This is a genomic window from Modicisalibacter sp. (assembly GCF_055145905.1).
Window position 1 is genome coordinate 55,591 of sequence record NZ_JBSREH010000014.1, and the last position, 57,434, is coordinate 113,024.

Genomic DNA, 57,434 nt, shown 5'->3' on the forward strand with positions numbered 1-57,434 from the left:
CCTCAGCCTGGTCGCCGCGGGGCTGGGTATCGCCGTCGTCCCCGCCTCCAGCAGCGCGCACCCGATGCCCGGCATTCGCTTTCTGCGCCTGCCCGAGCTCGACGACTGCGACATGCCGCTGTGGTTCGCCTGGCGAACCGGCAACGACTCGCCGGCGCTGGCCAACCTGATCGCCCTGGTGGAAGAGACGATGTGACGGCATGCCAGGGCATCGCCGGCGCGGCATTGAATTGACCCGAACTAGACGACCGGTCTATATTCCAGACATGACTCGAACCGCATCTCCGCCCCGCCGCGGGCGGCCGCCCAGAACGCCCCGCGATGATCCCGATACCCGGGCCGCGCTGATCCGCAGCGGCACCGAGGTGCTCACCGAACAGGGCTTCGCGGTCTCCGGCATCGACGGCATCTTGAAGCGCGTCGGCGTGCCCAAGGGCTCCTTCTACTACTACTTTTCCAGCAAGGAGGCCTTCGGCCGGGCGGTCATGGAACACTACGGCCAGTACTTCGCCCGCAAGCTCGACCGCCACCTGACCAATCCCGAGCTGACGCCGCTGCGCCGCATCGAGGCCTTCGTCGCCGACGCCCGGGCCGGCATGGCGCGCCACGACTTCCGCCGCGGCTGCCTGGTGGGCAATCTCGGTCAGGAGGTCGGCGGGCTGTCGGACGACTACCGCCAGTGGCTGCGCGATACCCTCGCGGACTGGCAGCAGCGGCTGGCCCGCTGCCTGCGGGAGGCGCAGGACGCCGGCGAGCTGTCGCCCCGGGCGGACTGCACGCGGCTCGCCGAGGCCTTCTGGATCGGCTGGGAAGGCGCCGTCATGCGTGCCCGGCTCGAAGCCGATGCCTGGCCGCTGGACGCCTTCGTCACCCACTTCCTGGCGGGCCTGCCCCGCTAGGCGCTTTTTCAGGCCACCGACTAGACGACCGGTCTAAAAGGAGACAACCCCATGTTCAAGGCCATCCTGATCGACAAGACCGACGACGGCCAGCAGGCCACGCTCGAGACGCTGGACGAGGCCCGCCTGCCCGACGGCGACGTGACCGTGCGGGTCGAATGCAGCACCCTCAACTACAAGGACGCCCTGGCGATCACCGGCAAGGGGCCGGTGGTGCGCGAGTTCCCGATGGTGCCGGGCATCGACCTGGCGGGCACCGTCGAGACGTCGAGCCACCCCGACTACCGCCCCGGCGACGAGGTGGTCCTCAACGGCTGGGGCGTCGGCGAGAAGCACTGGGGCGGGCTGGCCGAGAAGGCCCGGCTGAACGGCGACTGGCTGATCCCGCGCCCCGCCGCCTTCAACGCCCGCCAGTGCATGGCCATCGGCACCGCCGGCTACACGGCGATGCTCTCGGTCATGGCGCTCGAGCGCCAGGGCGTGACGCCGGAAAGCGGCGAGATCCTGGTGACCGGCGCCAGCGGCGGCGTGGGCAGCTACGCCATCACGCTGCTGAACCGGCTGGGCTATACCGTGGTGGCCTCCACCGGTCGCCCCGAGGAGGCCGAGTACCTGAAGTCGCTGGGCGCCAGTGAGCTGATCGACCGGCGCACGCTGTCCGACCCCGGCCGTCCGCTGGCCCGCGAGCGCTGGGCGGGCGCCATCGACGCGGTGGGCAGCCATACCCTGGCCAACGTGCTGGCCGCCACCCGCTACGGCGGCGCGGTGGCGGCCTGTGGCCTCGCCCAGGGCATGGACCTGCCCGCCACGGTGGCGCCCTTCATCCTGCGCGGGGTGACCCTGACCGGCATCGACAGCGTGATGCAGCCGCGCGAGGTGCGCATCGAGGCGTGGCGCCGGCTCGGCGAGCTGCTGCCGGCCGAGTCGCTGGACGCCATCACCCGCACCATCGGCCTGGACGAGGCCATTGCCCAGGCCGACGAACTGCTGGCCGGGCGCGTGCGCGGCCGCCTGGTGGTGACGCTGGACTGACCCGGCGCGCCACGGCCGGGGTCAGGTGTGCTGGACGTCGTCGCCGCGCCACAGCAGCTTGCCGCACTCGCTCAGGTCGTACCCGCCCAGCGACTGGGCCAGGGTCAGCCCGGCGGGGTCATGCAGATAGTCGAACATCTGCTGCAGCAGGGAGCGGAAATACACGTTGCGCGGCGTCACCAGGTCGAACGCCTCCTCGGTGATGGGGATGAAGCCCAGGCCGAACTCGTTGGCCGCCGACAGCGTCCCCGGGCCGATGTCGGCCTCGTGGCGGGCGATCAGCGACGCGGCCTCGCGCTCGCTGTAGGCGATGGCCTGGGTGTTGAGCTGCTCGGGGCGCAGCTGATGGCCGGCCAGCCACTCCTTCAGGAAACGCTGCCCGCCGGCGCCCTCCTGGCGCACCACCCAGCGCCGGCCGGCGCCGAACAGCCCCGAGGGGTCGCGCGGCTGATGCCGGTCCTCGGCACGGATGATCAACCCCTGGCTGCGCCGGAACAGACGCACCAGCACCCAGTTGCGGTAGCCGCTGTGGCTGCGCACCAGCGCCGGATGCCGCAGCTCGCTCTCCTCGGCGCGCCCCCAGTGGATGCCGCAGGCATCGGCACGCCCCTGGGAGAGCAGCGACAGCCCCAGCTGGGTACCGGTCACGCTGTAGCCGTAGAAGGCCTGGGCCTGCTGGCGCTGGTTGAGGCGCATGATCAGCGCCGCCAGCAGCGGGTCGTCGCTGCCGGTGATCATCAGACGATCCGCCAGCACGCCGTGGTGGCAGGACTCCAGGATCCACTGCTCCACCAGCCGCCGGGGAAACAGCCACTTGCCGGTGACCTTGGTGGAGGGAATGGCGCCCTCGCTGGCCAGCTGGTAGATCTTCTTCTCGTTGAGGTGCAGCAGTTCGGCGACCTGATGCACGGTCAGAAACGGCGAGGCGGCGGTCTCACTCATCGGAGCCCCTTGCACGACGTGGCGAACGATCCCCCGGGCGCGGCGCCGGCATGGCGTCGAGGTGCAGCCGCGCCAGGTCGTCGACGACCTGGAAGTGGCGCCCCTTGGCCCGTGCCACCAGCAGCACGCCGAAGCGCCGCGCCAGCTCGACGCCCTTCTGGGTCATCCCCGAGCGCGACACCAGCACGCTGATGCCCATCTGCGCCACCTTGAGCACCATCTCGGAGGTCAGCCGCCCGGTGGTGTAGAAGATGTCCGCCTCGCCCAGCTCGGCGTCCTCGGCCGGGCCCTCGCCCAGCGCCGCCAGCCACTGCCGGCCGGCGAGGGTGTCCACCGCGTTGTGCCGCCCCACGTCCTCGACGAAGCCCAGCACGCGATCCTGACGGCACAGCGCGCAGCCGTGCACGGCCCCTGCATTGCGGTAGGTCTCGTTGAACGCCTTGAGGTTCTCGAGCAGGCGATACAGCACCGACTGTGACAGCGGCGTGCGCGGCAACGGGTTCAGGTCGGTGGCGTCCAGCAGGCGCCCGAACACCGTGCCCTGCCCGCAGCCGGTGGTCACCGTGCGCTGTGCCAGCCGGTCATCGAGATCCTCGGGCAGCGCCCGGGTGACCACCGCCGCGGCCTCCACGTCCCAGTCCACCTGCAGCACCTCGACGTCCTCGGCGCGGGTCAGCAGCCCCTGATTGCGCAGGTAGCCCAGCACCAGCGCTTCCGGCTCGGCCCCCAGCGTCATCAGGGTGACGATCTCGCGGCGATTCAGGTACACGGTCAGCGCCCGCTCGGCGGCGATCGCCTGGCGACGCGGCTCGCCGTACTCATCGGTCACGGTGATCTCGACCGTGGTCGGCCTGCGCGCCCGGCTCAACACGATAGTGGCCATGCGTTGCTCCTTTCGGTTTGCCGACAGGATACTCAAAGCGCCACCGACCTGCGCAAGCAAAATCCCCGGGCAGGCAGAGCCCTCGCGGTTAGTGCCGCCAAGGGCTGATCCGCCGACAGGTCTACGAGGGGGCGCTGTGGACCCCTCCATGGGCGCTACCTACGCCATCCATGGCGTAGGACCCCCTCTTCGACCTGTCCCCGGCGCCCTTGCCGGGGACAACGACGATTACCCTGACCGGACAGGCCCGCTCCGACGGGTTTCCCGCACCGTCAGGCACGGCGCTTGCAAGCAATTGCGGCACGTTGGCGCACGGCAACCCGCCAGCCCCGACAGCACAGGATCCCCGCAACCAGGAGGCCAGCACCCCCATGGCGACCGACGACAACCTGCGACACGTCAGCCTCGAGCTGACCTGCCGGACCCGCGAGATCAAGGGCTTCACGTCCCGGTCCTGGCACATCACCGCCCTGGGCTGTCACGACCGCGGCCCGCATGTGCTGCCGCTGACGCTGTTCCTCACCGAGCGCACGGCCTATCGCTTCAACCTCGAGTCCCGTCAGCCGCGGCTGTTCGTGCGCTGCGAGGCCGGCGACGACACCCTGACACCGCGCGAGGTCACCGCCAGCCAGGAGGTCGCCGCCAACTGGATGGACGGCGAGACGCAGGTCCTCGACGCCCCCATGCCGCCGGCGATTCATGCCTGGATCGAGGCCTACCTGGCACGCCACGGCGAACGCATCGATGCCGGACGCAAGAAGAAGCGCGCGGGTGCCGGCCGCGCGCGTCAGGAGTGACGCCATGAGCTTCATGAACCGCTGGTCGCAGCGCAAGCGCAGCCAGGGCGAGGAACACCCCGCCCCGACCGATGAAACAACGCCGGACGTGACAACCGAGGAAACCGACGCCGCCCCGACCGGTGCCGCCGCGCTGATTCCCGGCTACGACCCGCAGCGTCCACTGGACGAGCAGCTGCCCGACCCCGACACGCTCGGCGCCGGCGACGACTTCCGCGCCTTCCTGCTGCCCGGCGTCGGCGACCTGCTCAAGCGACGCGCGCTGCGGCGCCTGTTCAAGGTCGGCAACTACAACGTGCGCGACGGCCTCAACGACTACGACGACGACTACACGACCCTGAAGAGCCTGGCGCCGGAAGCCGGAGAACGCATCCGCCAGTGGCTGCGCCGCGATGCCGAGCAGGCCGAGCCACAGGCGGTCCCCGCCACCCCCGAAACGGCCGCGGAGACACCCGACGCCGACACGACCCCGGCCGGGTCCCCCGACGACACCGATGCCCGCGCTCCCGCGGACGGGGAAACTGCCGCGCCTGCCGACGGTGACGAAAAGACACCAAATGACCCAGTCCGGCATCCGAGTGAGTCAACTTGACCCACACGCACGACCGGCGGGCCCGAAACACTCCCATATCTTGCCCGGTCCCCCCTTCGTTTGCAGCGGGAATGGGAACCCCGCCTGCAATGGAAAACGCCAGATAACCGGACCCGACGCAGATCGGGCCGCCGCCACCCGTGTGGCAGGCACAAGACCGTGGCAAGACCGACACGCTGATGAGGTGACATGCCCCAGTTCATCGATACGCGGGCGCTGAACGACGACGCCCGCAATGCCGCCGCCCGCGAGGCCGCCCTGCAACAGGTGTCCTGGCCGCGCAACCTGGCCCCCGCCACCGTGAGCTACACCAGCCACGGTCACGTGGCCCTCGTCGGCCCGGCCGAGGCGATCGGCCCGGCCGCCCGGGCGCTCGCCGACAGCGAACTCGCCAGCCTCACCCTGGTCGCGACCCGCCACGCGGCACAGAACACGGTCGCCGACATTCCCGGCGCCCATGCCGTCGCCTGCGCCGCACCGCAGCTGGAGGGCCACCTGGGCGCCTTCCACCTGACCGCCCGCGACGGCGGGGAGTCGCTGGCCCGGGCGACCATCGGCCGCGATCATTTCGACGCCGTGCTCGACCTGGGCACCCCGCCGCTGCTGGGACACGACCTGCCGCCACCCGGCTACTATCGTGTCGGGACGCGCGCCGGCACGGACATGCCCCTGGCGGATGCCCTGGCGGCGCTGCGCGAGTGCGTCGGCGACTTCGAGAAGCCGCGCTACTTCCAGATCGACAGCGACCTCTGCGCCCATGCCGGCCGCGGCCAGACCGGCTGCACCCGCTGTCTCGAGGTGTGCCCGGCCGATGCGATCTCGAGCCTCAAGCAGGAGATCGTCATCGACCCGTTCCGCTGTCACGGCGCGGGCAGCTGCACCAGCGTGTGCCCCACCGGCGCCATCCGTTACGCCCTGCCCGCCCCCGAGAGCCTGGACGCCTACATCGCCCGCCTGCTGGCGACCTATCACGCCGAGGGCGGCGAGACGGCGGTGGTGCGTTTCCTCGACCAGGAAACCCATGGCGCCGAAACCGATACGGCCGCGGGCCATGTGCTCGACATCCCCCTCGAGGAGATCGGCGCCGCCGGGCTCGACCACTGGCTGGGTGCTATCGCCCGCGGCGCCGGGGAGGTGCGGGTGGTGCTGCGCGACGGCCTGCCGCCGTCGCTGGCGCGACTGGTCCGCGACCAGTATGCCCAGGCCCGCATCATGCTCGAGGCGCTGGGCCACGACACGCGCCGCCTGACCCTGATCGCCGACGGCGACACCGACGCCCGCGATGCCCTGCCGATCCTGACGCCGCTGGCCGGCCGCCTGGAGGGCGAGCGCCCCACCGCCAAGCGCGAGGCGCTCAACGCCGTCCTCGACTTCCTCGCCGACCACGGCACGCCCGCCGTGGCACGAGTGCCCATGCCCGAGGGCGCGCCCTTCGGCACCCTGGCCATCGACGCCGACCACTGCACGCTGTGCATGGCCTGCGTGGCGGTCTGCCCGACTCGCGCACTCTCCACCACCGGGGACACACCGAGCCTGCACTTCCAGGAAAGCGCCTGCGTGCAGTGCGGCCTGTGCGAGAGCGCCTGTCCGGAACAGGTCATCCAGCTCGAGCCGGGGTTCCTGGCCACGCCCGAGGCGCGCCACCGCGTCGAGACGGTCAAGGAAGAAGCCCCCTTCGAGTGCATCAGTTGCGGCAAGGCCTTCGCCACCGCCAGCACCATCGCCTCGATCAAGGAAAAGCTGGCCGCGCACCCGTACTTCGCCGGCGACGCCATCAAGCGCCTGGAGATGTGCGAGGACTGCCGCGTCAAGGACATCTGGCACGACCTGGCGCGTGACCCCAATGCTCAGTTGAAGGTGTGACCATGACAACGCCCGAGTCCCTCGCCATGGCCGACGCCACCGACACGAGCACCGACGTCGCGGAGCGCAATGCCCTGCGCGCCGACATCTACCGGCTGCTGGCACGCCTGGTCCGCGAGGCCCCCAACGCCGAACTGCTGGACTTCCTCGCCGGTCTCGAGCCGGATGACGAGAACTCGCCGCTCAAGCGCCACTGGGCCTCGCTGTCGCTGGCCGCTCGCCATGCCCGGGTCGAGACCCTGCACGACGTCCACTTCGGCCTGCTCGTCGGCGTCATCCAGGGCGAGCTGGTGCCCTACGCCTCCTGGTACCTGACCGGCTCGCTGATGGAGATGCCGCTGGTCGCGCTGCGCCAGGACCTCGCCCGGCTGGGCTTCGAGCGCGCCGAGCACGTCAAGGAGCCCGAGGACCACTTCTCGGCGATGTGCGAGGTGATGGCCATGCTCATCGACGCCGGCGACGCCGCCCAGGCGGCCTTCTTCCAGCGTCACCTCGCCCCCTGGGCGCTGCGCTTCATGCAGGACCTGGCCCGCGTCGAGTCGCCGTTCTACGCCGGCGTCGGCGCGCTGGGCGAGGCCTTCCTCGCCCGCGAGAACGCTCAGCTGCCTCTCGACCCCGATACCCGGGTCGTGATGGTTTCGCCATCCGCCGCTTCGTCCGACGACGAGGCCGGCGATTCATGAACCCCGTACACCGCCGCTCGAACGGCGATACCCGGTACGCAATGAACCAAGGAGTTGCCCCATGAAAGAGCCGAACAGCCCCGCCCGGCGTCGCTTCCTGCGCAACATCGGCATTGGCACGGCTACCGCCGGCGCGGCGGTGGCCGTGGGTCACGTCACCCTGGCCCAGGCCCAGTCGGACGAGTCGGACACGCCCGACGGCCATGAAACGAAATACCGTGAAACCGACCACATCAAGGCGTTCTACGCCACCCTGCGCGACTGAACGGTCGTCGGAACCGGAATCGAGGACCCCACCATGCGATTGACTCGAAAATCCTCCCAGCCCACCGGCCAGGACGGGCTGGGCATCAGCCGCCGCCAGTTCCTGCAGCGCAGCGGCGTGGCCACCGGCGGCCTCGCGGCGGCCGGCTTCATGGGCCAGGGCATGATGAAAGCCGCCTCTGCCCAGGAAAAGACCGCCTACTCCGAGGCGCCGGTCGAAACCAAGCGCACCATCTGCTCCCACTGCTCGGTGGGCTGCGGCGTCTATGCCCAGGTGCAGAACGGCGTCTGGACCGGCCAGGAACCCGCCTTCGACCACCCCATCAACCGCGGTGCACACTGTGCCAAGGGCGCGTCGCTGCGCGAGCACGGGCACTCCACCCGGCGCCTCAAGTACCCGATGAAGCTCGTCGGCGGCAAGTGGCAGCGTCTCGAGTGGGACCAGGCGATCAACGAGATCGGCGACAAGGTGCTGGAGCTGCGCGACCAGTACGGCCCGGACAGCGTCTACTGGCTGGGCTCGGCCAAGTTCAACAATGAACAGGCCTACCTGATGCGCAAGCTGGCGGCGCTGTGGGGCACCAACAACACCGACCACCAGGCACGCATCTGTCACTCCACCACCGTGGCGGGCGTGGCCAATACCTGGGGCTACGGTGCCATGACCAACTCGCTGAACGACATCCACTTCAGCAAGGCGATCCTGTTCATCGGCTCCAACCCCAGCGAAGCGCACCCGGTGGCCATGCAGCACATCCTGCACGCCAAGGAGCGCAACCAGGCCCAGGTCATCGTCGTCGACCCGCGCTTCACCCGTACCGCCGCCAAGGCCGACAAGTACGTGCGGCTGCGCCCGGGTTCCGACGTCGCCTACATCTGGGGCCTGCTCTGGCACATCTTCGAGAACGGCTGGGAAGACACCCAGTACATCGAGCAGCGCGTGTTCGGCATGGACGACGTGCGCCAGGAAGTGGCCCAGTACACCCCCGACGTGGTCGAGCGCATCACCGGCGTGGGCGAGGCCGACATGCGCGACGTCGCCCGGCGCATCAGCGAGAACCGCCCCGGCTGCGTGGTGTGGTGCATGGGCGGCACCCAGCACACCACCGGCAACAACAACACCCGCGCGTACTGCATCCTCGAGCTGGCGCTGGGCAACATCGGCGTCTCCGGCGGCGGTGCCAACATCTTCCGCGGTCACGACAACGTCCAGGGTGCCACCGACCTGGGGCTGATGTCGCACTCGCTGCCCGGCTACTACGGCTTGAGCGAAGGCGCCTGGCGCCACTGGGCCAAGGTCTGGAACGTCGACTACGAGTGGATCAAGAACCGCTTCGACCAGACCGAGTACAACGGCGACCTGCCGATGCACTCCAACGGCATCACCGTCTCGCGCTGGATCGACGGCGTGCTGGAGGACGACGCGAACATCGCCCAGCGCAGCAGCCTCAAGGCCATGTTCTACTGGGGCCACGCGGTCAACTCGCAGACCCGCGGCCCGGAAATGAAGAAGGCCATGAGCCAGCTCGAGCTGATGGTGGTGGTCGACCCGTATCCCACGGTCGCCGCCGTCATGAACGACCGCACCGACGGCGTCTACCTGCTGCCGGCGGCCACCCAGTTCGAGAACACCGGCAGCGTGACGGCCACCAACCGTTCCATCCAGTGGCGGGATCAGGTCATCGAACCGATGTTCGACTCCAAGCCCGACCACGAGATCATGTACCTGCTGTCCAGGAAGCTGGGCTTCGCCGACGAGTTCACCCGCAACATCGCCGTCGAGAACAACCGTCCGGCCATCGACGACGTGCTGCGCGAGATCAACGCCGGCATGTGGACCGTGGGCTACACCGGCCAGAGCCCGGAGCGCCTGCGCCAGCACCAGCAGAACTGGCACACCTTCAACTTCGACACCCTCAAGGGCGAGGGCGGCCCCGCCGACGGCGAGTTCTACGGCCTGCCGTGGCCCTGCTGGGGCACCGCCGAGTTCAAGCACCCTGGCACGCCGCTGCTCTATGACATGAGCAAGCCCGTCAAGGAAGGCGGCCTCACCTTCCGCGCCCGCTTCGGCGTCGAGTACGACGGCCAGAACCTGCTGGCCGACGGCGTCGCCAGCAAGGGCTCCGAGCTCAACGACGGCTATCCCGAGTTCACCGCCGACATGCTCAAGCAGCTGGGCTGGTGGGACGACCTCACCGCCGAGGAGAAGGCCGCCGCGGACGGCAAGAACTGGAAGACCGACCTCTCCGGCGGCATCCAGCGAGTGGCCATCGAGCACGGCTGCGCGCCGTTCGGCAACGCCAAGGCCCGCTGCCGCGTCTGGACCTTCCCGGACGAGATTCCCAAGCACCGCGAGCCGCTCTACACCAACCGCCGCGACCTGGTGAAGGACTACCCGACCTGGGACGACGTGGCCTCGTTCTATCGCCTGCCGACGCTCTACCGCTCGATCCAGGAGAAGGACGTCAGCCAGGAGTTCCCGATCATCCTCACCTCCGGGCGTCTGGTCGAGTACGAGGGCGGCGGCGAGGAGACCCGCTCCATGTCGTGGCTCGCCGAGCTGCAGCAGGAGATGTTCGTCGAGATCAACCCCGCCCAGGCCAACGACCTGGGCATCAAGAACGACGACACGGTCTGGGTCCACGGGCCGGAAGGCGGCAAGGTCAAGGTCAAGGCCCTGGTGACGCCGCGGGTGGCACGCGACGTGGCCTTCATGCCCTTCCACTTCGGCGGCGTCTTCGAGGGCGAGAGCCTGGCCGACAAGTACCCGGAAGGCGCGCGGCCCTACGTGCTCGGCGAGGCGGCCAACACGGCCACCACCTACGGCTATGACCGGGTGACGCAGATGCAGGAAACCAAGGCCACCCTGTGCCGGATCGAGAAAGCCTCCGCCTGAACCGACGACGCTTGAAAGACCGGCGAGGCCACGCGCCTCGCCGGTGAGAGGAGAACACCATGGCTCAAATGAAATTCCTGTGCGACGCCGAACGCTGCATCGAATGCAACGGCTGCGTCACCGCCTGCAAGAACGCCAACGAGACCGAGTGGGGCATCCAGCGCCGCCGGGTGGTCACGCTCGACGACGGCCAGCCCTCGGAAGTGTCGATCTCCGTGGCCTGCATGCACTGCGACGACGCCCCCTGCATGGCGGTCTGCCCCACCGACTGCTTCTACAAGACCGATGACGGCATCGTCCTGCACGACAAGGACATCTGCATCGGCTGCGGCTACTGCCTGTACGCCTGCCCGTTCGGCGCGCCGCAGTTCCCCAAGCAGAACGCCTTCGGCGAGCGCGGCAAGATGGACAAGTGCACCTTCTGCGCCGGCGGCCCCGCCGAGACCAAGGAAGAGGAGTACGAGAAGTACGGCGCCAACCGCATCGCCGAGGGCAAGCTGCCGCTGTGCGCCGAGATGTGCTCCACCAAGGCGCTGCTCGCCGGGGATGCCCAGACCATCTCCGACATCTTCCGTCAGCGCGTGGTCTATCGCGGTCACAAGGACGGCGGCTGGTCCTCCGTCGACAAGGCACAGGCCTCGGCCCCGGACGTCTCGGCCAATCTCGACAACATGGCCTACGACGCCACCCGCGCTGAAAAGTGAGGAGCGTTCCCATGCACACACTCATGCAATGCCTGCAACGGCTGCGCGTGCTCGGTGTGATACTGATGCTGGCGGTGCTCACCGCCGGCCTGGTATCGACCGCGCAGGCCGCCGATCCCGACCAGGAGCTCAACCAGGCGGTCGGCACCATCAACGCCGACACCTGGCGCGAGGTCAAGAACGGCGAGAACTTCATCGACACTCGTCATGACTCCACCTACAGCCTGATCAACACCAGCGGCGAGACCTGGCGGCAGATCCGCAACGACTGGATCTCCCCGGGCGGGCTCATCGCCCTGGGCAGCATGCTGGCGATCCTGGTGATCTTCTACCTGATCGTCGGCCGCAACGACCTCGACGCGGAACGCACCGGCCGCAAGCTGCTGCGCTGGACCGCGCTGGAGCGGGCCATGCACTGGACCGTGGCGACGCTGTTCATCGTCCTGGCGCTGACCGGCCTCAACCTGCTGTACGGCAAGTTCCTCTTCCGCCATGCCTTCGGGGACGCCTTCTGGGCCAACCTGGTCTCACTGACCAAGCTGACCCACAACTACGTGGGCCCGGTCTTCGGCATCCTGCTGTTGCTGATGCTGGCCAAGTGGCTCACCGTCAACCTGCCCAAAAAGCACGACTGGCAGTGGTTCAAGCAGGGCGGCGGCATGGTCGGCAAGAAGCACCCAGACGCCGGCTTCGCCAATGGCGGGGAAAAGGCCTGGTACTGGATCCTCGCCAGCGTGGGCCTGCTGGTGATCGTCAGTGGCTTCGTGCTCGACTTCCCGCTGTTCGGCCAGACTCGCGACAACATGCAGTGGGCGAACATGTTCCACGCCGTGACCTCGCTGATCCTGATGGCCGTGGCCCTGGGCCACATCTACATCGGCACCCTGGGCACCGAGGGCGCGCTGGAAGGCATGACCACCGGCTATGTCGACGAGACCTGGGCCAAGCAGCACCACAACCTGTGGTACGAGGAGGTCAAGGACAGCGCCGGCCAGCCCGAGCAACAAAACCCGCCGGTGGACGACGACACGGCGACCGCCAATCGCCCCAACTGAGCGTTGAATCACTTTTTGCATCGACACCGCCTCCGGGCGGTGTCGTGCTTTGATATGCTGGCATTCATCCCAACCAGGAGACCGAGTCCATGCAGCATCTCGATGCCACCACCCGTACCGAGCTCGAAGCCGCCGCGTTTCGTCGGCTGCTGGAGCACCTCGACACCAACAAGGACGTGCAGAACATCGACCTGATGATTCTCGCCGACTTCTGCCGCAACTGCCTGTCCAAGTGGCTGGTGGCCGCCGCCGGGGAGCGCGGCGTCGAGCTCGACTACGAGACGGCCCGCGAGTACGTCTACGGCATGCCCTACAGCGAGTGGAAGTCGCTCTACCAGACACCGGCCAGCCCCGAGCAGCTCGCCGCCCTGGAAGCGCGCCAGCAGGCCAGGAAGGACACCAAGGCATGAGCGACGCCGATTTCGTTCCGCTGAAGATCGCCGTGCTCACCGTCTCCGACACGCGCACGGAAGAGACCGACCGCTCCGGGCAGGCGCTGGTGGAACGCCTGGAGCGCGACGGCCATGAACTCGTCACCAAGCGCATCGTCCCCGACGACGTCTACCGCATTCGCGCGGTGGTGGCGCAGTGGATCGCCGACGACGACGTGCAGGTGATCGTCGCCACCGGCGGTACCGGCTTCACCGGGCGCGACTCCACCCCGGAGGCAGTCTCGGTGCTGCTCGACAAGCACATCGAGGGGTTCGGCGAGCTGTTCCGCCACCTGTCGTGGCAGGAGATCGGCAGCTCCACCGTGCAGAGCCGCTGCCTGGGCGGGCTGGCCAACCGCACCGTGGTGTTCTGCCTGCCCGGCTCCACCGGCGCCTGCCGCACCGCCTGGGACGGCATCCTCCACGAGCAGCTCGACAGTCGCCACAAGCCGTGCAACTTCGCCAACCTGGTGATCCCCGGGCGGGGGCAGCATGGCTGAGCTGCAGAGCGTCGAACGGGCCCTCGAGGCGCTGCTGGACGGCGTCACGCCGCTCGAGGCCGAATCCGTCGCCGCCGAGCAGGCGGCCGGGCGCGTGCTTGCCGAGACGGTCACCGCCCGCCTCGACGTGCCGCCCGCCGACAACAGCGCCATGGACGGCTACGCCCTGCGTCACGCCGATGCCGGCGGCTGGCTGCCGGTCAGCCAGCGCGTCGCCGCCGGGCACGCGCCCGCGCCGCTGGCGCCGGGCAGCTGCGCGCGCATCTTCACCGGCGGCGAGATTCCGCCGGGCGCCGATACCGTGGTCATGCAGGAGCGCGTGGAGATCCGCGAGGACAGCGCGCTCATCCCCGCCGACATTCCAGCCGGCGACAACGTGCGCCGACGCGGGCGCGACGTCAGTACCGGCGAGCCGCTGCTGGAGGCCGGCACGCTGCTGGAGGCCGCCGCCCTGGGGCACCTGGCCGGCCAGGGCATCACCCGCGTGAGCGTGCGCCGGCGCCCGCGCGTGGCCCTGCTGTCCACCGGCGACGAAATCGTCGACCCCGGCCAACCGCTCGGCCCCGGGCAGATCCACAACTCCAACCGGCCCATGCTCTCGCGGCTGCTGGAGCGTTTCGGCGCCGAGCTGGTGATGCGCGAGACCGTGCCCGATGACTTCGCCACGACCCGGCGGGTATTGAGCGAAGCCGCCGAGCGCGCCGACGTCATCATCACCACCGGCGGGGTCAGCGTCGGCGAGGAGGATCATGTCCGTCACGCCCTGGAATCGCTGGGCCAACTCGACCTCTGGCAGCTGGCCATGCGCCCCGGCAAGCCGCTGGCGCTGGGGCGCATCGGCCGGACCCGCTTCGTCGGCCTGCCGGGCAATCCGGTGTCGTGCTTCGTCGGCGCCTGGGTCTACCTGCGCCCGCTGATGAGCGCGCTGCTGGGCAGCCCGCGCATGGCCGAACTGCCGCGCCTGTGGGCCCGCGCGGCCTTCGCCACGCGCACCCAGGCCCGCCGCCACTACATGCGCGTCGCCCTCGACTTCACGCCGGAAGGCGTGCTCGCCCGGGCCTTCGCCGACCAGAACTCGGCGGTGCTGTCGTCGTGTCTGGACGCCGATGCCCTGGCGGTGATTCCGGCGAACAGCACGCTGGAGGAAGGCGACACCGTCGAGTGTCTATGGCTGACCCACTGACCCACTACCGGGCGTACCAGCCACAACGGTGAACGGCCTCCATAGCGAGGCCGTTCATCGCCTCAGGTCAGATCACCGAACGGCTGGATGGTCACCGGCTCGCCCGCCTCGACGGCGGCGCGGTCGTCGCCGATCTCGATCAGGCAGTTGGCCGCCACCATCGAGCTGAGGATGCCGGAGCCCTGGCGGCCGGTGGTGCGCACCCACAGCCGCCCTGTCTCGTCGCCGGTATAGACGCCACGGTGGAAATCGACACGTCCCTCCCGGCTCTTGAGGGGCTCCGCGGCCAGCGCGGTCAGGCGCAGCGGCTGCCAGTCGCGCTCGCCCTGCATGCGGCGCAGCATCGGCTGCACGAACTGCAAAAACGTCACCATCACCGCCACGGGATTGCCGGGCAGCCCGAAGAACGGCACCTCGCGCGTGCCCTCCCGGCGGATACGCCCGAACGCCATCGGCCGCCCCGGACGCATGGCGATCCGCCACAGCCCCAGCTCGCCGATGGCCTCCAGCGCCGGCTTGACCCAGTCGGCCTGCCCCACCGAGACCCCGCCGCTGGTCAGCACCATGTCCGCGTCGCGCGCCGCCGCCGCCAGCGCCTCGCGCATGCCATCGAGCTCGTCGCGCAGGATGCCCAGGTCGACCACCTCGCAGCCCAGCCGCGTGAGCAGCCCGCGCAGCGAGAAGCGATTGGTGTCGTAGATGCCCGCGGCGGGCAGCGGCTCGCCCTGGGCGGTCACCTCGTCGCCGGTGGAGAACACCGCCACGCGCAGCGGCCGGAACAGCTCGACCTCGGCCAGCCCCAGCGAGGCCAGCAGCCCCAGGTGCTGCGGACGCAGCCGGGTGCCCGCGGCGAGCGCCGTTGCTCCCCGGGCGAGATCCTCGCCGGCCTGACGCACGTTCTGGCCGTGGCGCACGCGCTCGGGTCGCTCGATCACCACCCGCTCGGCGGAAGCGGCCGCGGCGAGCTGCTCGCTCATGATCACGGTGTCCGCCCCCGGCGGCAGCGGCGCGCCGGTGGTGATGCGCACCGCCTCCCCGGGCGAGAGCGTCATCGCCGGGCGCGAACCGGCCAGCACCTCGCCGACGACCGCCACCTCAGTGGCCGGGCGGTGCTCGTCCCAGCTCAGGGCGATGCCGTCCATGGCGGCGTTGGTGTTCTGCGGCACATCGACCGGCGACACCACGTCCGCCGCCAGGACGCCGTCGACGGCCTCGCTCAGGGGCACGCGCCGGGCGGCGACCGGCGGCGGCGTCATCGCGGCCAGGGCGTCCAGGGTCTCGTCGACGCCGAGCATGCGCTGGCCCAGCTCAAAGCAGGATAGTGTCATGTCATCTCCCTCGGGCCGCGGCGCATCTCGGGCCAGCGCTGCGGCCATTGGCCCAGCCAGGCGACCAGCGCGTCGTGATCGTCCATCGCCAGGCGCTCGACCCCCGGCGGCAGGGCGATGTCATCCGGCGTGGCCACCGCCCGCACCCAGGGGTCGCGGTCGGCCATCAGCGGCTTGTCCAGCACCCGGCGATGCAGCTCCAGCTTGGGCAGTGGCCAGGCCTTGAAGCCCTCCACCAGGATCAGGTCCGGCGCCAGGGGCAGCACATGGGGAATCAGCGCCGCCAGGTCCGCCTCCTCGCGCTCGGGGGTCTCCATCATCAGGGCAAAGCGCTGGCCCGAGGCCACCAGCATCGGCGCGGCCCCCGCCTGGCGCAGTCGATGGCTGTCCTTGCCCGGCCGGTCGACCTCGAAGGCATGGTGGGCGTGCTTGATGACGGCCACCTGCAGCCCGGCCTCGGCCAGACGGGGCAGCAGCGCCTCGAGCAGCGTGGTCTTGCCGGTCCCGCTCCAGGCGGCAATGCCCAGCAGCGGGATCTCCAGCGTGTCAAGCGACAAGGTCATCGGGTTCTCTCGATCATCGGGAAAACTATCGCGTCTCGGAAGCAACAGGCATGCCGACGCACGGCCCCGTCAAGGGCAACAGGTCGGCGTCGTTCCTCGTGATTTCGCCCGGTGCTGGCGGCCCGGGTCAAAACGACCCGTCCGCCCGCAGGCGCCGCTCCATGGCGTCGCGCTCGTCGGGCGAGTTGAGGTTGGCGAAGGCCTCGCGCCGATCGGCGAAGTCGACGTGACACCAGGGGTGGCGCGCGTACCAGCGGTCGATCTTGCGCTCGCCGGCGGCCAGGGCCTCGCCGAGATCGTCGCGCAGCGCGGTGTCGATCAGCGCCACCACCGGATGGGCACGCTCGCCGTCATGGGCCACGGCGATGCGGCAGTCGCCGATGCCCTGGCGCAGGCGGACCACCAGATCCTCGGGCAGGGCCGGCGAGTCGCAGGGCACGAACAGCGCCCACGGGGTTTCCACCGCGCACAGTGCGCTCCACATGCCCATCAGCGGGCCGTGATAGCCCGCCTCGCGGTCGCTGACGAGCGGGTAGCCCAGCTCGCGGTAGCGTTCCAGGCTGCGGTTGGCGTTGATCAGGACCCGATCGACCTGCGGCGTCAGCCGGTCCAGGGCATGCGCGATCAACGGCCGGCCGGCGAGCGGCTCCCAGCCCTTGTCGCGCCCGCCCATGCGACGCCCTTCCCCGCCGGCCAGTATCACGGCGGTCACTTCACCCTCGCGCATGACCCTCACTCCACTCATAGCGTTGTCCCGGCATCATACCCGCCTCAGGAGTTCACGCCGAGAGGCCACGTCTCCGTAATGTCGGCCTGCATGTCGCCGACCTGCAGGCCGCCACGCTCCAGATGCCATTCGGCGTCGCAGCGCTCGGTCAGCACGCTCTGCTGGTGGGCGCTGAGCACGATGGCGCAGCCCGTCTCGCGCAGCGAGAGGATCAGCGCGGTGATGTCGTCGATCGCCTGGCGATCCAGGCTGGCGGTGGGCTCGTCGAGCAGCAGCACGCGCGGCGACAGCAGCCAGGCCCGCGCCAGCGCCAGGCGCATGCGCTCGCCGCCGGACAGCGAGCGGGCGTGCTGCCGGGCATGGTCGGCCAGCCCGCAGCGCGCCAGCATCGAGGCGATGCGCGAGCGCGCATCGTCGCCGCGCCAGCCCTGCCAGCGCGCCACATGGCGCAGGTTGCCGGCGACGCTGGTATCGAAGAGGTAGGGTTGCTGGTGCAGGTAGAGCAGATCGCCGAAGCGCGGCGGCGCCGCCGGCGCGCCGTCGTCCAGGGTCCAGCGGATGGTGCCGCGACGCGGCGTGTCCAGCCCGGCCAGCAGGCGCAGCAGCGTCGTCTTGCCGCTGCCGTTGTCGCCGCGCAGGTGCACCAGCGAACGCCCGTCCCAGCGCAGGTGCGGTATCTCCCACAGGGGCGGCCGACGACCGAAGCCGTGTGACAGCCGGCTTACCTCGAGCATGATCGGTTCCTCGGCGGTTCATAGAGGGTGTTTACAAACGTCACGAGCGACGGCCAGACAAGGCGAAATCAACCGAAAAAGCGCAGTTTATGAGTCGATAAATGAGCATTTTAAGGTTGATTTCAACGCCGTATGGCCTAGCGCAGTAATTTGTAAGCGTCCTCTCAGGCACTCACTATCTGCTGCCCCCGTCCACGCATCACCCCCAGCAGCACATTGAGCAGCAGCGCCAGCAGCAGCAGCACCATGCCCAGCGCGATGCCCTGCGCGAACTCGCCCTTGAGGGTTTCCAGCGCGATCGCCGTGGTGATGGTCCGGGTGAAGTGTTCGATGTTGCCGCCGATCATCACCGCGCTGCCGACCTCGGCGATGATGCGACCGAAGGCGGCCAGGACCGCCGCGATGACGCCGAAGCGCGCCTCGTGGATCAGCATGGCGAAGGCCTGCAGCCGGCCCGCGCCCAGCTGGCGGGCGGTTTCCCAGGCGCGCTGGTCGATGCTCTGCAGCGAGCTGTGCAGCATGGCGATCAGGATCGGCGACGCCAGGATGATCTGGCCGATGACCATGGCACGTTGGGTGAAGAGCAGCTGCCATTCGCCCAGCGGACCGCTGCGCGACAGCAGCATGAACAGCACCAGCCCCACCACCACCGTGGGCACGGCCATGAAGGTGTTCACCAGCGAGATCGCCAGCCAGCGACCGGGAAAGGCGACCCGCGCCAGTACCAGCGCCACCAGTAACGCCGGGGGCAGCGCCACGAGGATCGCCGTCAGCGAGACGCGGAACGACACGCCGATGATCTCCCACAGCGCCGGGTCGAAGGAGACCAGCAGGTGCAGCGCCTTCCCCATCGTGGCCATGAGTTCATTCATCGACGCGTCCTCGTGGATTCAGGAATCGGGCCCGCCCCCGGAGAGAGGCGGGCGGGAGGGAGAGTCGGCTCAGTTGGCGCCGACCGCCTTGGACGGGTCGACCGCCTCGCCGGCGCTGGCGTGGAACAGCACCTTGCCCTTGAGGCGGAAGGCGTCGATCAGGGTCTGCCCCTCGTCGGAGATCAGCCACTGTGCCAGGGCCCGCGCGCCCTCGGTATTGAGGTTCTTGTAACGCTCCGGATTGACCAGAATCACCTGGTACGGGTTGAACAGCTTGGTGTCGCCCTCGACCAGGATGGAGAGATCCAGGTTGTCCTTCATCGCCAGCCAGGTGCCACGGTCGGTGAGGGTGTAGCCCTGCAGCTCGCTGGTCATCTTGAGCACGGCGCCCATGCCCTGCCCGGCGGCCTTGTAGTTCGAGAAGTCGGGGGTCACGCCCGCCGCCTTCCACAGGTGGTTTTCCTTCTTGTTGGTGCCGGAATCGTCGCCGCGGGACACGAAGGTCGCGTTCTTGTCGGCCAGCGTGGCCAGCGCCTTGACGGCGTCATCACCGCCCTTGATGCCGGCCGGATCATCGCTCGGGCCGACGATGACGAAGTCGTTGTACATCACGCCGTGGGGCTCGACGCCGTAACCGGCATCGACGAAGGCCTTCTCCGCCGCGGGCGCGTGGGTGAGCACCAGGTCGACGTCGCCGTCGCGGCCCAGGCGCAGCGCCTTGCCGGTACCCACGGGGATGACCTGGATCTGGTAGGGATGATCCTGTTCGAACTTGGGCAGGAGGTAGTCGAGCAGGCCGGAGTTGTAGGTGCTGGTGGTGGTCGCCAGGCGAATGATCTCGGCCGCCTGGGCCCCGGTCGCCAGCATGGTGGTGACGGCCGCGATGGCGAGCAGCGAAAGCCGACGTTTCAGCATGGGATCTCCTCGTGTCGTGTCGGATTGCGATGTGCTCGCTTCCCTCAGCAATTTCTGTGCCCGACTGCGGCATCAAGCGCCCGGTACCGGGCTATCGCGATCATGTCAGCGAGAGGCGCCGGGGACAGGCCGGAGAGGGGGTCCTCGGCCCAAAGAGGGCCGAGGTAGCGCCCAGGGACGGGTTTACAGCGCCCCCGCGAAGGCCTGTCGCCGGAACAGCCTCGAGCGCGTCACCGAAGACGATCATGCGAGCCCCCTGCTTCCGGACAATTGCCGGATTCTATCCGGGCTTTTACCATGAAAATAATCCGGTCGCTCATTAGATGTAACAAATTGACCCAATATCGGGACACTTTGTCCCGAGACGCAGAGAACGCCGTACATGACCGCATCCACCGAACTGCCGACCGCGTCCGTCCTCATCGTCGACGACGAACCCGGCATGCGCAGCTACCTGTCCAAGGCGCTGGCCTCGCGCTTCGCGCTGATCGAGACCGCCGACTCGCTGAGCGCGGCGGAAGCGCTGCGCCAGCGGCTGCACTTCGATCTGCTGCTGGTCGACATCCGCCTGCCCGACCGCTCGGGGGTCGACTGGCACGAGGCGCTGGGCCCCGAACGGCGCAGCGACGTCATCTTCATGACCGCCTATGCCGACCTCGACATGGCGGTGAAGGCCCTGCGCGCCGGCGCCAGCGACTTCATCATCAAGCCCTTCCGCCTCGAGCAGCTGCAGAGCGCCGTCGACCGCTGCCTCGCCCAGCGCCGCCTGGCACGGGAAAATTTCGTCCTGCAGCGCGAGTCAAAGCGGCTGCGTTACGCCGACGAGAGCATGATCGGCGACAGCCAGGCCATGGCGCAGGTGCGCGCACTCATCGAGCGGGTCGCGCCGACCCCCTCGGCGGTGCTGATCCACGGCGAGTCCGGCACCGGCAAGGAGCTGGTGGCCCGCGACCTGCATCGCTTCTCGGGGCGCTTCGGCGCCTTCGTGCCGCTCAACTGCGGGGCCGTCGCCGGCGACCTGCTGGAATCCGAGCTCTTCGGCCACGTCAAGGGCGCCTTCACCGGCGCGGTCAAGACCCGCGACGGCCTGTTCACCTACGCCGACGGCGGCACCCTGTTCCTCGACGAGATCGCCGAGATGCCGCTGGCGATGCAGGCCAAGCTGCTGCGCGTGCTGGAGAGCAAGCGCATCCGCCCGGTGGGCAGCGAGCAGGAACGCCCCGTGGACGTGCGCATCGTCGCCGCCACCCACCGCGACCTCCAGCAGGAGGTCAGCGAAGGCCGCTTCCGCGAGGACCTCTACTTCCGCCTCAACGTGCTGACGCTGACGCTGCCCGCGCTGCGCGAGCGCCCTGAGGACATCCCCGCCCTGGCGCATCACTTTTCCCGGCAGCTCTCCCGCGATCTCGGCCTGGCCGCCCTGCCCTGGCAGCACGCCGACCTCGAGCGCCTGACCCGCTACGCCTGGCCCGGCAACATCCGCGAGCTCAAGAACTTCATCGAACGCTGCATCCTGCTCGGCAAGCTGCCCGGCGAGCTGCTCGACGACAGCCCCCCCGCTCCCGAGGACGCCCCCGGCGCCGGCTACCCCAGCGACTGGACGCTGGACGCCGTGGAACGCGCGCACATCCTCGCCGTGCTCGACGCCCACGGCCATACCAAGTCCAGTGCCGCCCGCGCCCTGGGCGTGTCGCGCAAGACCCTCGATCGCAAGCTGGCCGCCTGGCAGGACGCCGGCGCATGAGGCGGCTGCGGCGCTGGGTCCGCGCCTCGATCCGGCGCCGCCTGCTGTGGCTGGCCTTCGCGCCGCTGGTACTGCTGATCCTGGCGCTGACCGCCCTCACCGCCTACTGGACCTCGACCTACAACGACCGCCAGCTGTACATGAAGGTGCGCGCCGACCTGGCCGTGGCCTCGCGGGTGCTCGACGGGCTGAGCCAGCGCCAGCAGGCGCGCCTCGAGGAGCTCGGCCACAGCCATGCGCTGGCCTCGGCGCTCAACGGCCAAAGCACCCAGTCGCTCGCCGCGCTGCTCGACGAGACCCGTACCGCCATGCAGCTGGACTGGCTGCGCGTGGTCCCGCTCACGGCCTTCGACGCCAGCCCCGACCTGCAACGGCGCCTGCAGTCGCCCGCCGACGACGGCGGCCTCTCCGGGCTGGACGTGCTCGACGCCGAGCGGCTCGACACTCTCGCGCCGGGGCTGGCCCGCCGGGCGCGCATCGCCCTGCGCAAGACGCCGCGGGCGACCCCCAGCACCCGCCGGTACGAGACCCGTGGCATGGTGCTGCGCACCCTCTACACCCTGCCCGCCACCACCGGCCACCCCCGCCTGCTGCTGGATGGCGGACGCCTGCTCAACGGCGCCACCGACCCCGTGGATGACATCCGCGACCTGGTCTATGGCCCCGGCACCCTGCCCGAAGGCACCACCGGCAGCGTCACGCTGTTTCTCGACGACGTGCGCGTCGCTACCAACGTGCGCCTGGACAACGGCGAGCGCGCCCTGGGCACCCGCGTCTCCGAGCCCGTCAGCCGCCGGGTGCTGGGCGACGGCAAGCGCTTCATCGACAACGCCTTCGTGGTCAGCGGCTGGTACGTGGCCGCCTACGCGCCGCTCGAGTCGCTGACCGGCGAGCGCATCGGCATGATCTACGCCGGCTTCCCGCTGGCGCCCTACGAGGCGCTCTACCGCGAGACCCTGCTGCAAGTTGGCGCCGTGCTGGCGGTGATCGTGCTGATCTCGGCACTGCTGGTGATCCGCGGCGTGGACGTGCTCGCCGGCCCGATACGCCGCATGCACCACGTCATCCACGGCATCCGCGAGGGGCGCCGGCTGCGCATCGGCCACCTGAACGGCCAGGACGAGCTGGCCGAGCTGGCCCAGGAATTCGACGCCATGCTCGACCGCCTGGACGCCCACCAGGACGCCCTGCAGCGCGCCGCCCAGACCCTCGAGCGGCGCGTCGAGGCGCGCACCCGCTCGCTGAGCGAGAAGACCCGCGCCCTCGAGGAGCACGTCGCCCTGCTCAAGCAGGCCCGCGCCAGCCTGATGACCCAGGAGAAGCTCGCCGCGCTGGGCGAGATGACCGCCGGCATCGCCCACGAGATCAACAACCCCGCCGCGGTGATCCTCGGCCACATCGAGGTGCTCGCCGACCGGCTGGGCCCCGAGGTGGAGCCGGTGCGCGACGAGGTCGAGACCATCATCGCCCAGGTCGAGCGCATCCGCGCCCTGATCGACAACCTGCTGCAGTACTCCCGGGCCGGCCGCCACGACACCCGCTTCCACCGCGAGGACATCAACGCCATCGCCGCCGACACCGAGCTGCTGGTGCGCCACGCGCTGGACCGCCACGGCCATCGCCTGCGCCTGGCGCTGCACGCCACCCGGGCGGTGGAATGCCACCGCGGCCAGCTCCAGCAGGTGCTGGTCAACCTGCTGCTCAACGCCACCCAGGCCAGCGACGCGCCGATGACGCTGCACCTGCGCACCCGCGACGCCGACCGCGAGCTGCCCGGCCACGGCCGGGTCGAGGGCGTGGACATCCGCGTCGCCGACCCCGGCCCGGGCATCCCCCGCGCGTTGCGCGAACGCATCTTCGACCCCTTCTTCACCACCCGCGAGGCCGGCTCCGGGCTGGGCCTGGCGATCAGCCGCGGCATCGTCCGGCGCAGCGGCGGCGAACTGAGCGTCGCCTCCTCGCCGGGGCGTGGCACCATCTTCCACGTCTGGCTGCCCGCCCGGGCGATCCCCAGCGGCGCCGAGGAAACCACCACCCGCAAGCTGCTCGACTCGCTGAGTGATATGTCCACGCCCTCGGCGCGGGGGTAGGGCGGGGATAGGGCCGCCCCGCTACGTAACAATGCGTAAAAAAATCCTGCCGCGCCGTCGAGAACCCTCATCTCCAACACCCACCACAAACTGAAAAACCCGCTCGATTCGGGATGATTTTTTTCATCCCCCGCCTGCTCAACCGGCTCGCTGAGTGGCCCTCGATCGTTAAACAACGACTCATGAGCCGTGCAACAAACCCGTCACAAGTCGTTGTTTTATTAACGCTCATCGCATGGCGATAGCCACCTTCCTCGACCCCGCCGCCTCAGCTCCCTCTCCGGCCGCGCATGACGCCGTCTCATGCGCCCGCCGGAGCTGCAAGATACTCCTGATCCGATGCAAGAGAATACAAGCCGTAACATTTGGATACATCCAAGCTGACATCGGGAGCTGATTCCCGGGGCAGAACAACAAGCCCGACTGAAAACGGAAGCAATGGAGATTCAGGACATGAACAAGTTGATGATGGGTGTGCAGCGCTTTCTGCATGATGAGGAAGGTACCGAGGTCGTGGAATGGGCGCTGGTAGCGGGTCTTATTGTGGCTATAGGGGCCGTTCTTTTCGGATCTGTAAAGACAGAGCTAGTCGGCGCTGCAGGTGATGGCTCAGGTGGAGTAATGGGTAGGATCGCTGATAAATTAGCTGGCAATTAAAAAGTCAATAAATAATCCAACAACCTTAATAAAGAGGCGTCTTTTATGGCGCCTCTATGCCCATAAAGTCAGGAGTATTCGATATGCCTCTATCATTAACTCTCATATCAATACTGCTGGTTTTTTTGGGAAGTGCCGCGCTCTGGGACCTGCGCCAACGGCGCATCCCCAATGCGCTGATTATGGCCGGGGCTATCGTGGGTATTCTGCTGCAAGGGATGGTGGCAGGCCACGGCGGGGCCCTGGCCGCCATCGAGGGGCTGGGGATCGGTCTGCTCGTTCTCATGCCGGGTTACCTGATGGGCTTTACCGGGGCCGGCGACGTCAAGCTGATGGCCGCTATCGGCACCTTCCTCGGGCCCTACAACGTTTTTCTTGTCGCGCTGGCGAGCATCGCCGTGGGCGGCGTGATCGCCCTGGGCTTCGCCGCCAGTGCGCTGTTTTCCCGCAACTCACCCTCCCCCTGGCCGCGCTACAGGCTGATGGTCCGCACCCTGGTCACCACCGGAAAGCCGATCTATGTGGCGCCCGCCGAGGGCGAGGTGATGGGCCGCAAGTTTCCCTATGCGGTGTCGATTGCCATCGGCACCACTCTGTTCCTGCTCTGGCAGTCGCCGTGGCTGGCCCAGTGAACATGAACCTTCTCGTGCCCCTTTTCGTGAAGTTCCGGAGATAACGCCATGATCCGCCCCGATGCCACCCCGCTTGCCGCCGAGCCGCCAGTGCCCGCCACTCCCTTGGCGGCGCCGCGCCCGCGCGACCTGGCGGAGGCCGGGCTGAGCGAGCTGTATGTGGCGGACCTGATCTCCAAACATCTGTTCGAGCAGGGCGTGCTCGACCTGCAGGCACTCACCCGTTGCGTCGCGCTCGCCGGCGGCCTGCTGGAGCCGGTACTGGCCTTCCTGCGCGAGACGGCGCGTGTCGAGGTGCGCGGCGCCACCCTGGACGGACTGCTGCGTTTCGCGCTCACCGAGCGTGGCCGACTGGTGGCGCAGGAAGCTCTGGCGCGGGACGGCTACATCGGCCCGGCGCCGGTGCCGCTGGAACAATACGCCGCCCTCGTCGAGCGGCAGTCGATGAGTGCCCGCAGCGTCGATCGCGACCGCGTGCATGCCGCCTTCGCCGACATCCAGATTCGCCCCGAGCTGCTCGACCAGCTGGGCCCGGCGCTGCACTCCGGACGCGCCACCTTCATTCACGGCGATGCCGGCACCGGCAAGACCTACATCGCCCGCCGGCTGGCGCGGCTGCTGGCCGGCGAGGTGCTGATCCCGCATGCCGTGCTGGTCGCCGGCAAGGCCGTGCGCCTGTTCGATGGCGGCGTGCACGAGCCGCTCGAGGAACCGCTGGAGGAAGCCCCGAGCGTCGACACGGTGACCAACACGGTCGCGGCGGCGTACCTGAACTCGCTGCACCTGGGCCAGGGCCACGACCCGCGCTACGTGCGCTGCCGGCGCCCGGTGGTGGTGGTCGGCGGCGAGCTGACCATGGACATGCTCGAAGTACAGTACGACACCACCACCCATATTCACCATGCGCCGGCCCAGCTGCGCGCCAACAACGGCATGCTGGTGATCGACGACCTGGGCCGTCAGCGCATGCGCCCCGACGAGCTGTTCAACCGCTGGATCGTGCCCATGGAGGAACGCCGCGACTTCCTGAGCCTGCGCAGCGGCCAGCACTTCCAGGTGCCCTTCGATGTCGCGCTGGTGTTCTCCAGCAACCGTCACCCGCAGGAGCTGGCCGACCCGGCCTTCCTGCGCCGCATCGGCTACAAGATCCGTTTCGAGCCGCTGGTTCGCGACGAGTACCACGCCATCTGGCAGCAGGAGTGCCGCCGCCGCGGGCTGGAAGCGGAACCGGCGATGGCCGACTTCGTCATCGACGCCCTGCACGGCCGCCACGGCGTGCCCCTGCTGCCCTGCCACCCCCGCGACCTGCTGGGGCTGGCGATGGACTACCTGGGCTACCGCGGCGAGACGGCGCTCGACGAGGCCGCGCTGCGCTGGGCCTGGCGGACCTATTTCGTGGAGCCCGGCGCCGCCGGGGAGGAGCGTGAGTCATGAGGAAGAAGGGTGTAGTCGCGATGCTGGGGATCTCCCTGGTACTGGCGGTGGGGGCCGCGAGCCTGGCCAACAGCTGGCTGAAGCAGCGCGCGGGCGGCGACGAGCCGGACACCGCCTCGGTGGTGGTGGCGGCGCTGGAGATCCCCTTCGGGCGCAAGGTCCAGGCCGCCGACCTCAATACCATCCAGCTGCCGCCCTATGCGGTCCCCAAGGGCAGCTTCACTTCCGTGGATCAGGTGGTGGGCCAAGTCAGCTCGCAGCCCATCTACCCCGGGGAAGTGGTGCTCAAGAACCGGCTCTCCGAGTACCTGGGCGGCAGCGCCCTGTCGGCGGTGCTGGCCCCGGGCAAGCGGGCGATCAGCGTTCGGGTGGATGACGTGGTCGGCGTCGCCGGCTTCCTGCTGCCCGGCAACATGGTGGATGTGGTCTCGACCCGGCGCAACGGCGGCGGTCGCGACGTCGCCTCGCGGACCATCCTGCAGGAGATCAAGGTGCTGGCCGTCGACCAGATCGCCTCCCAGGACCGCGACAGCCCGGTGATCGTGCGCGCCGTGACCCTGGAGGTCACCCCGTCGCAGGCCGAGCAGCTCGTCGAGGCCACCCAGGAAGGCCGGGTGCAGCTGACCCTGCGCAACCCGCTCGACAAGAAGAAGGCGCCCGTGGACGTCGCCCAGGCCGAACCGGCCACGCCCAAGGCGCCGCCGAAGGCCGCGGTCACCCACCACCGGCCGGTGGCGATGCGGGTCAGCGTGATCCGCGGCACCCAGATGAGCTCGACGGTGGTACGCAACTGACGCGCCGCCGGCAAGCCCGCCAATGCCGATTCATAACGAAAACAAGGGTGAGGGTCTCATGAACAACCAGGGAACAAGAAGGCTGCTGACCGGGCTGGTCCTGGTGCTCGGTCTGGGCTGGGGGCCGCTGGCCGGCGCCCAGTCCACCGGCGCGGTGCCGCTCGCCATCTCCGGGCACAACCGGGCCATGTCGGTGGACGTGGCGATCGACAAGTCCAAGGTGCTGGACTTCCCTCACCCGGTGAAGATCCTCTCGGTGGGCAACCCCGACGTGGCCGACATCGTGGTGGTGCGCTCGGGGCAGATCTACGTGCTCGGCAAGTCGCTGGGCAACACCAACGTGGTGCTGTGGGATCGCAACGACAAGGTCCAGGGCTCGCTCAACATCGAGGTGACGCCGGACATGGAGTCGCTCAAGGCGGACCTGCACGAGCTGCTGCCCGACGAGTCGGTCCAGGTGCGCGCCGCCAACGGCCGGCTGATACTCAGTGGCGAGGTCTCCAGCGCCGAGCGCATGGACACCGCCCTGCGTCTGGCCGAAAGCTACGTGCCGAAGGGCAAGGACGACAAGGAGGGCTCGCCGATCCTCAACATGATGCAGGTGGGCGGCGCCCAGCAGGTCATGCTCGAGGTCAAGGTCGCCGAGGTCACGCGTTCGCTGGTCAAGCGTCTCGAGAGCCAGTTCAACGTGTTCAACATCGTCGGCTCGTCGCTGCGCCTGGGTGCCGTCAAGGGCGGCGCCACCTTCCCGGATGCCCTGTTCAACGGCACCGCAGGGCAGCAGGGACGGGTGCCGGCGGTCAGCGGCGGCAACCCGCTGGGCACGCCGGCCGCGCCGGTCATCGACGAGTTCGCACCCTCGACGGCGACCATCGAGGACGCCGGCATCTTCGCCAGCTACCAGCGTGGCGACTACCTGCTCAACCTGGTGCTGGACGCCGCCAATCGTCAGGGGGTCGCCAAGATCCTCGCCGAACCCAACCTGACCACCCTGACCGGAGAGGAGGCCACCTTCCTGGCCGGCGGCGAGTTCCCCATCCCCGTGCCCCAGGGCGACGGCAAGGTGACCATCGATTACAAGGACTTCGGCGTCGGGCTCAACTTCGTCCCGGTGGTGCTGGATTCGGGGGTCATCAACCTCAAGGTGGGCGTGGCGGTCTCGGACCTGGTCTCGGACAACAGCCTGACCGTGGCGCCGAGCGGCGCGTCCAGCCAGTTCTTCGTGCCCGCGCTGGTCAAGCGCAGCGCCAGCTCCACCCTGGAGCTGGGCAACGGCCAGACCATCGCCATCGCCGGCATGCTCAACGAGAACCTGCGCCAGAACGTCAGCAAGCTGCCCGGGCTGGGCGATTTGCCGGTGCTCGGCGCGCTGTTCCGCAGCCAGGAGTTCATCAAGGACCAGACCGAGCTGGTGATCTTCGTCACCCCGCGTCTGGCCCGGCCGATGGCCCCGGACCAGGCCCACCTGCCCACCGGCAGCTTCGTCGCCCCCAGCGACGTGGACTTCTACCTGCTGGGACGCCTGGGCGGTCGCCCGGAGGCGCCGGCCAGCCGTAGCGGTGGCGAGTCCGTGGACCCGCTGCTCAACCGCCGCGACGGCGGCACCGAAGGCCGCTTCGGCCATGACCTCTGAGCGTGACCATGAACGCGTGCCAACCCAGGAGAGCCGCCATGTACCACCCGCGACTGCTGCTCGTGACCCTCTGCTCGGCGCTGGTCGCCGCCTGTGCCCCCAACCCCGAGGAAGGGCTGCCGCCCTACGGCGCCAGCGTTCACCACATGCTGCAGGCCCAGACCTACCGCCCGGGCGACACGCCGCCGCCACCGACGCTGCACGGCGACCGGGCGGCCAGCACCATGGACGCCTACCGCCGCGGCGACGCGCCGCCGGCCGGATACGGCGCCATGATGCCCGATGTCTCGAAATGAGCCCCGCACCATCGGGCCTGAGCCCGACGGCGGCGGGACCATCCACTTGCGATCAGTGAGGTAGGGTTATGCGCAATCGACTGGATTTGCTGCTGGCCGGCCGCGCGCGGGATGAGCTCGGGGCGCTGGAGACCCTGCTGCGCACCCGGCGCGATGTCGGTATCAGGACCCGCGTGATGCTCAACGGCACCGTCGACCCGCTCAAGGATGTCTATCCGCTGCCGGATGCGCTGGTACTGGTCGCCAGCGAGAACTGGCGCGCCGAGCTGGCGGCGTACGCCGAACGCCCCCCGGGCGAGCGTCCGGCACTGCTGGTGGTCGGCGAGTCGTCCCATACCGAACTGATCCGGGTGGCCATGCGCGCCGGCGCCCGGGACTTCCTGTCCCCACCCGTCGACGACGGCGAGATCGGCCACTTCCTCGACGACCTGCTGCGCGACCAGCGGGTCGCCGCCAGCCAGAAGACCGCGCGGCTGACCGCGGTGATCAACGCCAAGGGCGGCTCGGGGGCGAGCATGATCGCCGCCAACCTGGCCCATGCCCTCGCCGCCTCCCTCGAACGCCATACCGTGCTGGTGGACATGGACGTGCAGTTCGGCGCCCTGCCGCTGTACTTCAACCTGACGCCCCGCAACGGCCTGGTTCGCGCCCTGGAGCTGGTCGACAGCCTCGACCTGCTGGCCCTGGAGGGCTACGTGCTGCCCCATCAGAGCGGGCTCGACCTGATGGCCTCGACCCCCGAGGACCGCATGACCATCGCCGAGGTACCGGAGGAACGGGTGGAGATGCTGCTCAAGCTGCTCGGCGAGGCCTACGAGGACATCGTCGTCGACTTGCCGCGCTGGGTCAGCGGCGCCACCGCCATGACCCTGGAACACGCCGACCAGGTGCTGGTGGTCATGGAACAGGGCGTGGCGCACCTGCGCGATGCCCAGCAGTTGGTGAGCATCCTGGGCAACGAACTCAACATCGCCGACTCGCGCATCACCGTGGTGGTCAACCGGTTCAGCAAGAGCAACCCGGTCTCGCTCAAGGACATCCGCGAGGCACTGCCGGACCTGCAGGTGATCAGCCTGCCCAACGATTACCGGCGGGTCAGCCGCAGCGTGAACATGGGCAGCCCGCTGCTCGAGACGGCCGGCGGCGCCGCGATCACCCGCAACCTGGAACGCCTGGCCCGTTCGCTCGACGAGGGCGACGGCCAGCTGCGCACCCGCAGTTCGGGATGGAACCTGCTGGGCTGGGCCCGGCGCGCCTGACGATGGCTGACCATGCCTGACAACGCCTGACGATGCCCGAGAGGAGAGAATCGATGAATCTGCGCGAACGACTCACCGGCAGCAACGGCCACGCTTCCAGCGGCCATGCCGCCAACGGCAACCCCGCCGGCACCACCCCGCCGCCGGGCAACGCCGGATGGACGGCCCCGGGGCTGCGCGGTGGCGACGGCGGCCTGAGCGAGGAGGAGCAGGCCTTCAAGGAGGCCCTGTTCAAGCGGCTGGTCAAGACACTCGACCTGTCGCTGCTCGGCGGGCTGGGCGACAAGGAGGCGCGCAACCAGATCCAGATGGTCTGCGAGTCGCTGATGCGCGAGGAGACGCTGCCCTTCAACGCCAGCGTGCGCCAGCGCATCGTCGCCGACCTGCAGGACGAGGTGCTGGGCCTCGGCCCGCTCGAGGCGCTGCTGGCCGACCGCACGGTGTCCGACATCCTGGTCAACGGCACGGCGCCGATCTTCGTCGAACGCCACGGCAAGCTCGAGCAGACCCAGCTGCGCTTCGCCAGTGACCGCCACCTGATGTCGATCATCGACCGCATCGTCTCCAGCGTGGGGCGGCGCATCGACGAGTCCTCGCCGATGGTCGACGCTCGCCTCAAGGACGGCTCCCGCGTCAACGCCATCATCCCGCCGCTGGCCATCGACGGCCCCATGCTGTCGATCCGCCGCTTCGCGGTCGACAACCTGACCGCCGCCAACCTGGTCGAGATCGGCACCCTTTCGGAGACGGAGGCGCGGCTGCTCGAGGCGATCGTCAAGTCGCGGCTCAACGTGCTGGTCTCGGGCGGTACCGGGGCGGGCAAGACCACCATGCTCAACGTGCTGTCGAGCTTCATCCCGCACCGCGAGCGCATCGTCACCATCGAGGATTCCGCCGAGCTGCAGCTGCAGCAGCCCCATGTGGTGCGCCTCGAGACCCGCCCGCCCAACATCGAGGGGCGCGGCGAGGTGAGCCAGCGCGACCTGGTGCGCAACAGCCTGCGCATGCGCCCCGACCGCATCATCATCGGCGAGGTGCGCGGCGGCGAGACCCTGGACATGCTGCAGGCGATGAACACCGGCCATGACGGCTCACTGACCACCATCCACGCCAACACCCCGCGCGACGCCCTGACCCGCATCGAGAGCATGGTGGCGATGAGCGGGGTCAGCCTGCCCATGCGGCCGCTGCGTGCGCAGATCGCCTCGGCGATCGACGTGGTGCTGCAGGTCGAGCGCCAGGAGGACGGCCGGCGCCGGCTGGTCAGCGTGCAGGAGATCAACGGCCAGGAAGGCGATGTCATCACCATGTCGGAGATCTTCACCTTCCGCCGCGACGGCGTTGACACCGACGGCAACGTCATCGGCCGCTTCAGCGCGACCGGCGTGGTGCCGCATTTCTACGATCGCCTCAAGCAGCGCGGCATGGACCCCGGACTCGAGGTGTTCCAGCCCGGCGAGGAGCAGTGGCGATGAACGTCAACCTCTCCGACCAGGCGATCGTCGTCATCATGGTCGCCGTCGCCGTGTTCCTGCTGGCGCAGAGCTTCATGGTGCCGGCCTTCGGCGAGAACCGGCAGGCCCGTAAGCGTCTCAAGAAGCGCCTGCGCGCGGTGGCCGACACCCCGGAACGCCGCGAGCGTCTCGCCCTGCTGCACAACCGCCGCCAGCCCTCGTCGCTGGAGCGCACCCTCGGGGCGCTGCCCGGCATGCGCCGCCTCGAGCGCCTCATCGAGCAGGCCGGCCGCGAGACCCCGGCCTACCGGCTGGTACTGATTAGCCTGAGCCTGGGCGTTATTGCCGGTATCTTGTTGGCCAAGCTGTCGACCTTTCCCCTGCTGATCGCAATCGGCGGGGGCGTGGCCGGCGCCCTGCCCCTGCTCAAGCTGCTGCGCGAGCGCAACCGGCGCCTGGCGAAGTTCGAGGAGCAGCTGCCCGACGCCCTGGTGATCATGGCTCGGGCGCTGCGCGCCGGGCACCCCTTCAACGATGCCATGAAGCTGGTCGCCGAGGAGATGCCCGAGCCCATCGGACCGGAGTTCCGCATCACCTTCATGGAGATCAACTACGGCGGCGACATCCGCCTGGCCCTGGAGGGGCTGCTGGAGCGCATCGGCAGCGTGACGGTGATGGTCTTCGTCACCTCGGTGCTGATCCAGCGCGAGACCGGCGGCAACCTCGCCGAGCTGGTGGACGGGCTGGCCACAGTGATCCGCGAGCGCTTCCGCTTCCACCGCAAACTGAAAACGCTCTCCGCCGAGGGGCGCCTGGCCGCCTGGATACTCTCGTTGCTGCCGTTCGGCCTGGCGGGCGTGCTGTCAGTCGCCAGCCCGGATTTCCTGCCAACGCTTACCAAGGACCCTATCGGCCGGCAGATGGTCATGGCGGCGTTCGTGATGGTCATCGCCGGCATCCTGTGGATACGCCGTATCGTGCGCATCGAGGTGTAAAAAAGGGGGAACCGCCATGGAATTCCTGAATCAGCTGCGGGCCCTGCTCAACGGCCTGATCGCCGACCCCGAGCTGGCCCAACTCAGCTTCGTGGTCCTGCTCGGCCTGGCGGTCTTCGCCCTGCTGGCCGCCATCATGCTGCTGTTCCTGGGGCTGGCCGACCCGGTGAGGCGCCGGCTACAGCATCTCGAAGCGCAGCCGGCCGGCACGGGAGCGAGCACCACCGCCAGCGAAACCGCCGGCGATGGCGCCGGCCAGGGCCTGCGCGGCCTGGTGGACCCCATGGGCAAGCGGCTGATGCCCACCACAGAGGAAGCCCGCAGCAAGGCCTACAGCCGGCTGCGTAAAGCCGGCATCCGCACCCCCGGCGCCCTGAACACCTTCTTCGGCGCCAAGCTCGGCCTCGCCCTGCTGCTGCCCAGCGTGGCGCTGGTGGCGACCATCCCCTTTCGGGTGCCCCTGAATATCGGCCTGATGGTGGCGATAGCGTCGGGGGTGGTGGGCTACGTGGCGCCCTCCTTCTGGCTCGACCGCCGGATCAAGCGACGCACGCTCGCCCTGCGCCGCGGACTGCCCGACGCCCTGGACCTGCTGGTGGTCTGCTGCGAGGCCGGCCTGGGACTGGGGGCGGCCATCCAGCGGGTGGCACGTGACCTGGCGATCAGCCAGCCGGAAATGGCCGAGGAGCTGACCCTGTTCGGCATGCAGACCCGCGCGGGCATGGACACCCGCACCGCCCTGCGCGACCTGGAGGAGCGCACCGGGGTCGACGACATCCACGGCCTGGTCACCAGCCTGCTGCAGAGCATGCGCTTCGGCACCAGCATCGCCACGACCCTGCGCATCTACGCCTCGGAGCTGCGCGACAAGCGCACCCAGGAAGCCGAGGAAAAGGCCGCCAAGGTGAGCACCAAGATGCTGTTCCCGCTGGTGTTCTGCATATTGCCCAGCTTCTTCGTGGTGTCACTCGGCCCGCCGCTGCTGGGCGCAATGCGCGTAATGAGCGGACTATAAGTTTTTCCGGCAGGCATACAACAATTCCATCGAGCAGGGGGCACCATCATGAAAATGAAAACCACAGGCATGAAAACCACAGGCAGAACCCTCCGGCTTCTCGCCATCCTCACCGCCAGCGCCTGGCTGGCGGGCTGTGCCGGCACACCGCAGAAGGGGAACCAGGACGAGTACGGTGTCTTCTCCGACAGCCAGTCGTCGGCCACCTACGCGACCGCCTTCCCGGTGGGCTCGCCGGAGGAGGCCTATCAGAACGGCGACGCGGCCGTGCAGTCCGGCGACTACGACCGGGCGCTGTTCGAGTACATCCGCGGGTTGCGTCTCGCCGACACGCCGTCCGCCGAGGCGCTCTACAAGATCGGCTACATCCACTACCAGCGGGACAACTACCGCCTCGCCTCGCTGGCGTTCCGCTGGGTGCTCAAGCTCGAACCCGACAACGCTCGGGCGGGCACCGGGCTCGGCGAGGTGCTGCTCAAGACCCGCCACTACAAGGAGGCCGAGAAGCAGCTGCGCGGCGTGATCATCGCCCACGGACAGGCGCCGTGGCGGGCCTACAACGGGCTGGGCATCCTGCTGGACATCCAGGGCAAGGGCGAGGAGGCCGAGAAAGTCTACCAGGAGGCGCTGAAGGTCAACCCGAACTCGGCGCTGGTGCTCAACAACCTGGGCTACTCGCGCTACCTGCGCGGCGACTGGGACGGCGCCAACGAGGCGCTGGAGGCGGCGCTGCGCGCCAAGCCCGGCTACGAGCTGGCCTGGCGCAACCTGGGGCTCGTGCACGCCCGCCAGGGCGACTACGACTACGCGCTCGAGGCTCTGGAGCGCAGCAGCAAGCCGGCCCAGGCCTACAACGACGTCGGCTACGTGACGATGATCTCGGGCGACTATTCGCGGGCCCTGTCCTTCTTCGAGGAGGCCATGCGCCAGTCGCCGGCCTACTACGTCACCGCGAGCGAGAACGCCCGTAATGTGCAACGCAAGCTGAACCGCATGAGCGGCAGCGATCTGTGACGGAGGCGGCCATGAAATCATTGCACAAGCAACACGGGGCGGAGACGGTCGAGTTCGCGATCAGCGCGAGCCTGCTCTTCCTGCTGCTGTTCGGGATCATCGAGTTCAGCGTGGCGCTGTTCGACAAGGCGACGCTGACCAACGCCAGCCGCGAGGGCGCGCGCACGGGCATCCTCTTCCGGCCCGGCCCACGTGACCTGACGGCCGAGGATGCCGCCATCACGGCCGCGGTACAGGACTATGCCGACCAGTATCTGATCTCGCTGGGCGGGGCGGCGGCAATGTCGGTCGACATCCAGCGCCAGGACCTGACGGGTGACGCGACCTTCAACGCCGGGGACGCCCTGCAGGTGACCGTCGACTACCCCTACCACTTCCTGCTGTTACCTGACTTTGTCGGCAACCTGGGCGGCATTATCAACCTGAATGCCACAACCGTGATGCGAGCGGAGTGACCCATGACCATTCAACTTTCGGCAAGTTGCTCCGGCGGCCCGACCCTGCACCGACGCCAGCGGGGCGTATCCACCGTGCTGCTGGCGGTGGCACTATTCATGCTACTGGGTTTCGCAGCACTAGCGGTAGATATCAGTAACCTTTACGTGGCACGCAACGAGTTGCACAACGCCGCCGATGCCGGCGCGCTGGCGGGGGTGCGTTACTTGTATGTGAAGGATGGAACCAGGGTCAATGACGGTACCCAGCCCTACGATCCGAGCGACCCAAATGATCCCTACAAGAGTGCCGAGGTTCGAGCAACAGAGGCGGCAAAAGCCAACAAGAGCCAGAGCTCGTCAGTCGAGGTGATCAGTGCACAGCGGGGTCACTGGAGCTTCACCACCCGGACTTTCACGGCTAACCCCTCCCCGGACCCGGTGGATCTATTCTCAAAAACCACCAGCGAGCTGGACATCGACCCCAATTTCATCAACGCCGTGGAGGTAAAGACTGCACGGAGTGAGAGACCGGTGGAATCCCTATTTGGGTGGGCTTTAGGGTTTGATAATTACAAGGTGGGTGCCAAGTCTGTAGCCTATATCGGCTTCGCCGGGTCACTGCGCCCCCACGACGCGGACGAGCCGATCGCCAGGCGCCCGACGGCACCTATGACTGCAGCGTGGGACGTTTCATCCCCGAGGGCGACCAGACCGGCGGCTGGACCAACTTCCAGACCGACGGCAGCGGTGGTGCCAATGCCGGGGAACTCAAGAGCCTGATCTGCGGCGATGGCAACGACAACGAACTGCAGTATGGCGAAGACATCGGTACCAACAACGGCCAGGTCGATGCCGCCTATCAGGCCTTGTATGACTGCTGGAAGGACAAGACCGCCCAGAAGGAGCCGTGGGGGCTGACCCTGCCGGTGATCGACTGCCAGGATGGGGTATCACCCAATAATGAGCTGGTCGGCGCGGTGGAGCTCAACATCGTCTGGATGACGGCCTCCCCGATCAGCAAGATCGATAACCTGCCAAGCAACCAGAACCCCGGCGCGCCCACCGAGATGGCCATCCCGCCGCCGGACACCGACAGTCCATCACCGGGTACCTGGACCAGCAATGACGCCAGCGGCCTGAATCGCTGGAACTCCTTCGTCGACCAGTTCAATCTCCGCAGCGCCGACGATACGCCGGCCGAGTGGCACGACAAGAGCATCTACTTCCTGCCCAGCTGCACCGTGCACGAACCCAAGGGCAACACCGGCGGCGAGAACTACGGCGTTCTGGCCCGGATTCCGGTGCTGGTTCAGTAGAGAGCAAGGCGTGCCGCAGATCAGGACACTGCAACGAAGACGGGCGGCCCGGAAGGCCGCCCTTTCATCATTACTGAGAATGCAGCTCGGCCTCGGTCGAGAGAGGTTCGGCGGTACTCGGGGCGACGGTCGACGTGTTTTCCCGGATTGCCTGACGATAGCGTGAGGGCGGCATACCGACGTAGCGTTGAAAGATACGCGTGAAATAGGACAGGTCGCGAAAGCCCACGGTAAAGCAGACATCGGTTATCGAAGTCCGGGAGTTGACGAGCAGGCGCCTGGCCTCCTCGATACGCCGGGACAGCAAGTATTCCTGGAAGGTCATCTTGGTCATCCGCCGGAAAAGGCGGCTGAACTGAAAGGGGCTCAAGCCGAAAATCTCGGCCACCTCGGCCTGAACGATCTTGTTGTGCAGGTTGGCATCCACATGGGTCAGGGCACGCTCGATGATGGACTTTTCCTCGGGATTGCCGGTATAGCGCTGGCGGGCATCGGGCGGAATGGCATTGGTACTTTCCAGCGTCTGGCGCGTTTTCGTATCCACGCTGCCCTGATTCTGCAGGGCTTCCAGAGTTTCCACCACGCTCAGCAGGCGTTGCGTATCGACGGGCAGGGTGAAGTAATCCCAGACCCGCGTGCGAAAGGCCCAGACGGCCAGGCTCTCGGAATGCGCCTGGGTGATCATCAGCACCGGTACCGCGGGCAGCTGCTGGCGAGTCCGACAGCCCCAGCGCATCCGGGTAGTCGAACTGGAAACAGGCGACGATGGGCGGCTCGCGCTGCATCGCCGGAACGGGGTCCACACCGACGGGAATGAACCTGACCGAGTAGCCACCGGCCTTCAAGGCAGCGACATAATCGCTGGCGGGACTCTCGTTGATATCACGCACCACCACAAGAACATGACCCATGACCATCCCCTCCCCCTGCTCGAGGAATCGTCCTGTCTTTTTATGGGGTTGGAAACACCAACCCAGGCCTGCCCTTCCCTGTCGAAAAACTCCCTGTTCCCCCTTTCCCTCTCCTGATCCGGCGATCCTTCAGGCATCAATGAGCCGCTGGTCAATGACGCTGACCCCTGGATCATCGCAATATGCATAAATTTATAATTAAAAAGCACTAAAAAGAGGCTTGCGAAAAAGGGCCACTGATTACGAAAGCTAGTCGCCCGGTCGCGTTTTTTCTACTGCCGCTCGCCCTGGGGGGCGGGGAATTCATTGATCATTGAGATGGGTTAACGATTTGCCTGATAACCCCGGCTGTCTGGTGTTATCCAATACCAGATGAGAAATGACGATCAGCGAACCTGTCGCAGATGCAACAATAGGGCGCTTTCGAGGTGAAATGACCCCGGACTTACCCGGGCTGCTACCAGGCATTCACCAACGCCCTGGAGCGGGCCGGGATCGAGGTTACCCCGAGGACAACGTACTCACGTCCTCCGGCATACCTTCGCCAGTCATCTCATGCTGAACGGGGGCAACCTGCTCGTCCTGCAAAAGATCCTGGGACACCAGAGCATCCAGATGACCATGGGTTACGCGCACCTGTCCCCGGACCATCTCAGCGAAGCGGTGAAATTCGGGCCGAAAGCGCCCGTTGACACTTTGTTGACACAAGGGGAAAAAGCGGAAGAAAAAGGCGGGAGAAACAATCGCAAGTGATTGATTTCATGGTGGGCCCAGCAGGATTCGAACCTGCGACCAAGGGATTATGAGTTCGATCTTAAAACAATAACTCACTGACAAACAAGGAAAAGCAACTGTAATTGAGCGAAAGGTACAGTTCTTTGGAATCAGTAGCTTAGCGAAAGTTGAGGATAGCACACGAAGCTGGTGTGTGTACCGAAGATGTACCATTGAAACACCACAACTACATTTCATTTTGATATGCACATGCCTGCAAAGCGTAGATACCGCTCATCCATGAGCCCATGGCTCCACAACTGGTACTAAAATATAAGTATAAGTACTGACCAAAAGTGTCAGCCGATACGCTAATTTCTATACTGTGTTGACGATACCAGTGCTCACGATCGATTCCAGGTACTCTGCCAGCCTTCTGGGATGCTCGCCGCCCCTCAACAACACGCCGGCCTCCATGTTTCTCTCCATGGCATAACTGGTCAGGTTGGCGCTGGTGATGAAGGCGAGGCGATCGTCGGCCACGGCAACCTTGGCATGAACACTGCCCCCAGTGAACTCTTCAGACCGTTTCTGCCAAGCGAAGAAGCGTGCTCTGGGAAGGACTTCTCTCATCAGTGAAACCGAGTCCACAGAGAGGTTTCCGCCCTTACCTTCGGGCGACTCCAGAAGAATCTTGACGTCGACTCCGCGATCGGCAGCCTCATTCAGCGCGGTGACGATGCGATCGACCCGGTAAGCCACGAAACTGGTCAGGAAGAGGCGCTTCCGGGCACCGCGGATCACCTCAAGCATGACCTGCTCCGTCTGCCGTGTGGCGGTACCAGCGGGAGATGGCCCCGTCCACACCAGCTCGGGGCTCAGCACCTGATAGTGCTCGACGACACAGGAGGCCCCTTCGAGCATCCCGGCAAGGTGAGGCGCCGATACGTGGTGGTCTGCCGCCTCACGCAGGAGCCGCCGAAGCAGCTCTTTCGAGTGGTGGTGCGTCACGCGACGCTCCAGAACGAACGCATCGATCTCGCCTTGCTGGATCAGCGCGTCGACGACGCTGCGCAAGGCACCCTTGGAGACGGCCGTGGCGAACTCGACCACGGATCGGTGCATCCCGTTCACCCTTCCCACCAGAAGAAGGCGGCACCGCGTGTCTCCAGCGTGGGCATCAGCAGGGCACGATCCAGATACCTGTTGCCGGCTTCACAGGAGGTCTCGGCGACGAAGGAGCACGCATGACAGGATGCGCCGTGAAGTGACTGGTCCTTGGTGGGGTCGTGCTCCGCACACAGCGGATCGGAGGAGCACACCTCGGCCCGATCCAAGGCTTGGGTCATCAACCTCTCCAGGTTCTCCGGCTTGCCGAGCTCGACGAGACCACCCAGGGTGCCGTCGGAATCCGCCGCCGCGGTGTAGATCAGCACACCGGCTTGATTCTGGTCGCCCTCGACATCGGCGTAGATGCGCTCCCGGATGCTCGCTGCATTGTAGCCACACTCGAGTGCCATCTCTCGGATCAGGGCATGGGCCAGAGTGTGGAGCATGGCATAACGTATCCCGGGATAGCCGACTTCTGGGTCCAGTTTCCGCTTTCTCCGCCAGCCACGATGAGCGGATCGGAGCTTTCTGTCCAACTCACCGACGGCCTCTCGACCATGCCAACCCTCCAGATGGTCGAGGTTGAACTCGATGAAGACACCTTCTCCGTGCACCTCCGTCGCCGGTACCCATTCTGGTGCACGATACGTCAGTGGTGCTCGCTTCACCGAGTCTTCGCCCGCCTCCTCCTCCGGCGACTCGATCCGCGTGAAGCCGATCAGTGCGTTGACCTCCTTCAACCGCTCCAGGAGGACCACTCGCCTGATCTCGTCCCTGAACTGGTTCGGGGCGGAGACGACCTTGCTCTTGAAACTCGGATAGTCGTTGGGTGGCTCATCGGCCGTGAGCACCTCCCATTCGGGTGTCTTGATGTCACGATCGTGGACCTCGTCCCCCCCGCTCTGGTGCGCCTGAATGGCGGCCCATATCTCGCCGACCTCATATGCCTCGATGCCTGGCAGCTGGCCGGACTTCTTGAGCGTCTTGACGATCGTCTTCACTTCCGGCTCGTCTTCGGCATCCTCGAAGAAGGTCCAGCCATCCTGGACCAGCTGGCTCAAGGGAGTCGACGACTTGGGCGGAATCGCCAGTACGGAGAGCGTCGCCGGAAACCAGCCGTTGGTGGCCCCGAGCAGGACCGTTCGAGGCTCCTGATCACACTCCTCGAACCGCGTGAGATGTGGATGTCGGCCTCGACAGCCCGGCAGGTTCTCCTTGCTCGCCTTGCCGAACGCATGAGCCATGTTGCGTGAGGCCTCGCATTCGTCGCACTTCACCCACAGGTTCTCCGTCTGCAGCGAGGCGCCGTTCTCATAGAACCGCAGCCACCCCTTGCAGTCGCTCGGTCCGCGGTGCACGAACCAGTGCCAAGGAAAGTCGTCCAGGTGCCCCGACTTGCAGGCGATCAGGAAGCGGGCGGGGACGGCGTCGGCATCGGTGGCCTTCTTGGTGCCGTCCGAGCCCTTGCATCCCTTGTGTACGTAACGCGCTCTCTCGATCCTGAATCGATCCTTCAGCTCGAACAGCCCCGCCTCGACGGGCGAGAGGAGCCCGCACTTCACGCATCTGAGCCAGCGGGGAAACGGCTTCACCGGGACACCGATCAGCGCCTCGGCAGAGGTATTGTCCTTCACTTCCTCCTCGTTGATCGGCGGCATGCGCAGGGACTCGACCTGAGGCCCGAGTACCCGCCTGACGTTCGCCAGGAGACGCGCCTCGTGAATGGCTCGGCACCTGGGCTCGTCCCACTGCTCGGAGGACATGGTGACGACGGACATGTTGGGAAGGTCGATCAAGGCTCCGGGCCCATACGACCACAGCAACTGACTGGGGCGGATCTCACCGATTCGCGTCCTGCTCATGACTCTTCTCCCTCTTCCGTGGATGCCGCAGGCCGCACCTGCCAGTCGGGCGCATCACGCATCCAGGCGTCGTCCATGACGATGCCCACGCCGGGCTCCACTTCACGCATCGACATCGGCACCGTCCATTTCGACCAGGGATCTGCACCTGGTTTCTTGAGTAGATCGACGGAGGTGTCCGACGACTTGCCCATCTTCTGATACACCAGCGTGCGACCACCCAGGCTCGCCTCCTTGGCCCAATCATCTGCTCGAGACTTGAGCTGATCCATCGTCCACTGCCGCTTCTCCTTGGACTCGGTGACGTTCGATGCGCGATCCACGATCCGGCCGGTGGCGTTTCGCACCTCACCACGGTCCGGCCGATCCAACTCATCGGCGCCCTCGTTGGCGCCGAATGCCTCATATTCGTTGCGAAGCAGGCTGACGAAGGTGCCGGTCAGACCACGATCCATCGCTCGAGGCGAGAACGGGGTGACCGACTGCGCCTCCACGTGCTGGTAGAAGGTGGCGTGGTAATGCTCGTAGGTCTCGTAATGCGACAGATCACGCGGTTTCGACCAGGTGAGCACGCTGGCCACCAGGCCTGGGAAGGCACGCCCCACCCGGGAGGTGGCCTGGATGTACTCGGCCGTGCCCTTGGGCTGGCCATTGACGACCATCAGCCCGAGCCGGTTGACGTCGACTCCCACGGAGAGCATGTTCGTCGCCAGCACCACGTCGAGCGCACGATGGTCGCGCTCGCCATAGTCGACGATCCACTTGCCCGCCTGGTCGTCGTAGCGCCCCTGGAAGCCGATCTCCATCTGGTCGAGATACTTGGGGATCTCGTCGTTGCGTACTCGCGAGGTCAACTCCACCACATCGATCTTGCGACGCTGAGCCAATCCCGGGCGTTCGACCAGACTCATGGCGACCCGGTAACAGCGCGTGTTGACGTCGTCTTCCGCCAGGCGCTTCATGCCACCGAGCTCGCGGAGTGAATTGAAGTAGCCGACCAGCGTCATGTAGGGATCCGCGGCCTTGCCGAAGTGATCGAACAGGGCCTGGGCCGCGGTCAGGAAGGCCGTGTAGGTGCGAATCAGGACCGCGGGGCGAGAGCTGCCCGGCGCACAGATGCCCAGATAACGACGCCCGGAGATCTCTTCGGTCGGGCGCTGGACGGAGAAATAGTTGTCCTCGACGTCCAGCCCGGAAGGCGGGAAGACGGCGAGTCGCCGCATGAAGACGTTGCGCACCTGATCGGCCGCCTTGCGGACCGTCGCCGTGGAGGCGACGACCTTGGGGCGAATCTTGGTGTCTCCGTCGTGCCAACTGCAGAGTTCGTCCACGGCCGTCTCGTAGAGGCCGACCATGGTACCCAGCGGCCCGCTGATCAGGTGGAACTCGTCCTGGATGATCAGATCCGGCGGCCGAATCGCGGGTACGGTTTTCACCTTGGAGGCGGGGTGCATGCCCTGCCTGCGATGCCGTTGGCCACAGTCGTGGCCCGGCCACAGCAACCCATGGCGTTCACACTCCCGATCGACTCTCCCGAAGAGCGCCCGCACTTCGGGCCGCCACGCCATCTGCGCAAACTTGTCGACCGTCGCGATCATCATGCTGGGCGGACGATGATAGATCTCTTCGTCGACCACTTTCACGGGCAGCCCAGGATGGGCGAGTCTCGACGACTGGCCTTCGGAGAACTCGCAGCGACCGTAGGGATCGCTGCAGTAGAGCGTCGTGCGCAGCGCCGTCTTGTCGACCTTGATGTCTCGGCCGGGAGCGATCTCCGAGCCACACCACGGACAGCCGGTGAGCTGCGCCGGTGACGCCAGGCTCGAGGTGTTGCGATCGTCGTTGCGCGTCGCCTCGATGGCTTCGTGTGCCTTGGCCGTGGTGCCCGGGGTCACCTTATTGCCGACCCACAGCCCAATGGTGAACGGCTCCTCCCCCCAGACGGCTGATTCACTGCGGCGTATCACCTCCATGGCACAGATCAATGCAGTGGCACGTTGGAACTGCTGCAGCGTGAGCAGGCGCAGGGTGTAGCGCATGATCACGGTGAGACCACGGGAACCATCCAACCCATTCTGCATGCCCATCAGGCGACGTATCCCCATGGCGAAGGCGGCGACACCCAGATAGGCCTCCGTCTTGCCGCCCCCGGTGGGGAACCACAGCAGATCGGCATGCGCCTCGACGGGATGGGTCCTGTCCTGGTGGTGTGGATTCGCGAGAGAGGGAATCGAGAGCAACAGGAAGGCGAGCTGGAAGGGGCGCCACGAAAAATTCTTCCTTTCTTCGTGTAGAGTCTCGAGTGACGGATCGGCACCGCGCCGCTTCTGAAGTGAGTAGATACTACGGATCCGTTGATCCGCCATCGCCTGGTTGGCGAAGCGAAAGGCCTTTAGCGCCTTCGGGTCTTCAGCCAGGGTCGACACCCCCTCGCGAAGTCGGCCGAGGATGGAGCGGCAGTCACCGAGGATGCTCTTCGCCGCCTCCTCGTGCACGGTGATCTCGTCACCGATCCTGTTCTCCTGCTCCCCGATCCAGGCGGCATAGTCCTCGGTGAGGGTGGTCAAGGCCTCTCGCAGCTCCTCGACCTCCATCGCCGCCAGTTCCTTCATGTCCAGCCAACCACGTTCGATCATGTGCCGTTGAGCGGGGCGGTCCTCGGGAGACGACCCGGGGGTCTCCGTGACGGGGATCTCGTAGTGGGGCATGACCTGAGTGCGCACCTCGGTCGCCAACGTCGGCTCCGTGTCGGAAGTCGTGGCATGAACCGACACCCCATGACCGACGGCGAACTCGAGCTTGCGCCGATAGACCAGGGCGAGGCGTTCGCGCTCCTCGTCGTCGACGGAGTCGCTGCCGGGGCGACGATGGAAGATCGCCTTGCCGTCGGCCGCGTCTACCGCCGCGACACGAATCTCGGGCTGGAACACCCAGGCGGCATCCTTGTTCTGCTTAGGTTCCTCTTGACCGTTCACCAGGAAGAGCGTGACCAGGCGCTCTCCCTTGCCATTGGTTCGTATCGTCCCCTGGAGACGGACCTGATCGTCGCTGCGGCTTGGCGCCTTGGGAGTGATGGAACCATCCACGAGGGGCAGACGGACGGAGCCGCCGCAGGGCACCCGCTTCCACACCTTGATCTTGATCTGCTCCTCTTCCCCCGTCTCCTTGTTCTTCCGGGTGCGGGTGAAGTCGTGCTCCCTGCCGGGGACCTTCTCGTAGCGCCCCCAACTGGCGGTCACCTCGACGCTGTCGACGTCCGGCGCCACGCAGAACGTCATCCCGATGCTCGAGGGGACCAGCGACTGGTTGTCGGTGGTGTCGATCTCGTCGAGGGCATCGTCGTCGGGATCGACTCGCCCCGTGACCTTGCTGAAGTCCTGCCCCGGCTGGTGGAGCGAGGCATCCTGAGGCTCGACCGGCTCGTCATCCTCATCCATCCCCGCCGCCGGTTCGACCGTGGCGGTGTCGCCGTCCGCGGGTTTTCGCGGGGCGAGCTTGCCGACGAGATAACGATCCTGGACGCTCATGTCCTTGATCAGCTCCTCCGGCCCACCGGCAGGGCCGAGAAGGTCGTCGACGACCGCCAACTGCAACAGCTCACGTATGTATGCATGGGCATGGGGTTTGTGCTCGGGACGCTCGGGGGCGACGAGTGGCACCTCAGCAAGCGAGAACCCCAGCCCCTTCGAGACGGCCTCCGCGAACTTGGTCCATTCGAGGCGACCGATACTACTCGAACAAGGCGGCAAGCCCAGGCTGCCAAGTGACACAGGCTGCTCGATGGGCTTCACGCGGTCCAGGTAGTACGTCGTGGCATCGGCCTTATGGTTTGCTTTGAGCACACGGCCGACACGGGTGACAAGGGCAGTTGGACCGACGATGAGCAGCCAGTCACCATCACAGACTCCCCGGAGAAGCTCCCCACTGGCCGTGACTCGCAATGTGAATGGTGACAGCCTCGGATCGGTGATGGCACCCTGGTCGACGGCCATCCATGCGTTGGGAGTTCGACCTTCCATCTTCTCAGCCATCCTTTCCCCCTCAGTTCCCGAATTCGTTGTTCAGCAAGGACTCGACTCTACTTTTCGAATTGTATCCGTTCTTGATCAGTATCTCTGCGATGTCCCGGCCTGAGATGAAGATGATGGGATGCCGGTCCTCACGGACCTCTGCATAGGCTTGTTTCGAGACCACAGACGTGGTGACCAGCACACCGAATTGCCTGTGGCGGATCCGAGAGATGAGGCGGGCGACGTCCTTTACGCCCACCGTGACGGGTGAACCGTCGCCAACGACGGGTGGACGGTAGCACTTCGCCTCCAGTGAGAACTCGGCATGGACCGGGTCGGACATCAAACCCAGCGAGTAGCGACCGACCGCATCACGTCCCCCATCCACCACGCCACGGGTGATCTCGTCGATGACGACGCGGGTGTCGGTCATCTGATAGATGCGGGCGGCGAATGCCTCGAAGGCGTGAGGAGTGGCATTGAAGTGGCCCCAGACGGCCCCGAGGATGTCTGCCTCGATATTTGTGCCGACAGTCTGCTGGTCAACTGATCGGATCGTCGTCGTGGGTTCGGCAGTGAGGGGCAGATAGTGGCCCTTCGTCACCCACTCCCGCCATGCATGTGGCGCATGCTCCGTCAACGAGTCGCCGGCTGCGAGGTCGTCGAGCCAACGACGCTCCACCACCGGCACGTCGAGGATGGTGAAGTGAGCGCGGTAGTTCTGGAAACGCTGCCCCTCGGCCGACTTCCAGATGCCCACGAGATCCTCGGTGGCGGACAATCCAGGAAAGCCCGGCACGGCCAAGCCCCGGAACTGTACCGAGCGTGCACCATGCTCGGTTGGATGTTTTCGAAACACGAAGAATGGAGGCACGCCAACGCGCGGAGCCTGGTCGGCGTGTACACGGTCGAAGGCATGCCGCAGCAGTGCATTGCCGCCCTTTCGCGTATCGTGCAATTCATGGCCAGGCTTCTTGTTGTCACCGTAATAGGTGAAGAGCCCCGTGCTCGGATCAAGGGTGTCGGGCCAGTCGGGGTCATGCCCCGTCGTGTACAGGACGACCCAATTCCTGTCCTGGCCACGCCCCGCCATCCGGAAGCCACCCATGTTGCCCGTTCCGGGGAGCAGCTTGTTGATCGGCTCGCCCCACAATTGGCCGTCGTGGGTGCTTTCGTATACGGCATCCACGATCAAGTCGCAACTCGACAGATCGCCATGAGGAACAACTCGACTCATGAGTCGTTTCTCACGGCACGGTATCGAGCACCACGGCGTTCGCCCTGGCGCTCGACAAGCCCCTGACTGATGAGGTCCCTGATTGCCGAACTCCAGCTACTGCCTGTAATAGATGTCGCTTCCAGAATATCAGACTTGGCATACCAACCCTTTCGTGCTCGAAGAAAGTCAAGAATTAATGAGGTTGGAGCAACTCCCTTCTTGGTAACAACCTGCGCTGACTCAAAGTCAAGACCTGACTGTGCCATATCGAAGTTTTCTTTACGCAGAGCAGGGGGATCGGAAACTCTCTTTCTCCCTTTGCCATGCAAACCTTTCGCGACCTCTTCCTCATATCGCTTGTGATTTAGCTCAGAAATCCGCCGCAGAATTTCAACACGTGCATTCTCACTGATGGTGAAACGTATACGATCACTCTCTGGCAGGTACGGAACTTCATGAAAGCCGTGATCAAGATCAACATCTGACCACCCATATGCTCGAGCAACTTCGCGATCGACCTCACAATGAAGCTTACGCATCACTTCAATTTGTGGGTCTTTTTCCGATATTGAATGAAACCTATTGTAAAGCTGGGTAAGACCAATTGAGCTCTCAGCCATGACCGACTCTCGATGCAAATAATAGCGCTCACCAACTTCATCAAGCGTGGGGTTTTCATCAACGACTGGCATTGGCCACGTCTCCAAAGCTTCGGACGTAGAATACTTCATAGTAGTCATACCCATTGAGCCGCAAGTCCAGTACGCCCAAACTATATGTAACGAAGACTGCAAACAAGCAAACTCAAAAAAACGATCAAAAAAATAAAGCTTTGTTGCCTCATTCATGACAAAGTTCGTCGGAACAAACCGAAAACAAAGGTGCTTAGACCTTCTAGAAGACGCAAGAATGCGATTCCTCCTTGAAAGCTCACGCATCAGTCTTGGTCTCAGGTCCCAGAACTTCCAAAAACAATCCTGATGAATTTGCCCGGTCAAAGATTCTCTATAAGGCTTAACGAGCTCTTCAAGACGACGAAATGCAGCATCATACTTCCGCGCTTTATCTTCCGGCCAATCTCGAAAATAGATCACCCAACGATAAGGCTCAAGCTTGGACATGGTGTTAAGGTCTTGCCCATTGAATAGCGGGAATATCACCTCCTTGCTATGAGGCTCTTTTATTAACATCTCGTCCTTTTCATCAGCTGTGAGCTCAAACCCCCCGCGCCCCATTACATCCTGACCCTGCGAGAACTTTCCCTTGAGTGCTTTAAGCTTAAGCGGACGCTTTATATTAAAATCTTCCTCCAGAGCACCATTGATTGCTTTAACCCCCCGACCATCAAGAACAATCTTGCCCTGCCAGCCATCTCGCACAACCCAACCAATTGAAACGACCACGGCTGCATTACCCGGCCAAACCATACGCGAACATGCGTGATAAACAGCTCCACCTTTTTCAATAATCTGATCCAAACAAACCTTGCGAGACCCAGTTTCTGTTATAGATTTTGTTGCGAGCAAACCAAAGCACCCTCTTGAACGAAGCAAAGAAAATGCTCGTAGATAAAAATATACGCAAAGATCTGGCGATCCCACCACACCATTTCGCACAAAATTTAAATACTGCTGATAATCTAAACCAAAACGTCTGCCGATAAGTCGCCCGCCGCTAAAAGGGGGATTGCCGACAAAACTATCAAAGCCGCCACGTTCACGTGCAAAAACCTCTGGAAACTCCAATGGCCATTGAAACGGGTGACGACAATCTCCGCGTTCAACCTCAGAATTAAGCGCTACACTTGAGCGGTGATCTATGGCACTAAGCGATTCAAGATCTCCAGCTATAGCGTCATCTGCTTCAATTGCCAATGAACCTACAGCATATTCCAGTTGATTTGCATTACCACCAGACTGCAACACTTCCCCAATGAATGCATCTGCAATATGACCTGCAACATCAAGTTCACGGCGCGCATTGGCATTCAAGTGTGACATTGCCTCGACGTCACGGATGTCTCGAATCGGCATATTGCGAATTTTTTGACGTAAGTTGATAGCTCTGTTTACAGCTTGTTCAATGCTCTGCCCAAATAGACGTTGCTGCCCCTTATCCTTGGGTTGCATCGATAGTTGAGTGAGCTGATCCAACCGATGGATTCCCAGTAAGCTGTCACCACAGCGCAGGTTGTGATCCAGGAATCCGAAGGGACGCCCCTCGGCCAGCGTCACCAGCCAGATCGACAGTTTGGCGAGCTCCACCGCCAGCGGGTTCATGTCCACACCGTAGAGGCAGCGTTCGGCGACGAGCCGGCGGGCGATCACCGTGCGTTCTTCGGCATCCCTTGGCAGCAGCTCACTCTCTTCTGCGCTTTCCAACACCTCGCCATCGACGCCGACGACACAGCCCGAGGCTTCGGCCTGACCCCAGGCTTCGACGAGCCGCTCACCCAGCCAGCGGCAGGCTTGGACGAGGAAGGCCCCCGACCCCATGGCCGGATCGCAGACCTTCAGGTCCAGCAGCTCCGCAGGGGGCTTCAACCGCCACTCCTCCTTCGGTTTTCCCTCCGCCGGGCCGATGTAGGCGACCGGGGTCAGCGTCTCGTGGACGATCTTCTCGGTGAGGCTCTTCGGCGTGTAGTGCGTCCCTGTCTCGCGCCGGTCATTGCCCATCACCACCGCATAGGCCCCCGGGTGGTAGAGCCTGGGGTGGTTCCAGGGGTCCAGCGCCATCAAGTGTACGTAGGGTTCGACCCGGTCATGCAATCCCACCTTCCCTCGACAGGCCGTCAGCAGCGCTGCGGACAGGCGATCGTCCCGGAAACGCTGCAGATCTTTTCTCAATGCCGAAACACTGCGCCCCGTCCGTTCCTTGAGAAGCTCGATCAGTGTTTCCTGGCCATCCAGACTGGCCTCGGCGAGCTCACGTAGCGTCGCCTTCGGCGACTTGGCCTGGGCGGAGCCACGCAGCTCGAGCGTGACCTCGTCGATCTGCTTGACGGTGCGCTCCAGGAGGCCCTCGTAGACGTGGCCGATCTGCTCGACGTCGAGGGCGCGATAGGAGAGCGTGCGACCCTCGAAGCTCTGGATCGCATCGAGCATGAGCAGCACGGTGCGATCGTCGATGGGCAGCGGATCCGCGGCGTCGGTGAGCCAGCTGGAGCCTTTGGCTCGCCCCTCAAGGAACGGGTAGCGGTCCGGATCGAAGAGGGATCCCCCCATGGCGGGTAGCCGGAGGTCGGTGTGTTCGATGCCGCCGTAGATGGCCCGGAACAGTGCCAACAGTCGTGACCAGCCGGCGTGTCGCCGTTCCAGGAGCTCGTGGGCATTGGACGACACCCTGCGCAGGCGCTGCCGGAAGGTCGACAAGGCGTAGTGGTTGTCGTAGGTGGTGTTGCCCAGCAGGAGCAGCCCCCGCTCCTCCGCCGAGAGGATGAACACCAGCCGCATCATGACAGTGAGACCGCCTTCGTAGAGCTCCTGCGGCTTCACCCCCTCCAGCAGCTTCCCATTGCCATCCTGGTTGGCCTTGTCGATGGCCTGGATCAACACCTCGATCGCCGTACGCACCTGGTCGCCCAAGGCCTCGGTGACCTCGTCCTGATGCTTCTCGGACCTGGCAAAGAGGTTGGGCAATTGCCCTTCCTCGGGACCATAGAAACGCGGTACGGCCAATAGCGAGACGAAGGCACGCAGGGTCTCGGGCTCCTGACTCCAGAGGCGTGCGTACCAACTCACGAAGCTCGTCACCTGGCCGGCCGGCGCATGGACGAGCATCCAGCGCTCACCGTTGGTGACGAGGCCGATGGGGCAGTCGACACCGCGGAGGTAGTGCACCATCCGCTCGGCCGGGGAGGCCGCCCAACCATCTCGATGGACGACCTCGTCGAGCGGTGCATTGGGGGGCTCGACGAACATCGGCAGGAGGGGTTTGTCCGGGTCGTTCACATTCACGAGCACGATGTCCGGCGTCAGGATCACGCCATGCTCTGGCAGCGACACGTGCAGGGCGTCACCGATCTGGTCTCCGCGGCGAAGGTCCCGGTCACCCATCTGCAGCGCCGTCGCCAGCACCTCGTCCACCCAGGCGCGGTGGAGCTCGTCCAGGCTCGGATCGTCGACGTCGACGGCCTCACGCCATTCGTCATAGGCCTGGCGAAGACGGGCTGCATCACGCTTGTCGCGCCCCTCCAGCCCCTGTGGGAACGCCTCGTCCAGCACCGGGATGCTCAGGAAGGGACCGGACACCTCGATCAGGTTCAGCCAATCGTGACGTTCGCTCATGCCTCGACCTCCTTGGCGAGTGACTCGGGGATCAGAAAGACGACGGCGACGGGGAAAGTGCGCTCCGTGGGGTCGGCGTGGTGACGTTCGATGGCACCGACCTCGTGTTCCAACTCGGTGGGCAGTCGATCGAGACGTGCCTCCAGCGCAGCACGGTCGACCTGAAGCTGGCGTTTCTCGGCGTCGCTGAAGATGTCCAACTGCTCAGGCACTTCGTTCCCGTGCAGCTCTCGTTCGAGCACCTGGCGGAGCTCGTCCAACACCTGCTGGATGTCGTCGATCTCACGGTGCTTACGCTTCTCGAGAGTATTGGTCAGGTGACGTAGACGATCGCGAGACCGTGCCTCCACGGTCGCCATCACGGCATCTCGCTGCTGCTCGAAGCGCTCCCGAAGTGCCTGAAAGTGATCCTCCGACACCCTCGCCGGGCGGGATTCATCGAGCCAGGTGCGGACGGTGGTGACCCGCTCCTCGCGTTTGAAGCCATGCGGCTTCAGGTAACCCCCCGCCTCGGTCAGCTCCTCGTGTAGGCGATGATGCTGCCCCCCGGTGATCACCAGCCGTGACACAACCGCCACCGCGGGGGACTCCAGGCGATCGTCGGGCAGCGCTCGCACCGCCACGCGCTGGAGGCGTTTGACGTCGTCACGCTCCCAAACCTGGGCGCGCAGGAGCCGCAACGACAGTTGCACCAGCGGATGGTTGAGGTGCACCAGGACGAGGTCGTCACGCCCCTTGGCGACGTCGTGGTCGAAGGTGATCGGCCGTACTCGTTTCGTGAAGGGGTGTTGCAGGCCTTCCAGCCCCTGCGCCCAGCTACCCGAGAGCGGGGGGAGCCTGAACACCTTGCCCTCCGGAATGCATTCGAGGGACGTCGGTTCCAGATCGGGCTTCTCGGCGATACGAAGGGCCGTGCGTACCGTTCTCTCGATGTGCTCGGCATCGAAGTGCTGCTCCCGGCGTGTCTCCTCGATGCGGTCGTGCAGCTTGGCGATCCGTTCGCGTAGATCCCGATCCGACTTCACCAGGCGCCGACTCTGTTCGATGCGAATCTCTGCATCCCGAGTGTCGAGCTCGCGGATCCGCCCCTCGAGGAGAGCCGGCAGCTGTGGAGCGATGACGGGATTCACACTGCCCATGTCGGCACGCATGGTGTCCAACTTGTCGAGGGCCCGTAGGATGTCCGCTCCCTCAGTGCCGTTGGCGTCGATGGGGTGCCAGATGCGGACCTCGTCGGCCCTCTGGCCATGACGGTCGATGCGCCCGTTGCGCTGCTCCATGACGTTGGGGTTGTAGGGGATCTCGACATGGATCATCAGACTACAGTGATTCTGCAGGTCGATGCCCTCGGATGCGGCGTCCGTGGCCAGGAGGATCCTCAGCGGTGACTCGCTGGGGTGCGCCTGGAACGCGGCCTTGATCTCCTCGCGCTCCTCGGTGTCCATGCCACCGTAGATCAGCGCCATGCGATCGGCGCCGAAGTCGTGACCTGAGAGGACCTGCTGGAGCCAGCGCTGGGTGTCGCGATACTCCGTGAAGAGGATGACCCGCTCGTCCGACCAGGCACCGTCGCGTCGTATGTGACTCTCGAGCCAGTCGATGATGGCCGTCGCCTTGCTGTCCGTGCTGTGGGCATTGCTCTGGGCCCACTGCATGAGCTCGCGAAGGATCTCTCGCTCCTCGTCATCGAGGGGACGGCTACGACGATCGACCTCGACCAGGGCTTCCGCTTCGGCGGCGTCACGCTGCCCGTCATCGGCGTAGTCCTCCTCGGTGCGGGCGATCGCCCGACGGAGGATGCCGGCATCCAGTCTGTTCGCGCACTCTTCGCCGGAGCCACCACGCCCCTCCATGGTGTCGACGTGCTTGGCGAGCGTGGAGGCGAAGGCGGCGGTGGACGAGGCGAGACGCTTCTTCAGGAGCTGGTGCACGAAGTGCTGCGCTGAGCGATCTCCTGCCTCGCCAGACTCGCGACTGGCGATGTACCGGTCCAGCAGTTCCCGGACCCGCTGCTCTTCTGGGGTGTAGTGGACCTCCAATGCCTCTAGGCGTCGGCGAGCGTAGACGGGGCGTCCATCGGGGTGGACGAGCTCCGACTTCAGGCGGCGCACCATGACGCTGGCGAGTCGTGAATCGTCCGGCTCGACGTTGCGGGCGAAGCGCTGATCGTCCAGCAATTCGAGAAGGGCGGTGAACGACTCGGTGAAGCCGTTGTGCGGCGTCGCCGTCAGGAACAGCTTGTGCTGGAAGTGAGGGGTGAGCATGCGCACCAGCCGTGTACGCAGGCTGTCGACGGCGTAGTGCTTGACCGTGGGAGCCACGTTGTGGGCTTCATCGACAACGAGAAGGTCGAAATGGCGTGGGAAGCTGGTGTGTACCGGCAGGACATCACGAAGGTGCCGCAGCCCCTCACCCTGCTTGGCCCAGTCCATGGAGGCGATGAGGCGCGGGAACGAGGTCCAGGGGTTGGCGTGCAGCCCCTGCTCTCGACGCAGCCGCTTGAGGTAGGGCGTGTCGACGATGCGGAACTCGAGGCCGAACTTCTCCTGCATCTCCTGGCGCCACTTCTCCTGAAGCGATGCCGGGCAGAGGACCAGCACCGTCCTGGCGCGGTGACGAAGGAGCAGTTCCTGGATGACGAGGCCGGCCTCGATGGTCTTGCCGAGGCCCACGTCGTCGGCGATGAGCAGATTGACGCGCGCCATGTCGATGGCCCGCACCAGGGGGTCGAGCTGGAAGTCCTCGATGCTGACGCCGCTTCGAAACGGCGCCTGCAGATAGCCTCTGTCTGCATTGGTGGCGGCGCCCCAACGCACCGCATCCAGGAAGGCCTCGAGTGTGTCGGCGTCGTCCAGCCCGGTGATCGTCGGCAAACCGGCGCGTTCGATGATGTGAGCCCCAGGCTCGATCTCCCAGATGACCTGGAGCTCGTCACCCAGTGCGTCGTCCTCGATGGACGACAGCAGCACGAGGTGCTGGGTCCTTCGCTTCCCTGCGATGTCGGAGGGGACGACGTCCGCCACCACCCACTGTCTACGCCTGACCTCTACCAGTTGGCCCGGCTCGGGGACGCCCGCCACCCTCTCGACTTCCCTTGTCGCTTCCGACACTTCCGACATACGAGCTCTCCTCGGTGTCGGGCGACTGCCCTGGGCGCTGGGCAGCATCGCCCTTCAGTTCGTTCAACACATGTTCTACGCGATCGGCCGCCTCTCGGGGCGACTCGTGTTCCCAGATTCTCACCACCGTCCAGCCTGCCTCGGCCAGGCGACGGTTAGTGTCTCGATCCCGTCGGCGATTGGTCTCGATCTTGTCCCGCCAGAATTCGGCGTTGGACTTGGGCCAGGTCCCGTGCAACGGGCATCCATGCCAGAAACAGCCGTCGACGAAGACGGCGATCCGCTGGCGGGTGAAGACGATGTCCGCCACCCTTCTCGGCTTGGACATCACCTTGTACGCCACGCGATAGCGCAGCCCTCGCCGGTGCAGCTCGCGGCGCAAGAGCATCTCCGCCGAAGTGTCCCTCTGGCGGGTGCGCCGCAGACGACGGGAAGCCTCAGGAGACGAGGGCCTGGGCACTCTGGTGCTCACCATCGCGAGAGGTCGCAGCATGCGCCTTGCCAACGGACTCCAGATGAGCCCAGACGCTCTTGCCGACGGCCCGACCGAGCTCGACCGGGACCGCGTTGCCGATCAGCCTGGCCAATGCCGAGAAGCTGACATCCTCGTGACTAGCCGCGAATTTGTAGTCCTCCGGGAAGCTCTGGAGGATCGCGGCTTCACGCAGGGAGATGGCCCGATCCTGTGAAGGATGCCCGAACCGACCGTTGCCATAGCCATGGCACTGTGTGGTCATGGTCGGTGATGGCTTGTCCCATTCCATCCGGCCATACACGCTCGGGTAGGTACTACCACTCTTGGAACGGTGACAAGCCGCCACCAGATGTTCGGGCCAATCCTTCCAACTCCCGCCGGGCTTGGAGGCCCGGATCCTCTGCAAGTTGATGTCGCTGAGGCCGGAGGCGGTGTGCAATGGGTCGCCCGGCCATGCCTCACCCGCCTTGATCTCCGGCAGATGCCCGATGACGTCACGGACGGTGCCGGGCTCCGTCGTGGTGGGAGGGATGAGGCGAATATCACCATGCTTCGACGCCAGCAGGACCAGACGCCGACGCGTTTGCGGCACACCGTACTTTGAGCAGTCGACGATCTGGTGGTAGGTCCAGTATCCCAGTCGCTCCAGCTCTTCGACGAAGTCCAAGAACACCTCGTTCTTGGCCAGGCTCGGCACGTTCTCCATAGTCACGATGTCTGGGGTTGTCGCTTCGGCCAGGCGCGAGAACTCGTACAGCAGGCCCCACTTGTGATCGCGCTTGATGTCGTAGCGCTGCGCGTAGGTGGAGAAGGGCTGGCAGGGTGCGCAGCCAGCCAGGAGCCGTATTCCACCCGCGCCGAACAACGCCTCCAGTTCCTCTCCCTCCAGCTCACGCACGTCTCTCTTGAGGAAGCGTGCTCCTTGGTTGTTCTCTTCGAATGGGTAGCGACAGGCGGCATCGACATCAATGCCAGCGGTCACGTCGATGCCCTCCAGCACGAGCCCACGGGTCAATCCACCAGCCCCACAGAACAAATCAACACAGGTTACGTCGGCCATGAAAACCCTTTAATTCATGAAAATCAATAAGATACAGATTGCTGGAATGTGCTATACCATGACCTAGCTTGATGAGCTATATCTATGATACAACCTAAGGTCCTTCTGGCACACACCTGCACAGGCTCCTGACATGGAGAATCCCCTCCATCCCAGTTACTTCACTACATGGCTAAGCTAGGCCCAACCTCATGGATCTCAGGTTAAGCACAGCACAACTATAGTTTTGAGAGCTCCCGGGAATTCTAATCTTACCAATGAACCCAGGCCGCACCTTACTAGCTTTAGAATCGAACATTGCCAACCTCCCCCTTTATCAGTACCTTGCCATTATCAATTACACTCCCCATATCCTCCAGCCTTCTTACAATACTCATCACTCCATTATCCTTCTTCGTAACAAAAAATATTTTCCGTCTGATATCAAAACTTTCAACATCCCACCCAATCACCCGAAGCAATATTAAACTGTACCAACTCATACACAGTCGCATTCTCAACCATCAACGTGAGCCCCTCCCCCCAAACTTCAGGGGTATGATGATGCACTGTGATCACATCCCTTGGTATTATCTTATATTTCCTTTCTCTCCCTCTCATCAACCCACACCTCAATATACTGCTTCCTTACCCTTACCTGACCTCCCACCATGGCCTCCGATTACTTTCACTATATACAGCGGCGGTAGCCGCTTAGCCTCGCAGGGCAGGACAGCATCGAGCCCACAGGGCAAGTAAGCCCTTTGCACTGTGCGGTCGCCGCTTGCGGCGTACCTGTACAATGCACATCCTGCCGTTGGCCCATCACACATTTTGCTTCACTCTGCTTCATTTCAGGTCCTGATCCCGCAAATGAACTAGAATGAAACAAAATGAAATAAAATCTCTCAAAATGAAGTAAAATGCAGTATCGCTTCGCTATGAGTCGTTACATAGCTGCTGCTTCGCAGCTTTCGAACGCCAAAGTGAGATGCTTGACTGCCCTCAATTCGCCTCGAAAACTCCCCCTGAGACGATTTCAAGGCCTACCCTATGCCTACCCCTTCCTCCTTCTAGATCTCTCCTCACAGCCGCTCATAGGGCACGCATTGGCATTGCCACACGCAAAGGCGACCCTCACTGGAAGATAGTGCGCCGATCTTTTCCGTTGGCGGCTCAGCCCTCTTGGCCACTTTCACGCTGCCAGAACTCTTTCATCACTGAGTCTCCATCTTTGACAAGCGTATGAACCTCAAAGGGACTGAAGGTGGCAAGAGCAACAACCAGCAGACTGTCAATTTGGAGTTCCCTGTCCAAAGCTCTAAGACGCTGCAACTCGAATGGCCACTCATCGCCGTTATATACACCAAGAAGTAATCGACGAAGGTGGTGAGACTGCCCACTATGCCCTTGAGCCACATTGATCAAATTTAGAAGTGCCGGGATACCATGGTCGACCAACTCATCCTCACAGCTAGACCCACCACTAATCACCTCACCAAGAACTTTATCAGGTTTATCAAGCGGCGGACGACCACGCCCTTTCTTTAGCAGCTTATCGCCAAGATACCAATGTGCACCCTCAAGCCATTTCTCACCAAGTTCAGGAGCGTCATCGGAATCTCTCCACCCTTTCCCCTTAGAGGGCTTACGATCTTTCATACGTCACCTCTTAATCTCCAGACACCAGCTTCTCTTTGACTTTCAAAAATCCCAACCTTCCTTCCAAAGACTCAATCCGACTCACCTTCAATTTTTCGACTTTGGAATTAACCGCTTCAGAAAAGGCGTAGTGCTGCTCAAACTTTCCCATTCGATATTTTCGCAAAAGCCCTTCAAACCACCGCACAGGTGAACCACTGATCGCTCCCGCCCGTAACGCCCCGCTCAATTCATCAATCAATAAAACGGCATCTTCCCTGGATACCTCATCCAGCAAGCGAGCCACCAGAGCCCTCTCACCGCTCCTAAGCGCTTCTGGTGTCTCAGGGTAGAGCTTTGCTGCAGGTGGCTGCTGCCCTGCTTCACCGCCGCACTTGTCCACAGGCCTGCTGCC

The 57,434-nt window shown here is 65.4% G+C and carries 50 protein-coding genes (2 of these 50 only partly in view); 31 read left to right on the forward strand and 19 right to left on the reverse strand.

Annotation, left to right across the window (positions count from 1 at the left end; translation table 11 throughout):
* The 3 genes from ACTCB7_RS05205 to acuI all read left to right on the forward strand — a co-directional run.
* Nucleotides 1-196, forward strand: partial view of a LysR family transcriptional regulator gene (locus tag ACTCB7_RS05205; RefSeq protein ID WP_463005806.1) — the 3' end only. Its footprint begins 692 nt before the window's first position; 196 of the gene's 888 nt are visible here — the last part of the coding sequence; the start codon falls outside the window, past its left edge; it ends in the stop codon at nt 194-196.
* A gap of 70 nt (nt 197-266) precedes the next feature.
* On the forward strand, nt 267-899 hold the full coding sequence (gene acuR / locus ACTCB7_RS05210) for an acrylate utilization transcriptional regulator AcuR (protein WP_463005807.1): 633 nt from the start codon (nt 267-269) through the stop codon (nt 897-899).
* A gap of 51 nt (nt 900-950) precedes the next feature.
* Nucleotides 951-1,931 carry an acrylyl-CoA reductase (NADPH) gene (gene acuI, locus ACTCB7_RS05215; protein WP_224415604.1) on the forward strand — a complete coding sequence of 327 codons (981 nt, stop codon included), beginning with the start codon at nt 951-953 and terminating at the stop codon, nt 1,929-1,931.
* A gap of 21 nt (nt 1,932-1,952) precedes the next feature.
* Here acuI and ACTCB7_RS05220 read toward each other — a convergent pair whose 3' ends face one another.
* Together ACTCB7_RS05220 and ACTCB7_RS05225 are read right to left on the reverse strand one after the other, a co-directional pair.
* A complete protein-coding gene (locus tag ACTCB7_RS05220) occupies nt 1,953-2,873 on the reverse strand; it encodes a helix-turn-helix transcriptional regulator (protein ID WP_224415605.1) in 921 nt (306 codons plus the stop codon).
* Complete coding sequence (locus tag ACTCB7_RS05225; RefSeq protein ID WP_463005808.1) at nt 2,866-3,756, reverse strand: formate dehydrogenase accessory sulfurtransferase FdhD; 891 nt, start codon at nt 3,754-3,756, stop codon at nt 2,866-2,868. Before ACTCB7_RS05225 ends, ACTCB7_RS05220 begins: the two co-directional genes overlap by 8 nt.
* 371 nt (nt 3,757-4,127) lie before the next feature.
* Here ACTCB7_RS05225 and ACTCB7_RS05230 point away from each other — a divergent pair, with 371 nt between their 5' ends.
* From ACTCB7_RS05230 to ACTCB7_RS05280, 11 genes are all read left to right on the forward strand, one after another.
* Nucleotides 4,128-4,553, forward strand: coding sequence for a DUF3305 domain-containing protein (locus ACTCB7_RS05230; protein ID WP_163650282.1), 426 nt, complete (start codon nt 4,128-4,130; stop codon nt 4,551-4,553).
* Nucleotides 4,554-4,557: 4 nt separating this feature from the next.
* Nucleotides 4,558-5,145, forward strand: a complete 588-nt coding sequence (locus tag ACTCB7_RS05235; protein ID WP_463005809.1) for a DUF3306 domain-containing protein — start codon at nt 4,558-4,560, stop codon at nt 5,143-5,145.
* A 189-nt stretch (nt 5,146-5,334) separates the two neighbouring features.
* Nucleotides 5,335-7,008: a 4Fe-4S binding protein gene (locus ACTCB7_RS05240; protein ID WP_463005810.1), complete on the forward strand. Its 1,674-nt coding sequence runs from the start codon at nt 5,335-5,337 to the stop codon at nt 7,006-7,008.
* 2 nt (nt 7,009-7,010) lie between these two features.
* Nucleotides 7,011-7,691, forward strand: a complete 681-nt coding sequence (locus tag ACTCB7_RS05245; RefSeq protein ID WP_463005811.1) for a TorD/DmsD family molecular chaperone — start codon at nt 7,011-7,013, stop codon at nt 7,689-7,691.
* 61 nt (nt 7,692-7,752) lie between these two features.
* The gene (locus ACTCB7_RS05250) at nt 7,753-7,956 is read left to right on the forward strand and encodes a twin-arginine translocation pathway signal (RefSeq protein WP_463005812.1); all 204 of its coding nucleotides are present in this window, start codon (nt 7,753-7,755) and stop codon (nt 7,954-7,956) included.
* 33 nt (nt 7,957-7,989) lie between these two features.
* Nucleotides 7,990-10,851 (forward strand): formate dehydrogenase subunit alpha, encoded by a 2,862-nt coding sequence (locus ACTCB7_RS05255; RefSeq protein ID WP_463005813.1) that lies wholly within the window; start codon nt 7,990-7,992, stop codon nt 10,849-10,851.
* A gap of 59 nt (nt 10,852-10,910) precedes the next feature.
* On the forward strand, nt 10,911-11,555 hold the full coding sequence (fdh3B, locus tag ACTCB7_RS05260; RefSeq protein ID WP_163650277.1) for a formate dehydrogenase FDH3 subunit beta: 645 nt from the start codon (nt 10,911-10,913) through the stop codon (nt 11,553-11,555).
* A gap of 11 nt (nt 11,556-11,566) precedes the next feature.
* Nucleotides 11,567-12,610 (forward strand): formate dehydrogenase subunit gamma, encoded by a 1,044-nt coding sequence (locus ACTCB7_RS05265; protein WP_463005814.1) that lies wholly within the window; start codon nt 11,567-11,569, stop codon nt 12,608-12,610.
* An 89-nt stretch (nt 12,611-12,699) separates the two neighbouring features.
* Entirely contained in the window at nt 12,700-13,020 is a 321-nt protein-coding gene (locus tag ACTCB7_RS05270; protein ID WP_463005815.1) for a DUF1244 domain-containing protein, read from the forward strand.
* Nucleotides 13,017-13,541, forward strand: a complete 525-nt coding sequence (gene moaB / locus ACTCB7_RS05275; RefSeq protein ID WP_463005816.1) for a molybdenum cofactor biosynthesis protein B — start codon at nt 13,017-13,019, stop codon at nt 13,539-13,541. The genes ACTCB7_RS05270 and moaB overlap by 4 nt, the downstream gene beginning before the upstream one ends.
* Nucleotides 13,534-14,724, forward strand: coding sequence for a molybdopterin molybdotransferase MoeA (locus ACTCB7_RS05280; RefSeq protein ID WP_463005817.1), 1,191 nt, complete (start codon nt 13,534-13,536; stop codon nt 14,722-14,724). Before moaB ends, ACTCB7_RS05280 begins: the two co-directional genes overlap by 8 nt.
* Nucleotides 14,725-14,786: 62 nt before the next feature.
* Here ACTCB7_RS05280 and ACTCB7_RS05285 read toward each other — a convergent pair whose 3' ends face one another.
* The 6 genes from ACTCB7_RS05285 to ACTCB7_RS05310 all read right to left on the reverse strand — a co-directional run bounded on the left by ACTCB7_RS05285 (nt 14,787) and on the right by ACTCB7_RS05310 (nt 19,863).
* A complete protein-coding gene (locus ACTCB7_RS05285; RefSeq protein ID WP_463005818.1) occupies nt 14,787-16,052 on the reverse strand; it encodes a bifunctional molybdopterin-guanine dinucleotide biosynthesis adaptor protein MobB/molybdopterin molybdotransferase MoeA in 1,266 nt (421 codons plus the stop codon).
* Nucleotides 16,049-16,615 (reverse strand): molybdopterin-guanine dinucleotide biosynthesis protein B, encoded by a 567-nt coding sequence (gene mobB / locus ACTCB7_RS05290; RefSeq protein WP_463005819.1) that lies wholly within the window; start codon nt 16,613-16,615, stop codon nt 16,049-16,051. Before mobB ends, ACTCB7_RS05285 begins: the two co-directional genes overlap by 4 nt.
* A 127-nt stretch (nt 16,616-16,742) precedes the next feature.
* The gene (gene mobA, locus ACTCB7_RS05295) at nt 16,743-17,342 is read right to left on the reverse strand and encodes a molybdenum cofactor guanylyltransferase MobA (protein WP_463005820.1); all 600 of its coding nucleotides are present in this window, start codon (nt 17,340-17,342) and stop codon (nt 16,743-16,745) included.
* Between the two features lie 44 nt (nt 17,343-17,386).
* The gene (locus ACTCB7_RS05300) at nt 17,387-18,076 is read right to left on the reverse strand and encodes an ABC transporter ATP-binding protein (RefSeq protein ID WP_463005821.1); all 690 of its coding nucleotides are present in this window, start codon (nt 18,074-18,076) and stop codon (nt 17,387-17,389) included.
* Nucleotides 18,077-18,240: 164 nt separating this feature from the next.
* Nucleotides 18,241-18,948 (reverse strand): ABC transporter permease, encoded by a 708-nt coding sequence (locus tag ACTCB7_RS05305; RefSeq protein WP_463005822.1) that lies wholly within the window; start codon nt 18,946-18,948, stop codon nt 18,241-18,243.
* A gap of 69 nt (nt 18,949-19,017) precedes the next feature.
* Nucleotides 19,018-19,863: an ABC transporter substrate-binding protein gene (locus ACTCB7_RS05310; protein ID WP_463005823.1), complete on the reverse strand. Its 846-nt coding sequence runs from the start codon at nt 19,861-19,863 to the stop codon at nt 19,018-19,020.
* A gap of 382 nt (nt 19,864-20,245) precedes the next feature.
* On the opposite strand from ACTCB7_RS05310, the gene ACTCB7_RS05315 reads away from it, so the two are divergent.
* The 16 genes from ACTCB7_RS05315 (at nt 20,246) to ACTCB7_RS05390 (ending at nt 36,633) form a co-directional block, all read left to right on the forward strand.
* Nucleotides 20,246-21,607: a sigma-54-dependent transcriptional regulator gene (locus ACTCB7_RS05315; RefSeq protein WP_463005824.1), complete on the forward strand. Its 1,362-nt coding sequence runs from the start codon at nt 20,246-20,248 to the stop codon at nt 21,605-21,607.
* Entirely contained in the window at nt 21,604-23,697 is a 2,094-nt protein-coding gene (locus ACTCB7_RS05320; protein ID WP_463005825.1) for a sensor histidine kinase, read from the forward strand. The genes ACTCB7_RS05315 and ACTCB7_RS05320 overlap by 4 nt, the downstream gene beginning before the upstream one ends.
* A 453-nt stretch (nt 23,698-24,150) precedes the next feature.
* Nucleotides 24,151-24,354: a Flp family type IVb pilin gene (locus ACTCB7_RS05325; protein WP_463005826.1), complete on the forward strand. Its 204-nt coding sequence runs from the start codon at nt 24,151-24,153 to the stop codon at nt 24,352-24,354.
* Between the two features lie 83 nt (nt 24,355-24,437).
* Nucleotides 24,438-24,986, forward strand: a complete 549-nt coding sequence (locus ACTCB7_RS05330; protein WP_463005827.1) for an A24 family peptidase — start codon at nt 24,438-24,440, stop codon at nt 24,984-24,986.
* 48 nt (nt 24,987-25,034) lie between these two features.
* A complete protein-coding gene (locus ACTCB7_RS05335; RefSeq protein WP_463005828.1) occupies nt 25,035-26,420 on the forward strand; it encodes an AAA family ATPase in 1,386 nt (461 codons plus the stop codon).
* Nucleotides 26,417-27,214 carry a Flp pilus assembly protein CpaB gene (gene cpaB, locus ACTCB7_RS05340; RefSeq protein WP_463005829.1) on the forward strand — a complete coding sequence of 266 codons (798 nt, stop codon included), beginning with the start codon at nt 26,417-26,419 and terminating at the stop codon, nt 27,212-27,214. Before ACTCB7_RS05335 ends, cpaB begins: the two co-directional genes overlap by 4 nt.
* A 58-nt stretch (nt 27,215-27,272) precedes the next feature.
* Complete coding sequence (locus ACTCB7_RS05345; protein WP_463005830.1) at nt 27,273-28,847, forward strand: type II and III secretion system protein family protein; 1,575 nt, start codon at nt 27,273-27,275, stop codon at nt 28,845-28,847.
* Nucleotides 28,848-28,885: 38 nt separating this feature from the next.
* Complete coding sequence (locus ACTCB7_RS05350; RefSeq protein WP_224415630.1) at nt 28,886-29,143, forward strand: hypothetical protein; 258 nt, start codon at nt 28,886-28,888, stop codon at nt 29,141-29,143.
* A gap of 68 nt (nt 29,144-29,211) precedes the next feature.
* The gene (locus ACTCB7_RS05355; RefSeq protein WP_463005831.1) at nt 29,212-30,402 is read left to right on the forward strand and encodes an AAA family ATPase; all 1,191 of its coding nucleotides are present in this window, start codon (nt 29,212-29,214) and stop codon (nt 30,400-30,402) included.
* A gap of 53 nt (nt 30,403-30,455) precedes the next feature.
* On the forward strand, nt 30,456-31,877 hold the full coding sequence (locus ACTCB7_RS05360) for a CpaF family protein (protein WP_463005832.1): 1,422 nt from the start codon (nt 30,456-30,458) through the stop codon (nt 31,875-31,877).
* Nucleotides 31,874-32,851, forward strand: coding sequence for a type II secretion system F family protein (locus ACTCB7_RS05365; protein WP_463005833.1), 978 nt, complete (start codon nt 31,874-31,876; stop codon nt 32,849-32,851). The genes ACTCB7_RS05360 and ACTCB7_RS05365 overlap by 4 nt, the downstream gene beginning before the upstream one ends.
* Before the next feature lie 16 nt (nt 32,852-32,867).
* Nucleotides 32,868-33,866 (forward strand): type II secretion system F family protein, encoded by a 999-nt coding sequence (locus ACTCB7_RS05370; RefSeq protein WP_463005834.1) that lies wholly within the window; start codon nt 32,868-32,870, stop codon nt 33,864-33,866.
* A gap of 69 nt (nt 33,867-33,935) precedes the next feature.
* Nucleotides 33,936-34,880, forward strand: a complete 945-nt coding sequence (locus ACTCB7_RS05375; RefSeq protein ID WP_463005835.1) for a tetratricopeptide repeat protein — start codon at nt 33,936-33,938, stop codon at nt 34,878-34,880.
* A gap of 11 nt (nt 34,881-34,891) precedes the next feature.
* Entirely contained in the window at nt 34,892-35,335 is a 444-nt protein-coding gene (locus tag ACTCB7_RS05380) for a TadE/TadG family type IV pilus assembly protein (protein WP_463005836.1), read from the forward strand.
* 3 nt (nt 35,336-35,338) lie between these two features.
* Entirely contained in the window at nt 35,339-36,097 is a 759-nt protein-coding gene (locus tag ACTCB7_RS05385) for a TadE/TadG family type IV pilus assembly protein (RefSeq protein ID WP_224421544.1), read from the forward strand.
* Nucleotides 35,998-36,633: a hypothetical protein gene (locus ACTCB7_RS05390; protein ID WP_224421545.1), complete on the forward strand. Its 636-nt coding sequence runs from the start codon at nt 35,998-36,000 to the stop codon at nt 36,631-36,633. The genes ACTCB7_RS05385 and ACTCB7_RS05390 overlap by 100 nt, the downstream gene beginning before the upstream one ends.
* Before the next feature lie 70 nt (nt 36,634-36,703).
* Here ACTCB7_RS05390 and ACTCB7_RS05395 read toward each other — a convergent pair whose 3' ends face one another.
* Nucleotides 36,704-37,369: a helix-turn-helix domain-containing protein gene (locus ACTCB7_RS05395; RefSeq protein ID WP_224421546.1), complete on the reverse strand. Its 666-nt coding sequence runs from the start codon at nt 37,367-37,369 to the stop codon at nt 36,704-36,706.
* A 730-nt stretch (nt 37,370-38,099) separates the two neighbouring features.
* Between ACTCB7_RS05395 and ACTCB7_RS05400 the strand changes: the two genes are divergently transcribed.
* Nucleotides 38,100-38,297: a hypothetical protein gene (locus ACTCB7_RS05400; RefSeq protein ID WP_463005837.1), complete on the forward strand. Its 198-nt coding sequence runs from the start codon at nt 38,100-38,102 to the stop codon at nt 38,295-38,297.
* Nucleotides 38,298-38,636: 339 nt separating this feature from the next.
* Here the strand turns inward: ACTCB7_RS05400 and drmC are convergent, their stop codons facing one another.
* The 10 genes from drmC to ACTCB7_RS05450 form a co-directional block, all read right to left on the reverse strand.
* Entirely contained in the window at nt 38,637-39,371 is a 735-nt protein-coding gene (drmC, locus tag ACTCB7_RS05405) for a DISARM system phospholipase D-like protein DrmC (protein WP_463005838.1), read from the reverse strand.
* A gap of 17 nt (nt 39,372-39,388) precedes the next feature.
* On the reverse strand, nt 39,389-41,230 hold the full coding sequence (drmB, locus tag ACTCB7_RS05410) for a DrmB family protein (protein WP_463005839.1): 1,842 nt from the start codon (nt 41,228-41,230) through the stop codon (nt 39,389-39,391).
* Nucleotides 41,227-45,261 carry a DISARM system helicase DrmA gene (drmA, locus tag ACTCB7_RS05415; protein WP_463005840.1) on the reverse strand — a complete coding sequence of 1,345 codons (4,035 nt, stop codon included), beginning with the start codon at nt 45,259-45,261 and terminating at the stop codon, nt 41,227-41,229. The genes drmB and drmA overlap by 4 nt, the downstream gene beginning before the upstream one ends.
* 10 nt (nt 45,262-45,271) lie before the next feature.
* Nucleotides 45,272-46,429, reverse strand: coding sequence for a restriction endonuclease (locus tag ACTCB7_RS05420; protein ID WP_463005848.1), 1,158 nt, complete (start codon nt 46,427-46,429; stop codon nt 45,272-45,274).
* A 44-nt stretch (nt 46,430-46,473) separates the two neighbouring features.
* On the reverse strand, nt 46,474-50,745 hold the full coding sequence (locus ACTCB7_RS05425) for an Eco57I restriction-modification methylase domain-containing protein (protein ID WP_463005841.1): 4,272 nt from the start codon (nt 50,743-50,745) through the stop codon (nt 46,474-46,476).
* Complete coding sequence (gene drmD / locus ACTCB7_RS05430) at nt 50,742-53,864, reverse strand: DISARM system SNF2-like helicase DrmD (RefSeq protein WP_463005842.1); 3,123 nt, start codon at nt 53,862-53,864, stop codon at nt 50,742-50,744. Before drmD ends, ACTCB7_RS05425 begins: the two co-directional genes overlap by 4 nt.
* Complete coding sequence (locus ACTCB7_RS05435; RefSeq protein WP_463005843.1) at nt 53,779-54,357, reverse strand: very short patch repair endonuclease; 579 nt, start codon at nt 54,355-54,357, stop codon at nt 53,779-53,781. The genes drmD and ACTCB7_RS05435 overlap by 86 nt, the downstream gene beginning before the upstream one ends.
* The gene (locus ACTCB7_RS05440; protein WP_463005844.1) at nt 54,302-55,399 is read right to left on the reverse strand and encodes a DNA cytosine methyltransferase; all 1,098 of its coding nucleotides are present in this window, start codon (nt 55,397-55,399) and stop codon (nt 54,302-54,304) included. The genes ACTCB7_RS05435 and ACTCB7_RS05440 overlap by 56 nt, the downstream gene beginning before the upstream one ends.
* Before the next feature lie 1,155 nt (nt 55,400-56,554).
* On the reverse strand, nt 56,555-57,040 hold the full coding sequence (locus tag ACTCB7_RS05445) for a DUF7673 family protein (protein ID WP_463005845.1): 486 nt from the start codon (nt 57,038-57,040) through the stop codon (nt 56,555-56,557).
* Nucleotides 57,041-57,050: 10 nt separating this feature from the next.
* Nucleotides 57,051-57,434 carry part of the coding region annotated (locus tag ACTCB7_RS05450) for a hypothetical protein (RefSeq protein WP_463005846.1) on the reverse strand (this coding region is incomplete at its 5' end). 191 nt of the annotated region lie beyond the right edge of the window, so 384 of the 575 annotated nt are shown.

Bases quoted from the DNA above. Each gene is read 5' to 3' on its own strand.
- ACTCB7_RS05385 (WP_224421544.1), top strand. From the start codon at position 35,339: ATGACCATTCAACTTTCGGCAAGTTGCTCCGGCGGCCCGACCCTGCAC.
- ACTCB7_RS05425 (WP_463005841.1), bottom strand. From the start codon at position 50,745: ATGAGCGAACGTCACGATTGGCTGAACCTGATCGAGGTGTCCGGTCCC.
- ACTCB7_RS05310 (WP_463005823.1), bottom strand. From the start codon at position 19,863: ATGCTGAAACGTCGGCTTTCGCTGCTCGCCATCGCGGCCGTCACCACC.
- ACTCB7_RS05370 (WP_463005834.1), top strand. From the start codon at position 32,868: ATGGAATTCCTGAATCAGCTGCGGGCCCTGCTCAACGGCCTGATCGCC.
- ACTCB7_RS05320 (WP_463005825.1), top strand. From the start codon at position 21,604: ATGAGGCGGCTGCGGCGCTGGGTCCGCGCCTCGATCCGGCGCCGCCTG.
- ACTCB7_RS05355 (WP_463005831.1), top strand. From the start codon at position 29,212: ATGCGCAATCGACTGGATTTGCTGCTGGCCGGCCGCGCGCGGGATGAG.
- ACTCB7_RS05255 (WP_463005813.1), top strand. From the start codon at position 7,990: ATGCGATTGACTCGAAAATCCTCCCAGCCCACCGGCCAGGACGGGCTG.
- ACTCB7_RS05360 (WP_463005832.1), top strand. From the start codon at position 30,456: ATGAATCTGCGCGAACGACTCACCGGCAGCAACGGCCACGCTTCCAGC.
- ACTCB7_RS05225 (WP_463005808.1), bottom strand. From the start codon at position 3,756: ATGGCCACTATCGTGTTGAGCCGGGCGCGCAGGCCGACCACGGTCGAG.
- ACTCB7_RS05240 (WP_463005810.1), top strand. From the start codon at position 5,335: ATGCCCCAGTTCATCGATACGCGGGCGCTGAACGACGACGCCCGCAAT.
- ACTCB7_RS05435 (WP_463005843.1), bottom strand. From the start codon at position 54,357: ATGCTGCGACCTCTCGCGATGGTGAGCACCAGAGTGCCCAGGCCCTCG.
- ACTCB7_RS05315 (WP_463005824.1), top strand. From the start codon at position 20,246: ATGACCGCATCCACCGAACTGCCGACCGCGTCCGTCCTCATCGTCGAC.
- ACTCB7_RS05245 (WP_463005811.1), top strand. From the start codon at position 7,011: ATGACAACGCCCGAGTCCCTCGCCATGGCCGACGCCACCGACACGAGC.
- ACTCB7_RS05305 (WP_463005822.1), bottom strand. From the start codon at position 18,948: ATGAATGAACTCATGGCCACGATGGGGAAGGCGCTGCACCTGCTGGTC.
- ACTCB7_RS05365 (WP_463005833.1), top strand. From the start codon at position 31,874: ATGAACGTCAACCTCTCCGACCAGGCGATCGTCGTCATCATGGTCGCC.
- ACTCB7_RS05350 (WP_224415630.1), top strand. From the start codon at position 28,886: ATGTACCACCCGCGACTGCTGCTCGTGACCCTCTGCTCGGCGCTGGTC.
- ACTCB7_RS05300 (WP_463005821.1), bottom strand. From the start codon at position 18,076: ATGCTCGAGGTAAGCCGGCTGTCACACGGCTTCGGTCGTCGGCCGCCC.
- acuI (WP_224415604.1), top strand. From the start codon at position 951: ATGTTCAAGGCCATCCTGATCGACAAGACCGACGACGGCCAGCAGGCC.
- ACTCB7_RS05375 (WP_463005835.1), top strand. From the start codon at position 33,936: ATGAAAACCACAGGCAGAACCCTCCGGCTTCTCGCCATCCTCACCGCC.
- ACTCB7_RS05335 (WP_463005828.1), top strand. From the start codon at position 25,035: ATGATCCGCCCCGATGCCACCCCGCTTGCCGCCGAGCCGCCAGTGCCC.
- ACTCB7_RS05280 (WP_463005817.1), top strand. From the start codon at position 13,534: ATGGCTGAGCTGCAGAGCGTCGAACGGGCCCTCGAGGCGCTGCTGGAC.
- fdh3B (WP_163650277.1), top strand. From the start codon at position 10,911: ATGGCTCAAATGAAATTCCTGTGCGACGCCGAACGCTGCATCGAATGC.
- ACTCB7_RS05345 (WP_463005830.1), top strand. From the start codon at position 27,273: ATGAACAACCAGGGAACAAGAAGGCTGCTGACCGGGCTGGTCCTGGTG.
- ACTCB7_RS05330 (WP_463005827.1), top strand. From the start codon at position 24,438: ATGCCTCTATCATTAACTCTCATATCAATACTGCTGGTTTTTTTGGGA.
- ACTCB7_RS05400 (WP_463005837.1), top strand. From the start codon at position 38,100: ATGCTGAACGGGGGCAACCTGCTCGTCCTGCAAAAGATCCTGGGACAC.
- ACTCB7_RS05250 (WP_463005812.1), top strand. From the start codon at position 7,753: ATGAAAGAGCCGAACAGCCCCGCCCGGCGTCGCTTCCTGCGCAACATC.
- ACTCB7_RS05265 (WP_463005814.1), top strand. From the start codon at position 11,567: ATGCACACACTCATGCAATGCCTGCAACGGCTGCGCGTGCTCGGTGTG.
- moaB (WP_463005816.1), top strand. From the start codon at position 13,017: ATGAGCGACGCCGATTTCGTTCCGCTGAAGATCGCCGTGCTCACCGTC.
- ACTCB7_RS05220 (WP_224415605.1), bottom strand. From the start codon at position 2,873: ATGAGTGAGACCGCCGCCTCGCCGTTTCTGACCGTGCATCAGGTCGCC.
- drmD (WP_463005842.1), bottom strand. From the start codon at position 53,864: ATGTCGGAAGTGTCGGAAGCGACAAGGGAAGTCGAGAGGGTGGCGGGC.
- ACTCB7_RS05285 (WP_463005818.1), bottom strand. From the start codon at position 16,052: ATGACACTATCCTGCTTTGAGCTGGGCCAGCGCATGCTCGGCGTCGAC.
- ACTCB7_RS05230 (WP_163650282.1), top strand. From the start codon at position 4,128: ATGGCGACCGACGACAACCTGCGACACGTCAGCCTCGAGCTGACCTGC.
- drmB (WP_463005839.1), bottom strand. From the start codon at position 41,230: ATGAGCAGGACGCGAATCGGTGAGATCCGCCCCAGTCAGTTGCTGTGG.
- ACTCB7_RS05445 (WP_463005845.1), bottom strand. From the start codon at position 57,040: ATGAAAGATCGTAAGCCCTCTAAGGGGAAAGGGTGGAGAGATTCCGAT.
- ACTCB7_RS05270 (WP_463005815.1), top strand. From the start codon at position 12,700: ATGCAGCATCTCGATGCCACCACCCGTACCGAGCTCGAAGCCGCCGCG.
- drmA (WP_463005840.1), bottom strand. From the start codon at position 45,261: ATGGCTGAGAAGATGGAAGGTCGAACTCCCAACGCATGGATGGCCGTC.
- ACTCB7_RS05235 (WP_463005809.1), top strand. From the start codon at position 4,558: ATGAGCTTCATGAACCGCTGGTCGCAGCGCAAGCGCAGCCAGGGCGAG.
- mobA (WP_463005820.1), bottom strand. From the start codon at position 17,342: ATGCGCGAGGGTGAAGTGACCGCCGTGATACTGGCCGGCGGGGAAGGG.
- ACTCB7_RS05440 (WP_463005844.1), bottom strand. From the start codon at position 55,399: ATGGCCGACGTAACCTGTGTTGATTTGTTCTGTGGGGCTGGTGGATTG.
- ACTCB7_RS05395 (WP_224421546.1), bottom strand. From the start codon at position 37,369: ATGCGCTGGGGCTGTCGGACTCGCCAGCAGCTGCCCGCGGTACCGGTG.
- cpaB (WP_463005829.1), top strand. From the start codon at position 26,417: ATGAGGAAGAAGGGTGTAGTCGCGATGCTGGGGATCTCCCTGGTACTG.
- acuR (WP_463005807.1), top strand. From the start codon at position 267: ATGACTCGAACCGCATCTCCGCCCCGCCGCGGGCGGCCGCCCAGAACG.
- mobB (WP_463005819.1), bottom strand. From the start codon at position 16,615: ATGACCTTGTCGCTTGACACGCTGGAGATCCCGCTGCTGGGCATTGCC.
- ACTCB7_RS05380 (WP_463005836.1), top strand. From the start codon at position 34,892: ATGAAATCATTGCACAAGCAACACGGGGCGGAGACGGTCGAGTTCGCG.
- ACTCB7_RS05325 (WP_463005826.1), top strand. From the start codon at position 24,151: ATGAACAAGTTGATGATGGGTGTGCAGCGCTTTCTGCATGATGAGGAA.